We start from the raw sequence: 57,671 nt of genomic DNA, 5'->3' as shown, positions 1-57,671 counted from the left end.
GGCGGCGAAGGTGATGTCGGCGACGACCGGCTTATCCGATTCATAGGAGAAGGACACGTCCTCGAAGGCGAAGACCGGGCCTTCTGCGGGGCGCAGCGGCTTGGCCGGGGTGAGGTCGAGCTCCGGCACGTCGGAGGTTTCAGCGGCGGCGACCAGCTGCGGGTTGACGGTGGGCTCCGGGATTTCCTCCATGACCTTGAAGTAGTCCTTGGAGCCGGCGATGGCGCGCTGGCTGACATCCACGATCCAGCTCATCATGAACACCGGCTGCTTGGCCATGTTCACCAGCTGCAGGAGCATGACCATGTCACCGATGGAGAAGTGGCCCTCCAAGGTGCGCCAGAAAATCAGGCCATAGATGCCTAAGAAGATCAGCGCCATGGCCGCGCCGCGCGCGGTGTCCATGGAATGCCACCAGCGCGACTGCGGCTTCGTCGTATCCACCACCGTGCGGTAATGCGAACCGAAGGAAGCTAGCTCGCGGGCCTCGGCGACGAAGGACTTGGTCACCTTCACCTGTCCGATGACCTCCGCGAAGCGCCCATTGGCCACGTCGATGTTCTCGTTCTTAATGGCCTCAAACTTTTGCCAGCGCTCCGAGGTCAGCGCGGTGAGCCACATATAGATGGGGAAGAGCGCAGCCAGCAGGATGGCCAGCGGCCAGTAGTACACCGCGGTGATGACTAGCACCGCCGCGGCCTGGATGAGCATGACGAAGAAGTTATTGGAGAAGGACTGCAGGAATTGCGTGATATTCGCAATCGAGCGGTCCAAGCGCGCAATGATGGTGCCGGTAACCTGGTTGTCGTAATAACCTTGCGGCACGGAGAGCAGCTTGGCAAAGTAGCGCGTCGAAAGAATCTGGCGCAGGCGTGCGACCATCACATCGCCGATATAGCCGCCGATATTCTTCACCACGTTGCCCAGCGCGTCCGCCACAAAGAGTGCTACGACCCACCACAGAATGGTGCGCAGTGGTCCGCCTGCGACGACGGTATCGGTGGCTTCGCGGAGGATGAAAGGTGTCAGCAGCGACAGAATCGCGGTGACTGACGCGGTGATAAGGACGCCAAGATAGAAAGGCCACAGAGCGGAGGCGCTGCGGACGATGCGGAGAATAGAGTTCATCGCCGGCCGATGTTACGCCCTTAATAGGAATATCCAACCCGTCGACTAAGGTAGGGGAGAAACCGAAATCGTGATGGAAAAGGATCCGCGGTGAAGAAATACCTCCCCCTAGCGTGCGCCCCGCTGTGCCTGGCTGCCTTGTCAGGCTGCAGTATCCTCCAGCCGCCGGACGTGGGCCCGCAGGACAACATCGTGGTCTCCAGTTCGGAGCCGCCGACCTTTGAGGCCAAGGACGTGGACGCTCACGAGGTCACCTCCGACTTGGCAGCCCCCGTTAAGGACGAGGGCCTCAACGTGGAATTTGAGCTGCAGGGCCTGTACTCCGGCGGTGGCGGAACGGTGCTGACTGTGAAGATTCACAACCTCAACGAGGTGCCGATGCCTGTCGACGCCCTCCCGGAACCCACCCTCGAGCGTGCCGACGGCAACGGCGGCTGGGCCACCGTGGATTCGATTGATGTTGACCCCGCTGTCCACCCGGATGTGGCCGCGCCGGGCCTGGATCACCCGCTGGGCGCCGGTGCGTCCACCAACCTTCAATATGTCTATAACGTTGCCCCAGGCAACCTCTGGAACGCGCGCTTTAGCATTGGCAACGTGCGCTATGTAGGAGACCTCAATCTATGACGGAACTCGTCGTTCTAGCTTCGCCGGAGGGCACACCCGCCGGCACCGCTGACAAGGCCGCCGTACATACCGCGGATACCTCGCTCCATTTCGCCTTTTCTGCGTGGGTGGTGCGCGATGGCCAGCTGCTGCTGACCCGCCGCGCCCTGTCCAAGCTGACCTGGCCTGGCGTGTGGACCAATTCCTTCTGCGGGCACCCGGGCCCGGATGAGGAGACTGCCGCCGCCGTCGTGCGCCGCGGCCGCTTCGAGCTTGGCCTGAGCGGCACGCCGCGTTTGGTGCTCCCGGACTTTGCTTACCGTGCCGTGGATTCTTCTGGCGTGGTGGAGAATGAAATCTGCCCGGTCTATCTCTTCGAAACTGAAGATGATCCGGCGCCCAACCCCGACGAAGTCGATTCCTTCGCGTGGGCGCCAGTGCGCGATGTGCTCGCCGCCGTCGACGCCACGCCGTTTGCCTTTAGCCCGTGGATGGTGGAGGAACTGACCCACGAACCGCTGCGCGCGGCCCTCTTGGCTTAATGCCCCTGGATCAGAGCAGGCTGCCATCCTGGGCGAAGGCCGCCGAAATATAATCCAAGCTGGCGTAGGCCACGCGGTTCTCGTCGTTATCCAGGTTGTATTCCCAGATAGCGTGCTCGGGGCGGTAGGCCTCGAAGCCGGGCTCGCCGGTGCGCACAAAATCTTGTAGCCACTGGGCCAGAGGCGTTCTGCCGAAGAGCGGGCGCAGCTCCTCGCAGTGCAGGGCTGGGCCCGAGGAACGGATGAACTCCACCATCCAGGTCTTACCCGGTGCCTTCTCCGCTACCTCTGCAGCCCAGCGGCGGATGATGGCATCACCCACCATCCGGCCCATTGGGCGCTCCTTGTCCATGTGCTGCGCCACCTGATACCAAGGTTGGAAACCATTGCGGGGAAAGCCAAAGCGCGGCGCCGCATAGCGCAGGATGAGGCCGCGGAACGGGGAGCGGTCAATCTTCCGTGTGGCCGGGATGTTGTAGAACTCGTCGCGGGTACTGCCGAGGATGAGGGGGACGTCGGCAAGCTGCCCACACTCCAGGGGCGTGGGGCCCAGCGCCATATCGAGGCTGTACTTCTTGCGGAACTTGGCGTAGCCGGCGGCAAGCTCCTCTTGGCTCATCGCCGCAAGCGAGGAACGCGTGATGGGCTTCTTCATCACCTGACGCAGGGTGGCACTGCGCTCCTCGAAGGTCTCCCGCGGGAAGCCCGGGGAGAGCGCTAGTGCTCGGCGAAAGGCCCCGCGGTAGTGGTCCCGCCGACACAGCCACAGCACGGCGTTGGCGCCGGCGGACTGGCCCAAGATGGTGACGTTGGTGGGATCCCCGCCGAAGGCCTCGATATTGCGCTGGATCCATTCCAAGCCCAGCTGCAGGTCCTCGATGGCGCGGTAGCGGTCGGGCTCATCATCACGGAAACGGGCAAGCCCCGGCAGGCCCACGCGGTAGCCCAGCTGCACGTGGACGATGCCTGCCTGTGCGGTGGGCGTGCCCTCTGCACGGGGATCCTCGTGGGAGCCGTGCTCGTAGCGGCCGCCGTGGATATAGACCAACGTGGGCGCCAGTGACGTGGTGCGGCTGCCGGGTGCGGGGGCGGTGATGGTGAGCGCGACCTTCTCTGGGTGCGGGGTGCGTGCATCCTGGTCACGGGGCGGGGCAGGTTCGGGGTTCTCGAAATCCCCCGGGATATGGGAGTACTCGATGGAGTGAAAGTGGGCCACGTCCTCATCGAGGTAGCCGGTGATGGTGCCCGCGGGGCAGGTGACGTCGAAAGGTGCACTGCTCATGGTGAACAGGCTACCCTGAGGGCATGGAATGGCTCGTGCAGGCGCCAGTGTGGGCGCAAATGGCGGTGCTTGCCGTCACCGCAGTGCCGGCCGCAACCGTGATGGGGTGGGGGTTGATGTGGGCCATCGACCGCGTGTACACACTCGTGGAGGGGCGGACTAGGATAAATGACCATGACTCCCGATGATCACCGCGAAGGCCTGTGGGACCCCGAGCGCTCACAGCCTTCTCACCGCAAGCGCGCACTACCCAAATCCCGAGTGAGCGTGACCCTCTGGTTGATGATCACGCTCATCGTCGTGGTGGCCATCGTCGGCGTCGTCCTTTAGAGGGACGACGCTTTAGCGTTGGGTGCCCGGACGTTGGGCGGCCTGGGCGAGGCGCTGGTAGAGCTCCTGCTTCGGTAGATCTTCCAAGAGCACCGGCTTGCCGGCGGTATCGCACAGCGGGATGCACCAGTTCGGGTACTGATCTTTCGTCGTGCCCGGCTGGTTCTGTGCGCGCACGTCACCGACCATGTCCACCACGTTGGTGACCGTCAGCGCCGAGGGAGTTCCCGCAACATAACGATGCAGGGCGACGAGCACGTCCTCTTCGCTCTCGCGGTTCTCCAACATGCCATAGGCCTGCAGATTATCCTTGACCTTTTCTTGCCAGGCGCGGTCCTCGGCTACTTCTTCCGCCACGGGGCGGGTCAAAAGGCCTAGGCGGGCACGCAGCTCGATGTGGTCGCCGCGCAGGTAGGCGAGCGTCGGCGGCAGATCGTGCGTGCCCACCGAGGACATCGCCATGTGGCGATATTGGTCCTGCGGGCGCGGGGTGGGACCGTCCTCGGCGTGCTCAAACCAGATGATCGTGGTGCCCAGCACGCCCATATCGCGCAAGGCGTTTTGGACCCACGGTTCCAGGGTGCCCAGGTCCTCGCCCACGAGGACCGCACCGGCGCGCTCAGCCTCGAGTGCGAGGATGCCGAGCATGGCCTCCCAGTCATAGGTCACGTAGGTACCGTTGAGCGGGGTGGACTGGCGCGGGATCCAATACAGGCGGAACAGGCCCAGCACGTGGTCGACGCGCAGGCCACCAGCATTGCCCAGCATTGTGCGCAGCAAATCACGCCATGGCTCGTAGCCGGCTTCCGCCAGGCGGACCGGGTGCCACGGTGGCTGGGACCAGTCCTGGCCCTGCTGGTTATAGTCATCCGGCGGGGCGCCCACCGAGCATTGCGGGGCGAGGTATTCCGCCAGATTCACGGCATCGGCACCAGCGGGGTGGATACCTACGGCCATATCGGTGATGAGGCCGATGCTCATGCCGGCCTCGAGCGCGCGGCGCTGGGCGGCATCCAGCTGCTCATCGCAGAGGAATTGCAGCCACGAGTAGAACTCGGCTAAGTCGTTGACGTCGAGGCTCAGCGCGTGGCGGCGTCCACTGTGGCGCGAAAGCTCAGTCTCTGCACACCACAGCGCGAAGTTGCGCAGGCCGCGGCCCTCGCGGCGCTGGTACTCACTAAAAGCGGTGCGGCGCTCCGGGGTCATCCCCTTGCTGAAGAGCTCCTGCAGGACCTGCAGCTTGGCTTCGAAGATGGAATCACGATCAATCTCTTCTGCCGACCGGTTGCGCTCGCGGAACTCGGCGGCGAGCTCGGCCACATCATCCTGAAGTTCTGGGCTGAGCAGCTTCAGCTCTGGGACATCTTCGATGCGAATATAGATCGGGTTGATGAAGCGCCGGGTGGTGGGCAGGTAGGGCGAATCCTCCACTGGCGGAATCGGCTCGCCCGCGTGCAGTGGGTTAATAAGGAGGAAGTCATAATCCGGTGCCAAGGTCTCCGCCAATTCGGCGAGGTCACCGAAGTCACCCATGCCCCAGGACTTCTCGGAGCGCACCGAATACAGCTGCGCCATCGCGCCCGCCGCGGGGCGGTCAAGGTAGCGATCCGCAGTGCTGAGGTGATTGGGCACCACGATGAGCGGGCACTCGTGCTCGCCGATGCCGGGCGAGGACAAGCGCAGCTTGTGGAAGCCTAAGGGCAGGTCCCCGGGGACGTGGAAACTGGCTTCGCCCCACATGGTTCCGGCGACGTCGGCAGCCGGGGCGTCGTTCGGATCCTGGTAGGTCGGCCGAGTCTCGCCGTTCTCCAGCTCGATGGTCACGGTGACGGGGTCGCCGTCGTGGACGTGGACGGCAAAGGACTTTTCGGCGCCTTCGCGGGCCACCACGCAGGGCGGCAGCGGGCGGGAGGCGCGTTCGAGGTAGTCCTCGAACAAGGCCTGGGTTAGCTCTTCATCGTCCGGACGGTCGGAGATAGAGACGCCGAGTGCGCGCAGCGTATAGGTAATTGTCTCCTCGCTGACGTACACGGGCTGTCCGTTCTGGGCGGTGTACTCGCAGGCCACGCCGTGGCGTTGGGCAAGTTCTTGAAGCAGATCACGGGTAGTCACGTCCCCCAATTGTGCCACGCCCTTGCTGCGCGCGGGAGAAATCCGGTTGGTAGAGTGGGCTGGAATTTAATTTTTGTGGGAAAGGACACAACTGTGACTTTGAATGAAGCGCATACGAAGGCGGAGTTCGAGATCAAGGACGGCGAAACCTGCCTTACCGCGATGATGGCTACGGCGCACGCCCGCCCACATGGCGTGCTGTTTACCCGCCCCGCGAACTATGAGTGGGTCAACGTGACCGCTAAAGAATTCGTGGAGGAGGTCTACGCGGTGGCCAAGGGGCTCATTGCTTTCGGCGTGGAGCAGGGCGACCGCGTAGCCCTTATCTCTACCACCCGCTATGAGTGGTCCCTGCTGGACTACGCCATCTGGGCGGCCGGTGCTATCTCCGTTCCGGTGTACCCCTCTTCGTCGATGTCCCAAGTCCAGTGGATTATCGAGGATTCCGGTGCCATCCTCGCCATCACGGAAACCCGCGAGCACTCCGAGCTGGTCAAACACCTGAAGCTGCAAGAGGATGGCACCCCACAGTTGCACGGCTCTCCTTCCCAGCTGCGCCGCATCCTAGAGATCAACTCTTCCGCCATCGATACTCTGAAGTTTGAGGGCCGCGATGTCAGTGACGATACCGTCGACCAGCGCATCGAGGCCACGGGCACCGATGACGTCGCCTCGTTGGTCTACACCTCCGGCACTACCGGGCGCCCCAAGGGCTGCATGCTGACCCACCGCAACTGGCTCGCGGAGGCCCGCGGCCTGCTGACCAACCCCATTGGCGCCATCGCCGTGCCGGGTTCCCACGTTCTGACCTTCCTGCCCTTGGCACACGTCTTTAGCCGCGCGGTGTCGCTGGCGGTCACCATCGGCGGTGCCTCCCAGAACCACTGGTCCGACTTCAGCACCATCACCATCGAATTCGCGCGCTCCCGCCCGAACCTGATCCTGGGTGTGCCGCGCGTCTTTGAGAAGGTACGCAACGGTGCCTCCGCCAAGGCCCACGGTTCTTCTGCGGTCAAGGGCGCCATTTTCGATCGCGCGGAGAAGGTCGCTATCGAGTACTCGAAGGCGCTGGATACTCCGGAGGGGCCTAACCGTGTCCTTAAGGCCAAGCACAAGGCTTTTGACAAGCTGGTCTACTCCGCCATCCGTCAAGCCATGGGCGGCGACGTTAAATATTGCATCTCCGGTGGTTCGGCCATCTCGCAGGATTTGCTGCACTGGTACCGCGGCATCGGCGTGACCATCTATGAGGGCTATGGCTTGACGGAGACCGCCGCGGCCGCCGCTGTCGACTTTGTCGATCAATCCATCGGTACCGTTGGTCCGCCACTGGGCGGAACGACGATGCGCATTAACGACGATGGCGAGATCATGATCAAGGGCGATATCGTCTTTAAGGGCTACTGGCAGAACGAGGAAGCCACCGAGAACGCCCTGCAGGACGGTTGGTACAACACCGGCGACCTGGGTGAGATTGATGAGGATGGCAAGCTCGTCATCACTGGCCGCAAGAAGGATCTCATCGTCACCGCTGGCGGCAAGAACGTCTCTCCTGGCCCGATGGAAGATATCCTGCGCTCCCACCCGCTGATTTCCCAAGCCATGGTGGTCGGTGACGGCAAGCCGTTCGTCGGCGTGTTGCTCACCCTGGATGAGGATGCGCTCAAGCGCTGGAAGGCCGATCACAACATCTCCGCGACCAAGGGAATGCGCGAAGTAGCGGCTGATCCGGCGCTGCGCGCGGATATCCAGGACGCCATTAACCAGGTCAACGCCACCGTTTCCCACGCGGAGGGTATTAAGAAGTTCGTCATCCTCGACCAGGACCTCACCGAGGAAAGTAACGAGCTCACCCCCACGATGAAGGTCAAGCGCTATGTCGTGGCGCAGCGCTACGCAGCGGATATTGAGCGCCTCTACGCCGGCAAGAAATAAGGCTGGATGGAGTCTGTGAATTCCTTCGGAGTGTCGCGCAGCCGAATGGGTGGATCTCTAATAGAGTCAGCGGGGTCAGAAAAACTCTAAACCTCAACTAGAGGTTCTCACGGAAAGGGCAGCCTATGCACAAGATCGCAGCCGAGCTGCGCCACCGTGAGCTGACCCAAGAAATCTATAACATCGGCGATGAAGTCGTTGACTACATCGAGCACCTCATCGAGGCCATTGAGGACTGGGACGATGAACTCGCCCTCGACTGTCTGGCCGAGCTGGGGGATATCGTCGAAGACGCCCGCGTGGATTCTGGGCGTTGTGTCGGCGAGCTCATCGGCTTGCGCCACGCGCTGGTCTCCGGCCTGAAGTCCGGCACCATCTCCGCTGCCTCCTCCGGTGACAATGATGTGGAGGAGCCGAAGCAGCTTACCGCCCGCGCGTTGGCTGAGGGCTTGCCCATCTCCGGCCCGCCCGTTGTGGTCTCGGAGCTGGCGGAAACCCTGCGTGGCCGCACCGCCGCGGTGGCCGCCTATTTGCGCGAGCTGGTCGAGTACGTGCTGGCGCAAACCGACGCGGTGGCTCGCAACCTCGATGTTGTCTCCCTGCCGAACCTGTACAAGCGCGCGGGTGAATCTTCACTCATCGCCGTGCAGGCTTGGCGTCACACTGTCGTGGAGGCGCACCCCGCTTATGTGCGCACCATGCGCGGGCATAACCCGCCGCCTTTCTTGGAGGAGCGCGCGCGTATTGACGCCGTCGTCGCCCGTGTGCGCGCCAAGCGCCAGAAGAAGGCCGCCACGACCGCATAGTCGCCGCATCACAGACTTCCTTGTTGCCAACACACAAGGATTACCTAAGAAGAGCGCCGCCGAGATTCCCTCTCTCGGCGGCGCTCTTCGCTGCTAGTGTGGCACGAATAACTTTGCGTGCCACCGTCTAGCTTCGTGTGCCAGGGGCTTAGCGCGTACGCGCTAAGCCCCTGGGTTCTTGGTGGCCGGCGCGGCCTGGTCCAGCTGCTCCGTAATCTGCGGCCACAGCTGGCCCATGATGTCATCCCAGGTGAGGATCCACACGGTCTTGTCTTTGGTGGGTTTGCCCACCATGACGAGCTGCTCGTTGCGGGCGCGCATCTGGTCCAGAGTCTTCTGCACGGTGGAGGAGGAGCCCACCGCCAGTGCTGGGCGGGAGAAATCCAGCACCGGGGTTTCCGGGTCCGCGAGCAAGGTATCGCGCACGTGAACGATGCGCGGGATGCGCGAAGTACGCGGGTAGACCAGCACACGCATGATGGACTTGCGCACCACCAGATCATGAAGTTCAGCCACGGTAGCATCGGAGGATAGCGGCAGGATTTCCGAGCCGTGCTCGCGGGCCAACTGGGCCGCAGTGGCGGCTTCCAGTTCGATGACGCCGGTGATCTGGTTGGCGGAGTCATCGTCAAGCGTGCCCGTCAGGCGCGAGTGCTCGACCAAGTGGCGAAGGGTCTCCGCGTCATAGCCGGCCGCACCAGCGCGGTCGACAGGTTCCTCGCCGGTCATCGTCACCAGCTTGTTGGCCATCTTGTTGATCCAGAGCAGCAGCGGACGGAAGAGCCAAATGAAGCCGCGGGCAGGCACCGCGATGAGCTGAAGGGCGGTCTCCGGGTGGGCGATGGCCCAGGACTTCGGCGCCATCTCACCAATGACCAGGTGCAGGAAGGTCACCACGAAAAGGGCCAGCAGGAAGGAAATGACGTCAGCAACGCCCAGCGGCAGGCCAAGGGCCTCCAGTGGGGTCATAAGCAGGTGATGGACCCAAGGTTTGGTCACCGCACCGAGGACGAAGGTCGCGGCGGTAATGCCCAGCTGGGCACCGGCCAGCATGACGGTCAGCTCATTCAGCGAGCGTAGGCCCGCACGCGAAGCCGCCGAGGATTCCGCAGTCTCCTCCAAGCGGTTGCGGCGCGCCCCCATGAGGGAAAACTCGATGACCACGAAGAACGCGGAAGCAGCGATGATGAGAATAGTGACAAGGAGGTTAAACCACCAGGTATCAGTCATTAGTCATCCTCTCCTTCCGGGAATTCCTCTACCAGCTCGAGTGCCAGGACGGAGGGCACGTGGCGGTCGATTTCCTCGACGCGCACGTTGAGCGTGCGGATGGGGGCTTCGTCACCATCGACCCAATCTTCCGGTTCGGCCTCGAGCTCGATGGAGAGCTTTTCACCCTCGTCCGGTAACGTGCCGGAATGCGCGATGAGCAGGCCGGCGACGGTTTCGAAATCGCCCTCCGGCAGGTCGTGGCCAATGGCGCGCTCGACCTCGTCGATGGGGGTGTCACCGTCGACGATCCAGTGCGTCTCGTCCTGCTCGGTGATTTCCTCGGTCTCTTCGAGGTCGTGCTCGTCGGTGACATCGCCGAGGATTTCCTCGGCCAAGTCCTCCATGGTCACGATCCCGACGAAGCCGCCGTATTCGTCGATGACGCAGGCGAGTTTCTCGTCGGCATCACGAAGCTCCGTGACGACGTCGGGAAGCGGCATGAGCTCCGGCACCACCACGGGTTCCTTCATGATTTCCCGGGCCGGGGTGGCCAGGGGCAGCTGACTGCCCAGCACGTCGTAGAGGTGCACCACGCCGATGGGATTGTGCTCATCGTCGATGATGGGGTAGCGGGTGTGGTTCTCCGACATCATCTCGCGCACCTCACCAATGGTGGTCTCCGGCTCGATGACATCCACGCGCGAGCGCGGAATCATGGCGTGTTCCACGTCGTGCTCGGGGAAGTCGAGGAGACGGTCGAGGACCAGGTAGGTGTCCTCATCCAAGTCGCCGGCCTCGTGGGAGGCATCCACGATGGACTCCAGGTCATCGGTGGTGGCAGATGAATCGACATCCTCCACCGGCTCGATACCGAAGACCTTGAGAAGGGCATTGGAGGAATACTCGAAGAAGTGGACGAGCCAGCCGAAAATCTTGAGGTACCACATCGTGGATGCGGACAACCACAGCGCTGACTTCATGGGTGCGGCGATGGTGTAGTTCTTCGGGAAAAGCTCGGCGAAGAGCATCGTGAGAACTGTCGACACCGCCAGCGCGGTCACCGTGCCGATGGCGACAGACACGCCCGTGGGCACGCCCACGCCGCCGAGCAGCTGGCCCAGGCCTTGGCCCACGAGGGGTTCGGCCACATAACCAATGAGCAGGCCCGTGATCGTGATACCCAGCTGCGCGCCGGAAAGCATGAAGGAGGTCTTTTGGGTGATCTTGAGTGCGCGCTCCGCGGACTTATCCCCCGTCGCGGCGCGCTGGCGCAGCTGCGTGCGGTCCACCGACATGAAGGCGAATTCCTGCGCCACGAAGTAGGCGTTGGCCACGATAATGAGAGCGATGACGGCGAAACCCGCCAGAATCATCAGGATGGCAGATAACACGGCTTACCCCACCGCCTTACGTAGGCGGCGGGGACATCGACTCGGAGGTTCCACTTAAAAGAGGCCTTTCTTCACTAATCGGGGTGGCAAATCTGCACTATAGACTACCGCTTTAACGGCGCTGTCGGATACTTTGTTCCCCATGGATCCCTTTGGTCTCTATATTCACGTCCCCTTCTGTGCCTCCCGCTGTGGCTACTGCGACTTCAACACCTATACCCCGGGTGAGCTGGGAGGGGATCTGACCAGCGATTATCTGGCTGCGCTGGAGAAGGAACTGGAGATGGCGGCGGCCCAGGTGGGCCGTGAGGCCGAAACAGTTTTTATCGGTGGCGGTACGCCGAGTCTGCTGGGTGCTGAGGGCCTGGGCCGTGTCTTGTCGAAGGTCCGCGATACCTTTGGCCTCGCCCCGGGCGCGGAGGTCACCACGGAATCCAACCCGGAATCCACTTCGCCGGAGTACTTCGCCGGGCTTCTCGACGCCGGCTTCACCCGCCTCTCCCTGGGCATGCAATCCGCCTCGCCGGGGGTGCTCGCCGTGTTGGAGCGAGCCCACACGCCGGGCCGCGCCTTCGATGCCGCGCGCGAAGCCATCGCTGCGGGCTTTGAGCACGTCAACCTCGACATGATTTATGGCACGCCGACTGAAGAAGATGCCGACGTTGCCCTGACCTTGGAGCGCGCCCTGGAGACCGGGGTGGACCACATAAGTGCGTATTCGCTCATCGTGGAGGATGGCACGCGTATGGCCCGCAAGGTGTCCAAGGGCCTCCTGCCCGCACCGGATGAGGACGTGCTGGCCCGGCGCTATGAGATGATCTCCTCCACGCTCGAGGCCGAAGGTTTTGAGTGGTATGAGGTGTCCAACTGGGCCAAGCCGGGCGGGGAGTGTCAGCACAACCGCATTTACTGGGTGGACAGCAACTGGTGGGGTGCGGGCCCGGGCGCGCATTCGCACTTAGGCAACGAGCGCTTCTATAACGTGAAGAACCCGCGGACCTACATCAAGGCGGTAGGCGAGGGCGAGTTGCCCATCAAGGAGCGCGAGCAGCTCACGGAGGCTGACCGTCATACCGAGCGCATCATGCTGGGACTGCGCCTGCGCGAGGGCATTCCTGCGTCCTGGCTCGCGCCGGCGGCGGAGCCCGTGGCCGCGCGGTTCATCGAGCGCGGCCTGCTCGAGCGCGCCGGTGACCGCCTTCGCGTGACCAAGGCAGGCCGCCTGCTCGCGGACGGCATCATCACCGACCTCCTCGTCGCCGAAGATACCGCCGAAGGCACCGCTCGCTAGGGGGCTTGCCCCGCCTGCGGGCCGACCTCCGGATCCGCATCAGCTGGCTCATTAGCGGCCGTACCCTGCTCGTGGCCTGTCCTCAGCCTTCCGCACATGGTTCCAGTGGAAAGGCTCCGGTCGGAAGGTTCGTTTGGGGGTAAGCAAACCTTCCTTAGGCTGCTAGAAGGTTCGTTTGGGGGCAGGTAAACCGTATGACCTGAGCCATCTGAGTAGAACCATCTGTGTGATGCAACCGCGAAGCCGCGAAGAAGTGGCCAAGCCTTGGCCTTTCGATACCGAGGAGACATAGTGACTTAAAGTTAGCCCCGCTGGGAATTTGTTAGTTTTGCTCCTGTCGTCGGGAAGTTTGATAGCGGTGTTAGTCGGTGTTAGTTTCTCTCTCCACGTCGAGAAACCTGTTAGTCGCTTTCGATACGGTTAGTCTTTTAAGTGGTCCTTTTAGTTTGGTCCCGTTAATTTGGTCCGTTTACGGCGAAAAGGGACCATCTATCGCAGGAAATGGGCCCGCAGATGGTCTCTTTGTCCTCAAAAGAGACCAGACTAAAGGGACCATCAGTTTTCGAGCCACCTGGAAGCGCATGATGGACGCTTCTAAGAACGCACTTTGGAACCTGCGGGAAGTGGTGGCGGGCTACCAGCGCACCGAGGCAGATTGGCACCAGCTTCCACACTTGCCCGCCAGAACGGATAGCCTTAAAGACATGTCTAGCTCCACCGATGCCCGCCGCCAAGAGGTCCTGCGCGCCATCGTCGCGGACTACATCGCCTCGCAATCGCCCGTCGGCTCCAAGGCCCTGCTCGAGCGCTACCAGCTGGGCGTGTCCTCGGCGACGATTCGCAATGACATGGCCGTGCTCGAAGCCGAAGGCCTCATCGCCCAAGAGCACGCCAGCTCCGGGCGCGTGCCCACGCAGAAGGGCTACCGCCAGTTCGTCGATACGCTGCACGATGTTAAGCCGCTTTCCAAGGCCGAGCGCCGCGCCATGCTCACCTTCCTCGAGGGCGGCGTGGATTTGGAAGACGTGCTGCGCCGCTCTGTCCAGCTGTTGGCCCAGGTAACTAAGCAAGCGGCCGTGGTGCAGATGCCTAACCTCAAGGTCTCCCGCGTGAAGCACTGCGAGGTCGTGGCACTCTCACCGGTGCGTCTGCTCTTGGTGTTGATTACGGATAATGGGCGCGTCGATCAGCGCAATGTGGAGCTCGATGATGTCATCGACCCCGAGCAGACCCACCGCCTGCGCGATATCCTCAACACCGCCCTGGAGGGCAAGACGCTCACGGAAGCCTCGGTGGAGCTGGCCGCGCTTGTCGACGACTCCCCGGCCGATATCCGCCCCCATCTTCTCAAGGCCGCGACGACGCTGATTGAGACCCTCGTGGAGCAGCCCTCCGATCGCCTGATCATGGCGGGCACCTCCAACCTCACCCGCGTGGCCCTGACCGAGGGTTTGCCCTCTATCATCGAGGCTCTTGAAGAACAGGTCGTGGTGCTGAAATTGCTGGCCCGCGTGCCGGACCTGGGCAATGTTTCAGTATCTATTGGCGAGGAAAACGAAGCCGATGAGCTGCGCCAAACCTCTGTCGTAGCTACGCGCTATGGATTCGGCACAGGCTCGGAGGCCGCAGCACTTGGCGGGTTAGGTGTGGTGGGTCCGACGTATATGGATTACTCGGGAACAATCTCCAAGGTCTCCGCCGTTGCACGCTATGTGAGTGAAATTTTGGCGGGCGAGTAAGCTGGCCCGTCGGATTAGATTTAGTATCAACGAGATATAGAAGGATGACAGTACGTGGCTCGTGACTACTACGGCATTCTTGGTGTAGAAAAGTCGGCGTCCGACGCCGAGATTAAGAAGGCCTACCGCAAGCTAGCGCGCAAGTACCACCCGGATGTGAACCCGGGCGATGAGGAGGCCGCGGAGAAGTTCCGCGAGGCTTCCCTTGCACAGGAGGTTCTGCTGGATCCGCAGAAGCGCCAGGTTGTGGACATGGGTGGTGACCCCATGGAGGAGCGCGCGGCCCAGGGCGGCGGCTTTGGTGGTTTCGGTGGCGGCGGCCTCGGGGATATCTTCGCCGAGTTCTTCGGTGGGGGAGCGGCCTCCCGCGGCCCGCGTTCCCGTGTGCAGCCCGGCGATGACGCGCTGCTGCGCACCACGATTACCCTCGAAGAGGCTTATAGCGGAGTGAAGCAGCAGGTCAAGGTCGATACCGCCGTGGTCTGTGACCGTTGTGAGGGCTCTGGTTCTGAGTCCAAGTCCAAGCCGGTGACCTGTGATCACTGTGGCGGTATGGGCCAGGTTCAGGAGGTCCAGCGCAGCATGCTGGGCAACATGATGACTACCCGCGATTGCCCGAAGTGCTATGGCTTCGGCGAAGTAGTCACCGATCCCTGCGGCCACTGCGGTGGCGATGGCCGCGTGCGCAAGCGCCGCGATATTACGGTGAACATCCCCGCCGGCATTGGTGATGGCATGCGCATCCGCATGGCTTCCCAGGGCGAGGTCGGCCACGGCGGCGGCCCCGCTGGTGACCTCTACGTCGAGGTACACACCGAGCCGCACCCCGTTTTCGAGCGCAATGCTGATGACCTGCACCTGACCGTGCGCGTGCCCATGGTGGATGCAGCTCTGGGCTCTTCCTGCACCGTCGAGCAGCTCGACGGCGAGGAGCTCACCATCGATATCGCGCCGGGCACCCAGCCGGGCGAATCCATCACCCTCCAGGGCAAGGGCATGCCGCGCCTGCGCACCGACGGATTCGGCAACCTCCACGCTCACGTGGATGTGGTGATCCCGACGGACCTGGATAAGAAGACCCGCGAGGCCCTCGAAAAGGTCCGCGCCGCCGGCCACGGAGGCACCGAGGTCCACCATGCCGGGGATGGCCAGGGCGAATCCCTTTTTAGCCGCTTCCGCGATAAGTTCCGCCGCTAATGTCTTTACCCGTCTTCCTCCACCCGGATCTTTCCCTCGCGGAGGTCAGCCAGCCGGTGGGCCTCGATGGTGCGGAGGGCCGCCACGCGGTCACCGTCAAGCGCATGGGCCCAGGGGAGCACTTGGTCCTGATCGATGGGTCCGGGCGCCGCGCTACCGCCACCATCACTGATACGCAGGGCAAGGACACGCTGGTCGCGCTTGTCGACGACCTCGCGATCCTCCCCGAACCCTCCCCGAGGGTGGTCGTGGTCCAGGCTATCCCCAAGTCTGAGCGCGCCGAACTCGCCGTCGACCTGGCTACCCAGGCCGGGGCGGATGAGATCATCGCCTGGCAGGCGGATCGCTGCGTGTCCAAATGGGATGCCAAGAAGGCCCCGAAGGCGCTAGCGAAGTGGGAATCTGCAGCCGTGGCGGCGGCGAAGCAATCGCGCCGAGTGCGCGTACCCGCGGTGCGCGGCCCGCTTACTACCCGCCAGCTGTGCCAGGAGATGTCCGGCACCCGCGCCTTGGTCCTCCACGAGGAAGCTCAAGCGCGGCTCAAGGATCTGGAGGACCTCGACTCCACCGGAACCATCTACCTGCTGGTGGGGCCGGAGGGCGGTATCGGCGCGGAGGAACTAGCTCGCTTGCAAGAGGCCGGTGCGACGGCGATCAAGTTGGGGCCGGAGGTGTTGCGGACGGCGTCGGCAAGCATGGTGGCCTTGGCCAGCATCGGCACCCTGACCGCGCGCTGGTAGCCTTTTGGGCGTGCCTATTATCACCACCAAGTTTGATCTCGATTCCGCCTACCTCGCCACCGTGCTGGGGCCGGCGGACGATAACCTGCGCGTTTTGGGCAACCTCGTGGGCGTGGACCTCTTTGCCCGCGGGACCACAGTTACGGCTGCCGGCCCGGATTATGAGGTGGCCCGCGCACGCAAGGTTTTAGAGGAGCTCGAGGCGATTGCACGCCGCGGCCATCCGGTGAGCACGGATACCGTGAAGCACACCCTGGACCTTGTCACAGTGGATGCTCCAGCCTCCGTGTCTGAGACGCTTGCGGCCGATATCGTCTCGCGTCGCGGCAAGGCCGTGCGCCCGAAGACGGTGGGGCAGTCGCGCTATGTGCAGGCCATTGACGAGAACACGATTGTCTTTGGCATTGGTCCGGCCGGTACCGGTAAGACCTACCTGGCGGTGGCCAAGGCCGTCCAGGCCCTGCGCGCCAAGCAGGTCAGCCGCGTCATCTTGACCCGCCCGGCCGTGGAAGCAGGGGAGAAGCTGGGATTCTTGCCTGGCACCCTCAATGACAAGATCGACCCCTACCTGCGCCCGCTCTACGACGCTTTGCGGGACATGATCGACCCGGAGATGATTCCGAAGCTCATGGAAGCCGGCATCATTGAGGTCGCCCCCTTGGCCTATATGCGTGGCCGCACGCTCAACGATGCCTTCGTCATCCTCGACGAGGCCCAAAACACCACGCCGGCGCAGATGAAAATGTTCCTGACGCGTTTGGGCTTTGGCTCCACCATCGTGGTGACCGGTGATATCTCCCAGGTGGACTTGCCGGGTGGCCAGGTCTCCGGTCTGCGCCTGGTGCGCCGCATCCTGAAGGGCGTGCCGGATATCCACTTCGCGGAGCTGGGCTCTGCTGATGTGGTGCGCCACCAGCTGGTCGGGCGCATCGTGGAGGCCTACGACAATTTTGCTGAGCAGGAGGAGAAGAAATGAGCATCGAGTTTATCAACGAGTCCGGCTATGACGGCGTCAACGAGGAGATGCTGATCGACGTCTGCTCCTACGCCCTCGGCCGCCTCGACGTGAATCCGGATGCCGAGTGCACCATTACCGCGGTGGACCTGGACACCATCGCGGAGCTGCACGTGCGCTGGATGGACCTGGAAGGCCCGACCGACGTGATGAGCTTCCCCATGGATGAGCTCACCCCGGGTGCTACAGGCGGGCGCCCCGACGCAGCGGAGGCCGGACCGGCCATGCTGGGTGATATCGTACTCTGCCCGGAGTTTGCGCAGCGCCAAGCCACCGCGGCCGGCCACTCCCTGGGGCACGAGCTGGCTCTGCTCACCGTGCATGGTTGCCTGCACCTGCTGGGCTATGACCACACGACTGCGGCGGAAGAGAAGGAAATGTTCGGCCTGCAGAATGAGCTGCTGGCGGACTGGTACGAGGACTTGGCAGCACGCGGCGTGAGCTACCAACCTAAGCCTTCTGGCCCGAAGGCCTTCCCGGATGCCGCCGAGCGCGCCGAGCTGGACAAGGAAGTACCCGGCGGCGGCATCTAAAGTGGCCCGGCGCGGGCTTGGTGCCGCGCCTGACACGGCCGCGCTAAGACAGCGTGTTTGCTAAATAAGGCCAATCGTTGAGGTGTGTGGTGGGACGTAGCACAATAGAGGATTATGAACATCCTCTCCATCCAGTCCCACGTCACCTTCGGCCACGTGGGCAACTCCGCAGCAGTCTTTCCCCTTCAGCGCGCTGGCCATGAGGTGTGGCCGATTCACACGGTGAACTTCTCCAACCACACCGGTTATGGCGATTGGGGCGGGCCGATGATCCCGGCGGAAGAGGTCACGGCGATTGTGGACGGCATCGAGAAGCGCGGTGCTTTCCCGCGCATTGATGCGATCTTGTCCGGCTACCAGGGTGGGCCGGATATTGCCGGTGCCATCGTGGACGCGGTAAACCGCATCAAGGCTGTGAACCCGAAGGCCCTCTACGCCTGCGACCCGGTCATGGGTAACGCCAAGTCCGGCTGCTTCGTCTCCGACGAAATCCCGCCGCTGCTGCGCGATAAGGTCGTTCCAGTCGCGGACATCATCACCCCGAACCAGTTCGAGCTGGGGTACCTGACAGACTCTGAGGTAGGCACCTTGGAGCAAACGCTTGCCGCGGTGAAGCGCGCGCAGGAGATCGGTCCGAAGACCGTGCTGGTGACCTCGGTGCAGCGCCCAGAGACCAGCGAGGACGAGATCGAGATGCTCGCCGTTGATGGCGAGCGCGCCTTCCTGGTGAGCACCCCCAAGCTACCGTTCAAGCGCAACGGTTCGGGTGACGTCACGGCCTCGCTTTTCACCGGCCACTACGTGGAAACCCACGATGCGAAGGAAGCGCTCAAGCGCACGGCTTCTTCGGTCTTCGACTTGCTGCAGAACACCTACGAGGCGGATTCGCAGGAGCTGCTGCTCATCGAGTCGCAGGACGCCTTTGCTCACCCGCAGCTGCAGTTCCGGGTGGAGGAGCTCTAGCCGCCAATCCGTGACCGCTGCCCGCGCGCCTTTGCAGCTTGAGGCTTGGCGGTCTCGCGCACCAGTCTGAGTCTCGGCCTTACGTGGCCCTGCCGTCAGCCTTCGCTGTGGTCCCGCAAAAGGTGCCCGGCAAACGGCATCTCCCAAAAGGCGTCTCTGGTAGTAAAAACGCCTTCTGGACGCCGCAAAAGGCGTTTTTAGGCGTGAAAACGCCTTTTAACAGATGCCTCCTGGAAGATGCCATGTGGCGCAAGCTTTTTCGCAGTCGCCATGCGGCGGATACGCTCGCGCCATCAACTCTCACCCTCGCGCACCGCTGCTTTCGTGGCCCACCTTCAACGATGTGGTTTCCAGCCATAAGGTTCTACTCACATGGTTCGGGTCAGAAGGTTCTCTTGGGGGCAAACAAACCTTCTGCAGGTCGCTAGATGGTTCGTTTGGGGGCAAGGAAACCTTATGACTAGAACCGTCTGACTGGAACCATCTGCGCAGCGCGAAGGAACCACCGGTGCGTGCGTTATGATATGAGGCAATATGAGCACTGATTTCGATGCCGCCTTCGCCGACCTACCAGCCGAGGGCGAAGCCAACCCCGCCGACTACTCGCAGTACACCGACACGCCCGAGGGCTTCCGCTCCGGCTTCGTGTCTTTCGTCGGCCGCCCCAACACCGGCAAGTCCACCCTGACCAACGCGCTGGTGGGGCAGAAGATCGCCATCACGGCGGACCAGCCCGAGACCACCCGCCACCCCATCCGCGGCCTGGTGCACCGCGAGGATGCGCAGATCGTCCTCGTCGACACACCTGGCCTGCACCGCCCGCGCACTCTGCTCGGCGAGCGCCTCAACGAGGTAGTCAAAGACACGTATGCAGACGTTGACGTCATCGGCCTGACCATCCCCGCGGATGAGAAGATTGGCCCCGGCGATCGTTGGATCTTGGAGAACGTCCGCAAGGTCGCGCCGAAGACCCCCATCATCGGCATCGTCACCAAGCTAGATAAAGCGTCCAAGGACCAAGTCGGCGCCCAGCTGCTTGCCCTGCACGAGCTGCTCGCGGAAGAGAACCCCGATGCCGTGGTCATCCCCGTTTCCGCCACCGAGCGCGTGCAGCTGGATGAGCTGACCCAGGTCATCGTGGACCACCTGCCCGAAGGCCCCAAGTTTTACCCCGATGACCACGTCACCGACGAAGACCAGTCCAAGCGCATCGCCGAGCTGATCCGCGAGTCTGCGCTCTCCGGTCTGAAATACGAGCTGCCGCACTCGGTTGCCGTCGAGGTCGATGAGATTCTGCCTAGCCAGGAGCGCCCGGACGTCCTCAACGTCCACGCCATCCTCTACCTGGAGCGCCCCGGCCAGAAGCGCATCATCGAAGGCAAGGACGGCCGCCGCTTCCGCCGCATCGTGGGTACCGCCCGCAAGGAAATCATTCAGCTCCTTGGCCAAAACGTCTACCTTGACCTGCGTATTAAGGTGCTTAAGAATTGGCAGTCGGACCCGAAGGCGCTGGGCCGCCTGGGCTTCTAAAAGCCGGAGAACTTCCACATGCGCGAAAACTTCCGCGACCGCGCCCTTGTCATCCGCTCCTATGATTTCGGCGAGGCGGACCGCATCATCGTGCTCTTGACCCGCCACCACGGCCTCGTGCGCGGGGTGGCCAAGGGAGTGCGCCGCGCCAAGTCGCGCTTCGGCTCGCGCCTGCAGCTCTTCGTTAACCTCGACGTTCAGCTTTATCCCGGGCGTAACCTCTACACCATTTCCCAGGCCGATACCGTGGATTACTTCGGCGCGCGCATCATCGAGGACTACGAGCGCTATACCGCTGCGTGTGCTGCCCTCGAATCCGCCGAGCGCCTCGCCGCCGCTGATGCCCCCGGCGATCCCTACCTCTATGAGGCCTGCGTCGATGTCCTCGACAAGCTTCAGCACGGCGATCCGCTCATGCTTCTCGATGCCTTCCTTCTCAAAGCCATGTCCCACGCCGGCTGGGCTCCCAGCCTTTTCGATTGCGCCCAGTGCCAAAGACCCGGCCCGCACCACGCCTTCCACCCAGCCGTGGGCGGGGCCGCCTGCCACCAATGCCGCCCACCAGGCGCCGCCGAGGTAGACCCAGAAACCCTGCACCACATGTGGCTCATCGCCCATGACCACCCCAGCCAGCCGACGAACGCCCAAGCCCAAGAGGCCCATCGCCTCACCCGCGCGCACCTGCAATGGCATCTTGAGCGAAGCGTTGGCGCGTTGGGGATCATGGAACAGTAGACTGTAACCCGTGATTACGCCTGACCCGAACCGAGTTCTTCATCCGCCCGCTATCCCGCAGGAGTTCCTGCCGCGCCACATCGCGCTGGTCATGGACGGCAACGGCCGCTGGGCAGAGGAGCGCGGCATGAAGCGCACCGAGGGCCATCGTAGGGGAGAAGCTGTGCTTCTCGACGTCGTCGATGCCTGCCTCTCCCTCGGTGTTCCTTACCTTTCCGCCTATGCCTTCTCCACCGAGAATTGGCGCCGCAGCGCGGAGGAAGTCCGCTTCCTCATGGGCTTTAACCGCGATGTGCTGCGCCGCCAGCGACACTGGCTCAACGAGAGGGGAGTGCGCGTGGTCTGGGCCGGCCGCCGCCCGCGCCTGTGGCGCTCTGTGATCAAGGAGCTCGAGGCCGCAGAGGAGCTGACTAAGGACAACACCAAGATGACCTTGGTGATGTGCGTGAACTACGGTGGTCGCGCCGAGCTTGTCGACGGCATCCGGAAACTCGCCGAGCAAGTCTCCCGCGGCGAGCTGGACCCGCGCTCCATCAATGAGAAGACGGTCAGCTCGGTGATGTATGACCCCGATATGCCAGACGTGGATTTGTTCTTGCGCCCCTCCGGTGAGAAGCGCACCTCCAACTTCCTGCTGTGGCAGTCGGCTTACGCAGAGATGATTTACCAGGACAAGCTCTTCCCGGATTTCACTCCGGAAGACTTGTTCGCCGCGGTGGAGGAGTACGCGCGGCGTGACCGCCGCTTCGGCGGCGTCAAGTAGCGCGCGAGCTGTGTAGTGCTGTCGAGGGGGATGAAGATATCCTCGATGTGGCAGGAAAAGTGGCGTGTCTAAGACGCCGCGCGGCACTCGGCGCAGATGCCGAAGATTTCGGCATCGTGCCCGGTGAGCTCGAAGTCGTGCTCCTTGGCTACCGAGGAGGCCCACTCTTCAATCGGGCCGCCATCGATTTCTTCGGTGCGGCCGCATTTGGTGCACACCAAGTGGTGGTGGTGCGCATCGCTCTCGCAATGGCGGTAGAGGGTCTCGCCGGAGGGCATGTGGAGCGCGTCAACAGCTTCAATCTCCGAGAGTGATTGGAGCGTGCGATAGACGGTGGTGAGGCCGACTTTCTGGTTACCGTCGAGAAGCGCCTGGTGAATGTCCTTGGCAGAGACGAACTTGTCGAGACTGCGCAGGACCTCAACGACGGCGGTGCGCTGGCGGGTATTGCGAGCGCCGAGTTTGGGAATACTGTCGTGGATGGCCATGGGGCTTAGTTTATCAACACACTTCCATTAAGAGGTGGCCAGTGAGGCGTCGCGAAGCAAAGGCAGCACTTTAGGGGCCACCAAAGAGTAACGGACTTCGCGGCCGGTGCGCTCGCTGTCGACGATGTTCGCGCGTTTCAAAACCCGCAGGTGCTGACTAATAAGTGGCTGCGATTTGCCGGTCGCGGAGACCAGTTCGTGGACGTAGTGATCGCGCTCGGCCAGGCGCTGGATGATGTCGATGCGCAACGGTGAATCCAAAGCGCTAATGACGGAGGCAGCCGCCGCCAGATCGAGGGGAGGGGTGTCAGTCTGGGTGTTGGTCACGCCGTTCACCTTCAGTCATTTCTATCGGTGGAGAGTTAAAAAGAGAGCTATCGGCACTATAGCTGAAGAATGCGGAAATGTGTATAAAATGCACCACACTTCTGGGGTGAAGGCACGCGGTGCTAAGGGGCACGCTAGACTAGGCCGCACTGTATAAAGACTGTCCCCTACCAGAGGAGTCCCATTAGCTATGGCATCCGTCATTGATACCGTCGTCAGCCTGTGTAAGCGCCGCGGCTTGGTCTACCAGGCAGGTGAGATTTATGGCGGTTCCCGCTCTGCGTGGGACTATGGCCCGCTTGGCGTCGAGCTCAAAGAGAACATCAAGCGCCAGTGGTGGCGCCACATGGTGCAGTCCCGCGATGATGTCGTGGGTGTCGATACTTCTGTGATCCAGCCGCGCCAGGTGTGGGTCTCCTCCGGCCACGTTGAGGTCTTCACCGACCCGCTGGTGGAGTCCAAGCACACCGGTAAGCGCTACCGCGCCGACCACCTGATTGAGGCCTACGAGGAAAAGCACGGCCATGAGCCGGCCAACGGCCTTGCGGATATTAATGATCCGGAGACCGGCCAGCCGGGTGACTGGACCGAGCCGAAGGCTTTCTCCGGCCTGCTCAAGACCTTCCTGGGTCCGGTCGATGATGAGCAGGGTCTGCACTACCTGCGCCCGGAGACCGCGCAGGGCATCTTCGTGAACTTCAAGAACGTGATGACCTCGGCGCGTATGAAGCCGCCGTTCGGCATCGCCAACATTGGTAAGTCCTTCCGTAACGAGATCACCCCGGGTAACTTCATCTTCCGCACCCGCGAGTTCGAGCAGATGGAGATGGAGTTCTTCGTCAAACCGGGTGAGGACGAAGAGTGGCACCAGTACTGGATCGATGACCGCTTCAACTGGTACATCGACCTCGGTATCAAGAAGGAGAACCTGCGCCTCTACGAGCACCCGCAGGAGAAGCTTTCCCACTACTCCAAGCGCACCGTGGACGTGGAATACGCCTACAACTTCAAAGGCTCCAAGTGGGGCGAGCTGGAAGGCGTGGCCAACCGTACGGACTACGACCTTTCCGTGCATACCAAGGGCTCGGGCGAGGACCTGTCCTACTTTGACCAGGAGGCTGGCGAGCGCTGGACCCCGTACGTCATCGAGCCGGCTGCCGGCCTGGGCCGCGCCATGATGGCCTTCCTCATCGATGCTTATGACGAGGAGGAGGCCCCGAACGCCAAGGGCGGTACCGATAAGCGCGTGGTGCTGCGTCTGGACCGCCGTCTGGCTCCGGTCAAGGTGGCCGTGCTGCCGCTGTCCAAGAAGGAAGAACTGTCCACCCCGGCCCGCGAGCTGGCCAACAAGCTGCGCGCCAACTGGAACGTGGAGTTCGATGTCTCTGGTGCCATCGGCCGCCGCTACCGCCGCCAGGATGAGATCGGCACGCCTTTCTGCGTGACCTATGACTTCGACACCCTCGAGGACAACGCGGTCACCGTGCGTGAGCGTGACTCCATGGAGCAGGAGCGCGTCAAGCTCGACGAGCTTGAGGCTTACCTGGCCGCTCGCCTGGTTGGCTGCTAATGCACTACACCAGCTGGGACCGCAGTGACCGCCAGAACCCGGTCCTCCTCGTGGGGGAGGGGCCGGCGTCGTTGGGCATGTTCCAGGAACGCTCGGCGGATGTGGAAGGCGAGCACTGGCGCTTAGGCCTCGATGACTTGGGCGCGTCAGTGACCTTGGAGGATGACCGCGTCTACCGCCTGGCGGGCAACCCCAAGCGCGATAAGCGTTTGGAGGCCTCGCTGGACGGGCGCACCTTTGCCTTCATCAACGAGGCTGGTGGCGACTGGATTGTTGAAGACCACGACGGCCTTAAAATCGCGCAATTTTCCTCCAAGAACTCTGGCGTACGCAAGGCCATCCTCGAGTTCGAAGGCGAGGACAGCGATGATTCCGATGACCTCAGTCATTCGGAGATTGCTGCCCTGAGCTGGTTTACGCGCGTCATCTTGGAGGCCCGGACGCAGAAAACCGCGATTCCGATCATCGCGACGCTGCTGCTCATGACCATCGTCGCCATTGTTGCGGTGCTTCTCTGATGCAGCGCTGGGTGTGGCGCGATGAGGCGCTGGTGGATGGCGCGGGCGAAGTCATCGCCCGCGTGACTCCGACGGGCCTGCTGCTGTCAGATACGGGCACCACCATCGCCTTCAAACACACCCCGGGCGCGCGGCGCTTTACCGTGCGCGGGGCCGACTTTTCCGCGGAGCAGGCCAGCTTTACGGTGAACAAGCTGCGCGCGGCCTGTCAGGGCCGCGAGTACTTGCTTGAGCGCACGAATCCATTCCGCCGGCAGCGCCGTATTCTCGCTATCCCAGACTCCGCCACGTCGGGCACCGCCACCGAGGTCGCTCGCACCACTCCGCGGGGCCGCGGCCTCGAAGTCGCGGTGGGCGAGCTGCCCCTCATCGACGCCGTCTTCACCAGCTACTGTTGCCTGCTTCTCGACGGCTCCACCCGCCCCCTACGCACCTAACCCACCTTCCGCGGTATAACCAGAACCGCTATGCGGGCAGTGGACTTTGTCCTCAGCGAAGAGCTCTTCGAGCATCCTCGCTCGGCTTGGTATGCCGGTAGAGGGCTCGCGTCAGATGGTTGCAGTCATAAGGTTTGTTTGCCCCCAAACGAACCATCTAGCTCGGTGTAAAAGGTTTACTTGCCCCCAGGTAAACCGTTTGACTGCAACCTTTTGAGAGAAGCCTTTTGACGAGAACCATGTGCATGACCGGTCTACGCCTACCGTGTATGTGCACCACCCCGTATCCGAGGAACTGATTGGCCGGCTACCGAGACGCGGTCCAATCGCCGGATGCGTGTACAGGAAAACCGGCCGAAGGCATCTCGCGGACGGCATCCGACAGAAGGCATCTGACAAATGGCGTCTGTCAAAAGGCGTCTTTGGGGCTGAAAACGCCATGTAGAGGGTGCAAAAGGCGTTTTTAGCTGTAAAAATTCCTTCTAGAAGATGCCTTTTGCAAGGCGCCTTTTGCGAGATGCCTTATGGGGCCGCCCCGGTTATGAGATGCCGGGTGTGGGCCGCGGGCTTCGAGGCCTAGGCGCGGAAAGGGGAAGTAGGGGCGGCTAGAAGGAGCCGCCGCGGAAGCCGCCTCCACCACCGCCGCCGAAGCCACCGCCGCCGAAGCCCCCGCCGCCGGAGAAGCCTCCGCCGAAACCGCCACCGAAGCCACCACCGCGGTGGCCGCTGGAGCCTCCGCCGAGAATCTGGCCGATAACCATGCCGGTCAGAATGTTGCCCGCGGCATCAGTGGCCTGGCGGCGCTGCTCCTGGCGGCGATAAGCCTCCAGGTCTTGCTTCGCGCGGTTGAGCGACGTCTGCGCGGCAGAAGCCGCATCGCGGGAATAGTTGAGCGCCGCGCGTAGGTCCTTTGACGCGGAGTTCTGGGCTTGGGCGAAGAGGCGGGTGGCATCGGCAAGAGCCACACGCGCATCGGGGCCCACCACGCGACCACGCGAGGAAAGCAAGTCCTCAGCCGCCTGAATGGCGGACTCGGCCGCAGCAATCTGCTGGCGGTAGAGCGCAATTTGGCGCTCGCGGGTGGCGTTGGTCTCGCGCACGGTATCGAGCTGCTCATCCAGCTTGCTATCGAGAGCCGTCAGCGCTGTGTACTGACCCAGCGGGTCTGCCTGGCCATGCTGGCGAGCCGCACTGAGCGCCTCCCGCGCCTGAACGAGCAGCGACTCCAGCGCGGACCAATCGGCAGGGGAGCCCTGGGCCTTGCCGCGCTGCTCGAGGTGCTGTGCTTCAGCAATTTCTTCCTCAACCTCATCGATGAGCGCCGGCAGGTTATCGCGCGCCGCGGTGATCGAGTTCTCCGCATTCTCAACGGCATTGAGGAGGCGGTCGGAGACCTCCAAGGCGTGCTCGGCATCGCGGATATAGCCCACTAAAGGACCCTGTTGGCCAGCGGGCTGGGACTGCAGTTCCCGGCCGCGCGAAAGCAGCTTCTCGGCCTCGTCGAGCGAGACCTCCGCCATCTCCGGGTTATCCGCAATGGAGGACAGTACCTCCTCGGAATAAGAGCCGCTGAGAGTGGACAGCGTCGTGCGCGCCTGCGGCAGGCGCCCGCGCAAGTCCACCGTGCGCTGGGTCAATTCATCGAGCTTGGAGCCGGCGTTGATGAGCAAATCGCGCATCGTGGCAAAGTCGGCAGCCTGCTCATCCAGCGCATCATCGGCCTGCCCGCAGGAGGAGATAATCTCCACCAGCATCTGGCGGCGCTCCGCCGTCGATTCCGGAAGGTTGTCCTGCAGCTTCTGCTGCAACTGGAAAGCCTTCTGCAACGTCAGCGTGGAGTGGTTCATTGCGCGCGTGAACGGGCGGGTGCGCTCGGGGCCGAACTCGGCCACCGCAATATCCAGCTCCTCCTTGCCGCGGCGGATCGATTCATCCGTGGAGACCAGCTCTTCCTGTGCCAGCTTCTCCAAGGTGTCCACATCCAAGCGGTCCAGCTGTGCGGTATTACTCGGCTCAATCTGGCGCGCCGACTCCAGCGTGGCCGCCGAGTCCTTCTTGGTCTTGCGCCGGCTCGCCACCACGGCGCCACCACCGGCAAGAGCCAGCGCACCCGCGCCGCCCGCCAACCACAGGTCACCAGAGCCATCAGAATCGGAGGAACCAGCCGAGCCGGAAGAAGAGGACCCCGAAGAACCGGTCGCGGCAGCGTCGACAAGCGCGAGCGCGGAGGGGCCGTACTGGTGACCGTCGGCAAGCTTGGCATAAGCCGCCTCATACATCACGTCTAGACGCCCGCGCGGCCACTCATTACCCGTTTGCACGCCTATGGTGGAATCATCCACGCCCACCACATAGGCTGCGGAGTTCGGCCCCTTAGACTTCACAATGCTGTCCGCATAGCTCTCCGCGCCCTCCGGCAGCGAGGAGGCAAAGACCACGAAAATGACCACGTGGTGCTCCTGCTGCAGTGTGCTAATCTTGTCTTCCAACTCGGCCTTTTCCGAATCCGAGAGCACCCCCGCCTCATCCGTTACCTTATCCGTGAGCGAGGCCGCCTCCGGCGCGGCAAGAACGAAATCCGCAGCCATAGCGGGGCTAGCAGTGGCCAACCCCAACACAAGAGCAGCAAGGGCGGCGCGACCAAAACGAGCAGCAGTAGTCATGCGCACCACGATACCTTCCCATTCATCGCTAGAGTGGTCAGACAGTGAAGTACGTTATTGTCCTCGGCGCTGCGCAATACGACGGGCGCCCCTCCCGCATCCTGTCCGGCCGTGTGCGCTTCGCCGCCGAGTACGCCGCCGCGCACGACCTGCCCATCATCACAGTCGGTGGGAAGCTGCCCGGCGATAGGTTCACCGAAGCCGGGGTAGCCAAGCGCTTGCTTGACGACGAACCCCTCACCGTCACCGCCCTGGAAGAAGGCCTGGACACCCGCAGCGAGTTGGCTGCTGCGCATACAAAGCTCGGCGTGCGCGAGGCCGTCATCATCACCGATCCGCTCCACCGTCTGCGCACCTTCCTCATCGCCCGGCAGGAGGGGATACAGGCCACGGTGCTGGGCACGCCCTATTATCCTTCGCCGCGTTTCTCCATTCCTTGGTGGCGCTACCTGGCGCACGAGCTAGGTGGCCTGGCCTATCTAGGCCTGCGGACTCTATTGGGGGAGAAGCGCACCGCAGGCGTGCGCACGGCCTTCTACCGCATCGAGCGCCTCATCCGCCCCAACCAGGCCCTACGCCACCAAGTTATTGGCGCGAGGCAGACCCAGGAAGGCCGGGACTCCGCCTAAGCTTGGACACCGTGAGCTATTCCTATCGCGCAGAAGACGTCGCCCGCCTCGCCTCCGAGTCACCCAAGGGCTCGGCCCTGCTCAAATCCGAGGAACACCGCGGCGCCTTCTCCCGCGACCGCGCCCGCGTCCTGCATTCTGCAGCTCTGCGCCGACTAGCGGATAAGACCCAAGTGGTAGGCCCGCGCGACGGCGATACCCCGCGCACCCGGCTGACACACTCTTTAGAGGTCAGCCAGATTGCACGCAGCATCGGTGCGGGCTTAGGCCTGGACCCAGACCTGTGCGATATGGCGGGCCTGACCCATGACATCGGCCACCCGCCCTACGGCCACAACGGCGAGAATGCCCTCAACGAGGTGGCGCTCGGCGGCTTCGAGGGCAATGCCCAGACCTTGCGCATCCTGACCAAGCTGGAGCCCAAGGTAGTGCTGGATACCCCGGCGGGCCCGCGCAGCTATGGCCTCAACCTCACTCGCGCGTCACTGGATGCCGCCTGCAAATACCCCTGGACCAAGACCAACCCGGATGGCACGACCAACCGCAAATACGGCGCCTACGACGAAGACGCGGACGTGCTGGAGTGGCTGCGCCAAGGACACCCAGACCAGCGCAAGTCCATGGAGGCGCAGGTGATGGACTGGTCAGATGATATTGCTTATTCCGTCCATGACGTCGAAGACGGCATCATCTCCCGCCGCATCTCTTTGAACGTGCTCTGGGACCTGGTGGAGCTGGCCAACCTCGCGGACAAGGGCGCAAAAGCCTTCGGCGGCACTGCCGATGAGCTCCTCGAGGCCGCCGACCGCCTGCGCCAGCTGGACGTCATCAACGCCATCGGCAATTTCGACTACTCCCTGCGCTCTTATGCCAACTTAAAGAAGATGACCTCGGAGCTTGTCGGCCGCTATGTTGGCGCTACCGTTTCCGCCACGCTCGCGGCTAACGACGGCCCCCTCGGCCGCATGCACGGCGGCCTCGCCGTCCCACCGGGTGCCGTGGCGGAGGTAACGCTGCTCAAGACCATCGCCGTTCTCTACGTCATGGATGAACCCGCCCACCTGGCCCGTCAAGACCGCCAGCGCGAGCGCATCTACCGCGTCTACGACTACCTGGTGGCCGGCGCGCCGGGCTCTCTCGACGCCACCTTCTCCCTGTGGTGGAAGCAAGCCGAGACCGATCTGGAGCGTGACCGCGCCATCATCGACCAGATTGCCTCCATGACGGAATCCCGCCTGGAGCGCTTGGCGCAGCGCAGCGCGGACCTTTTTGGTTTCCTTAGCTAGCCGGCAACTAGTCAGCAGCAGACCAGCACCAAGCCCAGTAGCACCGTGCCCCACACAACGGCACAGCATCCCAAGAGACGCCTGTCCCCCGATAGTTGAACACCGTTCACTTGGGCGTTACATAGCCGACAACTCTTCTTAAAACCGGCCACCTAACCTCAGGCAGGTCCGCGTGCCGCCAGGCCGCCTTATTGCCTGCCCGCAGCGGAAGTCTCTTCATTTGTATTAACTGTCAAGGAATTTTTGTGTCTCAGAAAAAGCTGCATAAAGCCGCGCTCATTGCCTCTATCAGCCTCGTTGGCTCCAGCCTCGTCTCTCCCGCACTCGCCTCCGCCCAGAACCTGCCCCAGGCAGACATCCTGGATCTCTCCTTTGAGAACGGTGTCATCAGCAACTCCGCATCTGATGCCGAGCCGCTGAAGATCGGCGAGCCCACCGTGGAGCAAGACAGCGTGCTTGAGCGCCCCGTGGCTCACTTCGATGGCCGCAAGGATGCCGTCGGCTTCGACATTGGGGATAAGTTTGACCAGATCAAGGACGGCTTCACCGTCGAGTGCGTTTTCCGCTATGACGGGGACTTCGACGGCAACGAAAAGAGCCTCTGTGCCAACAAGGAAGCCGGCGGCTGGGCCATGGTCATCTACGGCGACCAGCTCACCTTCACCGTCAACGGCAGCGATGGCTACAAGAAGGCCCAGCAGCAGGTGGAGCCGGGCCAGTGGTACCACGCGGTCGGCGTCTATGACGGAAACAAGAGCGAGCTCTACGTCAACGGCGCCAAGGTGGCTGAGAACACCGAGATCAACGGTGAGGTGACCAAGCCCAAGTCCAATTCCACCGCCGTGATGATCGGTGCGGATTCCGGCCGGGATAACGCCGCCCAGTTCTACTCCGATGCCGTGGTCAGCGAGGCCCGCATCTTCTCCGATCCGCTGGGCGAAGAAGAAATTCTCGCCCTCTACGAGGATTCCAACCTGAGCACCGATAAGAAGGCGGAGATCACCGGCTCCACCCCGAGCGCGGGTCAGCACCTGACGGGCCCGGTGACTTTCGACGTCCAGTTCAACAACGATGCCCTCATCTCCCGCGAGCTCACCTACACCCTGGACGGCGAGGACATCGAGCTGGGGCAAGAAATCGGAGCTGGCCTCAAGGAAGGAAACCACTCCATCCAGGCCGAGGGCCGCGATGTCTTTGGCAACCCCATCTCCCAGACCATCGACTTCACCTCCGGCAACCTCCCGGGTGCCGCCGGCACCGACTCCACGCCGAGCGGGGAGGGTGTGACCATCTCCGCTCGCGCGGACAACCCGAGCGGTGGGGAAGTGGAGACCACTTTCACTGAAGCCGATGTGGCTGTAGCGGAGAAGGGCTTCCAAGGCACCTTCACGGATATCCCGGAGAGCCTGGACTTTAAGTACGAAGACGGCGAGGACTTCGACAAGGCCCTCAACCCGGACAACGAGGATGCTCAGGAGACCAGCTCCACGGAGCACATGCCCTTCCAGCGCTTTGACCTGAAGCTCAAGGACGCTGAGAAGAAGGCCCACGACATCGCCTGGTCCGGCACCGTGGACCCCAAGCGCTCGGTGCGCCTCATGGCCTGGAACACCACAACCAATAGCTGGGAGAAGTTGGCAGAAACCCGCGGCGCAGCCGACGCTCAAGTAAGCCTTAGCGCGCAAGCCAACCAAGATTTCGTCGACGGTGACACCATCCACACCATGCTGGTGGGCTACGACGTCTTTGCCGATGACCTCAACGAGCCCGTCAACGAGCAGTTCGCCGACACCAGCGACTATGACTTTTCCATCGCCCACCACACCGATACCCAGTACCTCTCCGAAGGCGCGGTAGAAAAGGCCACCGCCGAGGAGCGCAAGAAGTGGGAAGAAAGCTACACCGCGGCCACCCAATGGATTGCCGATAACGCCGACGAGCGCAAGATCGCCTACTCCGCACACACCGGTGACATCATTGAGAACTGGATTGGCAAGGACAATGACCGCCCCAATGCCAAGAAGGAATTCGAAGTAGCCTCCAACGCCCAGAAGATTCTGGAGGACGCCGGTGTCGTCAATGGCGTGCTGCCCGGCAACCACGATAACCAAAGCGGCGCGGATGTCGGTGCGGGCAACCTCTACAACGAGTACTTCGGCCCGGAGCGCTACGAGGCTCAGCAGGGCAAGGGCAAGTGGGCTGAGCAGGACGCCTCCTACCACCCCTACGCTGAGGGCGATAACGACAACCACTATGACCTGTTCTCCACCAACGGCATGGACTTCATCGCCCTACACCTGGGCTATGACGTCACTGAGGAGGAAGCCGCGTGGGCGGATAAGGTGCTCAAGCAGTACTCCGACCGCAACGCCATTCTGCTGACCCACGCCTACCTCAAGCCTTCCGCTAGCCCGGATGGCCGCGGCTCGGACTTCTCCCACGACGGCGTGATGGTTTATGAGAACGTCATCCAGAAAAACCCCAACGTGGCCCTGGTCCTGGCCGGTCACGAGCATGGCGTGTCCATCGTCAGCCGCAAGGACGTCGGCCACACCAACAATCACGTGGTGGAGCTTCTCGCGGACTACCAGTTCTACGAGGTCGGCTCCGATGAGCTGGGTCTGACGGAGATCGGCGACTATGACGGTGACACCGGCTTGCGCTTTGGGTCCAGCTACCTGCGCCTCCTGCAATTCGATCTGCAGAATTCAGAGATGATCGTGGATACGTATTCGCCGCTTCTCGACGACCACAACGCCACCGAGTACGACGACCGCCAGCGCTACAACGGTCACGAGGACGAGTTCCGTATTCCTATCCAGTTCCAGACCCGCAAGACCAGCTTTGCGACGAACTCCATGCTCGCCCTGACCGATACCGGCAAGGAGATTGGCAAAGACACCGCCAAGTCCGGCTGGCCTGCCAGCGTGACCTACAAGGACGTTAAGGCCGGCCAGGCCTATGGCTGGTATGCCACCTCCGCCGACGCCTCCTCCAAGGAAGACACGAAGCCCGGCATCGTGCGCCAGTTCGGCGTCTTCACCGCGCCGGAGCAGCAGGAGACGGATAACAAAGCCCCTGAACTCACCGTCCACAGCGACAAACTCACCATCACCAAGGGTGAAAAGGCCAACCTTCTCGAAGGTGTCAGCGCCAAGGACGATCAGGACGGTGACCTCACCGACAAGGTGAAGGTAGTGGGCAACATCGACACCTCCAAGCCGGGCGTCTACTCCGTCACCTACACCGTCACCGACTCCGCCGGCAACCAGGCCTTGGCTTCCCGCGTCGTGGAAGTCACCGCCGGCAACCAAGGCGACAACACCGACAACGGCTCCAGCGACAGCAGCAGCGACAGCAGTTCCAGCGACTCGAGCAATAGCTCGAGCCGGGGTACAGGCAGTGTCCTCCCGGCCATTTTCGGCGCCCTCTTCGGCGCGGCAGGCGCCACCGCCATCATTGCCGGCCTGCTGAACTACCTCGCACCTGAGGTCCGCGACACCATCAAACGTGCCCTTGGCCTCTAAGGCCTAAGACCCCGGCTGGGCCACCACCCGCCGGGGCACCACGCGCCGGGCCAGCACCCGCCGGCCCACAACCTCACTAGCGCACGAGCGCGACACCCTGGTCCTCCAGCACCATGCTGATGGGGGCCAGGTCTTCTTCAACCATGTCGAAATCCGCGGCGATAATTGCCACGATGTGCTGCTCGCGGAGGAAATCCGCCAGGGCATCAAGGTTGCGCGGGGCGCCCGAGGTGCAGCCGCGCAGGCGGCCGAGCGCACCATAGAAATCCTCGCGCGTGCGGATGGGTTCAGTAATGAGAATGCGTTGCATGCCTTAGTCCTCCGCGTCCGGGATACTGCAGAAGCTTTCGTAGTGGTCATCGGTGTAGTACCAGACGTCCGGGTCGGTCTCACTGCCGCCGCCGGTAACAATGCGCTTGGCCCCGCGGTGCCCAATCCCCGGTGTTTCCACGGTGTACTCGCGGTAGTAGTTCTTCGCCTGCTGCGGCAGAACGCCCTCATAGTTTCCGAAACGCACGTTGTCATTATCCGGATAGTCATAGGGCCCGCCGGCCAGGATGTCCTCGGCGGTCTCGTGGGCCTCCTGCGGCAGGGAATCCATGGCGCAGGTGGGCAGGCTTGACTCGCCCTGCTTTGCGGCGTCCCCCTTAGCCCCACCAGCTGCAGAGGATGCACCCGCCGCAGCGGAAGACGGCGCTGCCTTCTGGTCCGCGCCATCGCCGGAGCCACCGAGGTCAATGCCGAAGTAGCCCGCGACGAGGACCAGAACCGCGCCACCGATGAGGGCCGGCAGCGATTTTTTGGAGGGGGAGGATTGGGACATGGCCCCATCATTGCAGCTATAAGGCCTGAACCAGAAATCCAGACCAGGCCTTTTTGCAATCCCCACCACGGGGTGTTTGCGGATGTGGGAACAAGCATCAAAGACCCACCCAGCCGTGGGTACCTGTGTGTCCAGCAGGCGGGGTAGTCTGTACGCATGGCACGAGGCAGAATTCCGGACAGCGATATCCAAGCTATCCGTGAACGCGCGCCTATTGATGAAATCGTGGGCGAATACGTTCAGCTCAAACCCGCTGGTTATGACTCTTTGAAGGGTCTGAGCCCGTTCAAGGATGAGAAGACCCCGTCCTTCCACGTGCGCCCGCAGCGCGGCTATTATCACTGCTTCTCCACCGGCAAGGGCGGGGATGTCTTCAGCTTCCTCATGGAGATGGAGCAAGTCTCCTTTCCGGAGGCCGTTGAGGCCGTAGCCCAGAAGATTGGCTACCACATCAATTACCAAGGCGGCTCCACCGGTGCGCGCGATGAAAAGCCCGGCACCCGCCGCCGCCTTATCGCCGCGAACAAGGCCGCGCACGAGTTCTACCGCCAGCAGCTAGAAACCCCGCAGGCTGCCGCCGGACGGGAGTTCCTCCTGGACCGTGGCTTCTCCAAGGAAATCATCTACGAGTTTGAATGCGGCTATGCCCCGGAGGGCTGGGATACCGCCACCAAGCACCTGCTGCGCATGGGCTTTTCCTTTGAGGAGCTGGAAGCCGCCGGCATTTCCAAAATGGGCAAGCGCGGTCCCATCGACCGCTTCCACCGGCGCCTACTGTGGCCCATCAAGGACCTATCCGGCAACGTCATCGGCTTTGGCGCGCGCAAGCTTTTCGACGATGACAAGCTGGGCAAGTACATGAACACGCCTGAAACCATGCTCTATCACAAGTCCAAGGTGTTCTTCGGCCTGGATTTGGCCAAGCGCAACATCGCGGAGCAACACCAGGCCGTGGTGGTGGAGGGTTATACGGATGTCATGGCCATGTACGCCGCGGGCGTGAAAACTGCCGTGGCTTCCTGCGGCACCGCCTTCGGTGCGGACCACCTGCAGGTGCTGCGCCGCCTGATGTTGGATGACTCCTACTTCCACGGCGAGCTCATCTACACCTTCGACGGTGATGAGGCCGGGCAGAAGGCCGCCATGCGCGCCTTCGAGGGCGAGCAGAAATTCACCGGCCAGTCCTTCGTCTCCGTGGCTCCGGACGGCATGGATCCTTGCGACCTGCGTCTTGAGCGCGGCGACGCCGCCGTGCGTGACCTAGTGGCGGACCGCATCCCCATGTTTGAGTTCGTCATCCGTTCTGTCATCTCAGACTTCAGCATCGACTCTGCCGAAGGCCGCCTCCAAGCCCTGCGCCGTGCCGTGCCCGTGGTGGCCCAGATTCGCGATGAACCTCTGCAGCGCGAGTACGCCCGCCGCCTTGCCGGTTGGGTGGGCTGGCCCGACCCAGAGGAAGTACTCCGGCAGGTACGTCAAGAGGCCCGCAAGCCGAAGAAGGAACAGCGCCCGCGCTTTGCCTCCCTGGAGGAGACCTCCTCAGCACCCGCGCAGACCAATGCCCCCGTCATGCACATCCCCGGCCCCCGCGAGCCACACCTGTGGCCGCAACGCGAGGCCCTCAAGCTGGCCCTGCAGTACCCGCAGATCGCTGGCAGCTATTTCGACGGAATCACGGAGGATGCCTATTCCAACGAGGCCTACCGCACCATCCGCCGCGCCATCTCCACTCTCGGTGGTGTGACCGCCGGTGCTGAGCAACCCGGCGTGGAATGGCTGGCTGCCGTGGCAGGTGAGATGCCGGATCTTATGGCCCGCAACTTCGTTTCTGAGCTCGCCGTGGAACCCATCAAGCTAGGGGAGACCGGCAACCCCGATAACGACCTTGAGGCCTACGCCGATTCCGTTCTCTCCCGCCTCCAGGAAGCCCGCGTGGGCGACCAAGTAGCCCAGCTCAAGGCCCAACTAGGCCGCATGCGCCCCTCCGACGATGAAGAGTCCTATAACTCACTCTTCGCCGACCTCGTCGCCCTCGAGCAGGCCCGCCGCGAGCTCAATGACCGCGCCTTCCGCGGCGTGCGCTAATCAGCGCTTTAATCTTCGTCCGGTTCGTAAATCCGGTCCGGCTGCACTCCATCCGCGGCGCCGCGCTTACCGCGGCGCCCCTTGTTGTAGTCCTTGAGCTCGCGCATGCGCGGCTCTGGGTCCAAGCGGTTGGCCACGGCCTTGCGTGCGGAGCGTACCGCTGCCTTGGTGGCGGGGGAGTTGACGGCCTTCTCATAGGCGCCCTTAATTTGGTGATAGCGCTTGCGCCCAGCCTTGGTTCCAAAGACGTATCCGGCGGCAGCACCCACAACAAATTGGATCATTGGAAACTAGTCATCCCCTTACTTTAAGCCGGCACAGGAGCCAGCGTTTGCGTACAACGTACAGGAAACGTGCAATTCTCATGAACAGCCTACCTGCCTAGGCAGTCTTGGGCAGGTGGCGGTGGGGCAATGGAGCATACCGGGACCGCGAATAGATATGACGCGAACTCTTCCCTTAATGCATTCGCTTCAGTTAACTTAATACCTGTGAAGACTTCTAAGCATTCGTATGCGGCATCGGCAGCCGTGGCGATGTCAGCGCTGCTCACCGCCAGCGTAGCGGCAGCTGAGCCCCGTACTGCTGGGCTCGAAGAGCCGCGCGAAGTCACCGTGAGCGAGGATTAGAACAAATAGTTCGGCCATTCCGCCGCGTGCAGGAGCTGGTGCGGTGTATAAATGCCGCGGTGTCTAGACTTTTCGAGGTCCGGATGGTGTGAGCAGTCGTGGATTGCGGAACCCCGTGTATAGTCTCGCTGTAGTTTCTCCAAGAACTAAGGCCGAATTTATTTTCCATCTCAAAGAGAAGAACGATTGACTTATCGCACACCAAGGAGAAAAATGCCCCGACCGAAAATTGTGACCGTTTATGGCACGCGCCCGGAAGCAATCAAGGTCGCTCCTGTCATCACTGCCTTGGATAGGGATGGGCGTTTCGAATCAGTCGCGGTCTCCACTGGTCAGCATCTTGAAATGCTAGAGCAAGTAAACAAAATGTTTGGAATTAAACCGAAGTGGGACCTTCATCTGATGAAGCCTGGCCAAAGCTTGAACCGCCTAGTTTCGCGAGCAGTAGAGGGGCTAGACGAGGTTATCGATGCTGAAGCTCCCGATGCCATTATCGTTCAAGGCGATACCTCCACGGCAATGGCAGCGGCGTTGGCTGGGTTTCATCGTGGGGTGAAGATTATTCACCTCGAGGCAGGATTGCGCACTGGCAACGTCCATTCTCCGTTCCCGGAAGAAGCCAACCGCAAGCTCATTAGCCAAGTAACAGAGCTACATCTTGCCCCGACTGCAGGCTCAATGGAAAACCTGCGCCGCGAGAACGTTCGCTCTAAGAACATTACAGTCACCGGTAATACGGTCATTGATGCTCTTTTACAGGCTGCCACTTGGGATACGGTTCTTGAGAATCCTGCCTTGCAGGAGGTGCTCGAATCAGGCGAGCGTCTTGTTGTGGCCACTACTCATCGCCGCGAGAATTTTGAGGCGATGAAGGAGATAGGTGGTGCGGTTAAGGACCTTGCAGAAATCTACTCTGACATCAATTTTGTACTTCCGCTGCATCTGAACCCTAAGGTTCGAGAAGCTGTGCTTCCGGAAGTCGAGTCTTTGCCCAATGTTCTCATCACGGATCCGCTTCCGTACGATCAGTTCACCAAGCTGCTTGACCGTGCGACCATCATCCTCACTGATTCCGGCGGAGTCCAGGAGGAAGCGCCGGCTCTGGGTAAGCCGGTCCTAGTCATGCGCCAGAACACTGAGCGCCCTGAAGCTGTTGTTGCCGGCACTGTGAAGCTTGTGGGCACCAACCGTAGCCTCATCGTGGCGGAAGCCAAACTGTTGCTTGACGATGACGCCGCGTACACCTCTATGGCCAACGCTGTTAACCCCTATGGCGACGGTAAGGCCGCAGAGCGTGCCGTTGCCGCTATTGCCGAGCTCCTCGGCGTAGGGGAGCGTCTGCCGGACTTTGACCCGGGTATTGAGCTATAGAGAATTGAGATGGATGGGCAGGCGCGTATTTCTAGTTGCCCTGCCCATTCATGCGGTTCCACGTAAGGTAAAGCCATGGAACCACGCGAAATTAAATGCACTAATTCTCAACGCACCACAGCTTCTCAAGTCCTGGCTGACGCGATGTCTGTAGGCCAACTCAGCGTCGCCGAATTTGAGGAGCGTTCTTCTGCATGCGCCGACGCGACGACGCGTGGCGAGTTGCTCGACCTTGTTTCAGATCTCCTTGAGCATCCAGGACCGGTACTCTTTGGTAGCCATGAGGTCACCTCAAAGAGCTCTCACGCGATGACCACTGTGGATGGGGAGATTGCTACGACTGTTGACCGCGCACTAGCTCAAGTCGAATCATCCGTGAGTGGTGCTCAGAGCCTTTCCTTGGGCATCTTCGGTGGCACTACGGTTCGAAGTACTCCCATTGCCTCTCGCCACACCACAATGGGTATTTTTGGTGGGACAGACGTTGACCTGCGCGGTGCTGCACTTCGAGAACACGTAACCACCATCCAAGCGGTTGGAATCTTTGGTGGTGTCGACGTTTGGATTCCCGAGGGCTTCCGTGTTCGAGTTAGCGGCATCGGCCTTTTCGGCGGGCATGACATCAAGGTTGACCGTGGGGCTATTGATCCGGCCGACCTACCTGCTAGCGCTCCAGAGGTTGTCGTCAACTGTTTTAGCCTCTTTGGAGGGGTGGACGTGCACGTTGTTAAGCGTTAGGTCGGTGACGAGTATTTAAACGTCACGGCATTTCCGCGACAATAGTCACCACAACATGCGGGTAAAAGAGAAGAAGCAGAGCCCCAAGCCGCAAAGTTGAGATCAAATACGTTCTGACTTCCAAGCCTGGAAATGTTCTTTAAACAGAGGAAACCCACCCTTAACCCAGCGGGTGAATTCTAGATAGGTAAGCAAAAAGCCGCTTGAAATACAAGCGGCCATTTCGCTCCTCCAACTGGGCTCGAACCAGTGACCCTTCGATTAACAGTCGAATGCTCTGCCAACTGAGCTATGGAGGAATATGTGTATGCTGCTGAGCGATTGGTTTCGCTCTCTGCAACGAGTTCTAACTATATAGGGAGCGTGGAGAACAAACAAATTAGCAGTTCAGTGGGGTGTTTGGTGTAAGAATCTGGAGTAGTTGAGACCTTATGAAGAATGCGAGTTGAGGGTGGTAATGTTCAGCTCACGCGTTGAGGGGTTCGGTGCTCTACGACGTAGCGAATGCAATAGAAAGGTTGCGGATGCGCATTCTTGTAGTTAGTCAGTATTGGGCCCCCGAAGTGAGCGTTCCGCAGAGAAGGTGGTCATGGTTCTGCAAGATGTTGAATGAAGCTGGACATGAAGTACTTGCGATCGCTCCGCCTCCAAATTTTAGTAGAAAAGTATCGTTTCGGACTTGGCGTCGTAAGAAACTGTTTAAACCGGCACGATCTCTAGAATTGGGTAAAAATGGCGAAAAGATTCTTCGTACAGGCTTTGTCCCGGCAGGGCGTTCGCTAACTCTGAGGATACTGAACCAAGCAACCGTTGCCTCGGGGATGTTGTGGGCGGCAATAGCTAGGAGAAATCTGCTGAAAGAATTTGATGCAGAGGTTGTGGTAGGGACAGTTCCGGCTCTGCCAACCGCCATCGTGGCTCGATTAATAGCTGGTCTTGTAGGAAGGCCTTACGTTATTGATCTAAGGGACGCTTGGCCTGATCTTCTTAGGGATTGGGAGCGATGGAATGAGGATGTAGGTAAGCCCTCTTTTCGGGAAAAGCTCTTGAGTAAGGGGCCGGCTCAATTACTAATTGCGTTCGTTGAAATGACAGTGGGCGATGCCCTTAAAAGGGCGGATGGGCTCATTCTGACATCGTCGTTTTTGGCTGCTGAAATTGGGGAGAACCGACGGAAGTCAGGATATGAAGAAATCCCCATTGGTGTTGTTCGAAATGTTTTTCAAGGGATGGTATTGCCTGAAAAGCAGCAGAGGAAAACAAAGCTACCACTAAAGGTGGTATATGCCGGAACGATTGGGAGGGCTCAGCATTTGTCGAACGCGCTTTATGCAATGAAGATAGCCCAAGACGACGGGGTGGAAGTGTGTTTAAAACTATTGGGGGACGGAGCTGCAAAGCCTGCCCTTGAAAAACTTGCAGAGGAACTTGGAGTCGATGCGGAGTTTGAAGGCAAAGTTGGGCTCGAAAGATTGCAAGAATGCTATCAATGGGCAGATACAGCTTTGGTGCATTTGGCTGACTGGGAACCTTTGAAGCGGGCTGTCCCCTCAAAAACATACGAGTTAATGGAGGCGGGGATTCATGTAACTGCGGTTGTACAGGGAGAATCGGCTGAAATTGTGCAAAACCAAAACGCCGGAATTGTTGTTCAGCCAGGCCGGCCCGAGCTGCTAGCTCGAGCATGGGAGTTGCTAGCCCAAGAAGCTGAATCGTTGGATGTAGGGGCTAGAGGCTCAGAATGGGTGCGAGAAGAGCGAAACGAAATTGCGCCAAAGGTGCTTCTCTCCACACTTTCCAAGGTCGTGGATGGGAATTGCTGTGGACGCTAGGTTTAGAAAAATGGAAACACTTAGGAACTGCATTTTCTTGCTCGGGTTCGTATCCTATGAACTTCTGTATGAGTTCGAGGACTTTGCTGAAAAGGTCTGTCTACGCTTTGGCTGTGCTCGAGGAGAAGGGAAGTGCCGCCGAAATGGCACGACTCAACATCGTGATTTTTATAAAGAAGGCAACTTTGCTGACGGTCTAAAGTCTGTTGGGAGCGGGAAAGCAATGACAAAGTATTTCCTGACCAAGCGGTTCGAAGAGGCTCGGCGACAGCTTGATTTCCCAATCTACCCATCTAAGAAGTTGTCTCGTGTTGAAAAGAAATCGCCCACAATCTACTTTGTAACTAATTCGTTTCCCCACACAACCTCGGGTTACGCGGTTAGGACTGAAAAAGTAGCCCACGCTCTTCGACAGAAGGGAATCCCTGTGAGAGTGTGCACTCGGGCTGGATACCCACTTGTGGTTGGCCGCTGGGAAGCAACTTCTCTTATTAGCCAGCGGCGCCAAGGGCTTGTGAGGCTTATTCCATGGACCTTCAGTTGGAACGCTTGGCAACGGCGTAGGAAAGCAGTGAAGCTGCTAGAAGAAGAGGCTCGTGATTTTAATGCCAAGCTAATTATTACGACAACCGGCTTCGAAAACGCCTCTATTGCTTCTGAAGCTGCGCGAAACCTTAACATTCCGTGGGTCTATGAAGTTCGTGGTGAACCGGAGTCGACCTGGTTGGCTGCTTGCCCCCAAAAACGAGATAAAACTTCCGAATTTTATCGACGGTCTAGAAGAAAAGAAAATGAAGCGGTGACCGAATCGGGAGCTCAGGTTTTCCTGAGCAACGTATCGAAGCAGTCCTTTGCTGAACGCGGATTATCGCTCTCAAGACCGGTAATTTTGCCAAATTCTCTTGATGAGAGCGTACTTGCAGCAAACAAAGCATGCACTTCAAACAAAGTCTCTGGAAGAGAAGAGGCTGGTGAAATTGTAGTCGGTAGTGTCTCGTCGCTTGTTGGGTACGAAGGTTTTGACACGCTTATTGATGCTCTGGCGTCGACAAGTACTCGATTCAGATTGCTTTTAGTTGGGGGCGGAAAGGAAAGGAACTCGCTTGAGCAACGGGCCGCTCGATTGGGGCTCCAAGACCGAGTGAGTTTCGTCGGGCCTCAGCCGCATGCCGAAATAGGAGAGTGGTACAAAAAACTAGATATATTTGTATTGCCGCGAAGGGACCAATCGGTCACAAGGATGGTGACCCCAATAAAGCACCTCGAAGCTATGGCACGGGGCATTCCGGTAATTGCGTCTGATCTCCCTGCACTCCGAGAAGCGACTGGAGGATTAGCAACCTACTTCCCGGCGGGTGATGCTAGTGAACTTAGTCAATGTCTTGAAGGTGTAGCTAGAGGCAATCATCAGGCGGAACAAGCCTACCGATGGGTTAGCGAAAGGACATGGTCTAACCTAATAGAAGATTTAATTGACGAATTGTGGTCCGAGTGAAAGGTGACGTGTTGAACACTCAGCTGTCTGGTGACACTGCACGACCGAATCTTTGTGTCGTTGGGCTGGGGTACATCGGTCTCCCAACTGCTTTAGCGTTTTCTGAGCAACTGCCTAGTGTTGTGGGCGTTGATATAAATCAATCGAAAATTGAAGCCCTCATGCGATCCGAGAGTTCTCTTCCGGAGCGTGGAATTGAGGACAAGCTGAATAGTGCAGTGAGTTCTGGGCGGCTTCACTTTTCTTCTTATCCGGTTCCAGCGCAAACGTATCTTGTGGCCGTTCCGACGCCGTTGAATGAAGACAAAACGGTGGATATGTCCATGGTTGAGTCGGCAGTAGATTCGATCGCAGAACAGCTGCTTGGCGACGAACTCATTGTAATCGAGTCGACCTCGCCTCCAGGTGCGACTGTGAACCTACGTATGAGGCTTGCACAAGCTAGGCCAGACTTGAATTTCGAAAAGGAGAACGGCCGGTCAGTACATGTTGTTTATTGTCCAGAGCGGGTTTTGCCAGGAGCGATTTTTGAAGAGCTACAGGTCAATAGTCGTATAGTAGGAGGCGATAGTTCTGTGGCTATCCGGCGAGCTACAGAAATTTATTCGCTTATCTGCTGCGGTGAAATCTTAACAACGAATAGTAAAACTGCTGAGCTAACTAAGCTGGCAGAAAATGCGTACCGAGACGTCAACATTGCCTTTGCTAATGAGATTTCGATGATTGCAAAAGCCATCGGTGCTGACGGTCTGGAGGTCATTGAACTAGCGAACTGTCATCCGCGGGTGAACATTCTACAGCCCGGTCCTGGAGTGGGTGGGCACTGCATTGCGGTTGATCCTTGGTTCATTGTTGGTGTTGCGCCAGAGAACACCCGAATGATTCAGGCCGCACGGTCGGTGAACGATTTTAAACCCAGTTGGGTTGTAGATAGAGTGGTCGAACGGGTTCGCTTAGAGGGGTACCAAGAAGTTAATGTTGTAGGCTTGACCTTCAAGGCTGATGTTGATGATCTTAGGCTGTCGCCGAGTATAAGTATCATTAGCCGGCTGGCTAAAGAAAATTCGCACCTGAATATTTGTATTTATGATCCGTATGTCCTTGAGCTGCCGGAAGAGTTGTCGCCTTTCCCGAACGTTAAGCTTTGTCTTGAGCGGGATGGACTCTATACTCGTGCCCTGACGATCCTTTTGGTGGCGCATAGCCTCGATTTGGAATGGGTTCGTGAAGCGTTTTCTACCGACACTTGGCTCGACTTTACGGGGAAAATGAAAGCGCCCAGTACCAGGGGCAGTGGGGACTAAATAGAAATGCGTAGTCGAAAAATGACCTTGATCGATGACGGCGCGTTGCAAAAACTTCGGGCTAGGCCTTCATTGGTCGAATATTCGCGGCAATTGTGGGAGCGAAAGAATTTCATTCTGGCAGAGGCGCGGGGGCGTGCCCTGAGGGGAGGCAACGACACCTTCTTGGGGAAAGCGTGGATTGTTTTAGATCCCCTTTTGCAGGTATTACTTTACGGCTTGGTGTTCGGGCTTGTACTGAAAACAAATCGCGGGATCGACAACTTTTTAGGCTTTCTGACGATCGGCGTCGTGTTCTATCGTCTGTCAACAAGGGGGTTCGCCACCGGCACTGGATTAGTGCAGGGCGCAAAAGCGTTGATAACTTCTTTTAATTTCCCCCGTGCGGCGGTGGTTTTTTCTAATGCGTGGAAGACCTTTTTGGATTCGATAGCTCCGGCGGTAGTTGCCGTCATTGTCGCTAGCCTATTTCAATTGAATGACGGTGTCCACTGGCAGGCAATTTTTGTTGTTCCCATATTCCTGCTTATCCAATTATTCAACCTTGGTATTTCGTTCTTTGTTGCAAGAATTACGGCGTTCGTCCCCGATATGCGCACGCCAATAACTCTTTTAACTAGAGCCCTGTTTTTCGTATCAGGAATATTCTTTACTATTGATAGATATGCCGGTCACCAATTGGTGATGGAGATAATGTATCTTAATCCTATTTACCAGTTTTTGTATGCGGTACGGTGTTTCGTCTTGGATGGCCAATCGCCAGGTTTATTTACCCTGACTTATTTGAGTGCGTGGTCGTTCGGCGTGGCGATAGTTGGATACGTCTATTTTTGGGCGGCCGACGAGAGGTATGCGAATGTCCAATAAAGTTACGGTAGTTGTTCGAAATCTTTCTAAGACCTATAGGCTGACCAAGACAGGCTCTTCACGTGGGCTGTTCAATAGAGGTGGATGGACTGAAGTTGAAGCGCTAAAGTCGGTCTCATTTATCGCTCATGAAGGTGATGCCATCGGAGTTTTGGGGAAAAACGGCTCCGGCAAATCAACGCTGATGAATATCATATCGGGGGGTGTTGCTCCCACGACTGGGGACGTCCTCGTTAGTGCTCAGCCAACGCTGCTGAGCGTCTCTGGAGCGCTGCAAAATCATCTAAGCGGAACCCAAAATGCGCGTCTGGGGCTTCTTGCGAAAGGGATGGAGCCTAGGGAGGCGGAAGCACTGACGAAAGAGGTCATCGCTTGGGCCGATTTAAATGATGCTGCCGATCGTCCGTTGAAAACCTATTCGTCGGGAATGAAGGCTCGGTTGAAGTTCGCCCTCGCTACCGCGGCGCCTTCGGAGGTGCTTTTGATTGATGAAGCACTTGCCACAGGTGATTCGGCTTTTACTGCCAAGGCGAAGCGAAGGATGGATCAGTTTCTAGGGGGTACTGGCACAATGCTGTTGGTGTCACACTCAGCTTCAAGTATTCGAAAGCACTGCAATCGTGCCATTTGGATTAACGATGGCGAGGTTATTTCGGACGGATCTGTAAGAGAGGTGTCCAAACCTTACGAGCGGTGGAATAAGGCTCGCGCAAATGAAGACACTCAGTCTGCAGCGCAAATAGTTGAAGATGTCAAGCAAGGTTACCGGAAACCGAGCATAGTATTTGATAGCGAAGCTCGAAAATACTTCAATACTCAATATATGCGATAGCCTTTGATTGGCTTGTGAGTGCAGCATATTCGAAATGCGCAAAGCTATATAAAAATGGTTTCCCTAAATGGCAGAAGGGGCAAGAGCGGCTAGGGTATCAATGCACTAACCGCGTATGGGTTTGGCCCTTGCTTGGGTGTTGGAGGAGGGGCGTATGGAAAAGCGGCAACCAAGATTGTAAATCCGACTAAATTCGTTGCGAAACTTAGCGTTAATTGTGATCGGGGCCCAGCGGAGTGCGGGACGCTATCATCGTTTGACCGGGCGGTGAGGGGGCTGCGCTACAGTTCCTAGCCGTCGCTAGTTTTAGCACATCTCCGAAAGTTGAACGGCGAAAAGGTTGAAGGGAATGCATCTTGCAGATCCTGTTTTAGGCTCCGGCAGTGTCACTGAACGTAAAATTTGAGTAGCTAGAGCTAGTGTCGAGCATGGTCGGGGGATAATGTATTCTGAAGAAGAATTGTTAACCCGTTGATTGTATTTTGGGGCTAATGCCCTTGGGAGAATAATGACTAAGACTGTAACTGTTGTCGGCCAAGGGTATGTAGGTTTACCTCTTGCCCAAGAAGCTTCCCTTTCAGGGTGGAAAGTATTTGGACTCGATGTTTCTGAGGCAACTGTAGCTAAATTGAATAGCGGTGAGTCTCACATTGACGATCTATCCGATAGTGACATCGAAGAAATGTTGAGCAATGGATATGAAGCGACAACAGATGCCTCGGTGGTGGGTCAGTCCGATGTGACCGTAATTTGTGTTCCAACACCGCTTGGGGAGGCGGGGGCTCCCGATTTGGCGTACGTGGAAGCTGCCTCTGCGACCGTTGGTGAGAGCGTCAAGCCGGGCTCTTTGGTCATCCTGGAATCTACAACCTACCCAGGAACGACTGAAGACGTTTGTGTGCCAATCATGGAGGCCAAGTCGGGGCTTGTGGCAGGTCGTGACTTTTTTGTTTCCTTCAGTCCGGAGCGTGTAAATCCAGGATCTGAGAAGTTTGGTATCAAGAACACGCCGAAGCTGGTTGGCGGAATTAACGCAACTGCGACAGAAAAGACTGTGCAGTTTTACGAGTCTTTCGTTGATGAAGTTGTCCCTCTCAGTGGTGTGAAGGAAGCAGAGACCGCAAAGCTGCTGGAAAACACATTCCGACATGTGAATATCGCGTTGGTAAATGAAATGGCCCGTGTGTGCCATGAGCTCCAAATCGACATTTGGGAAGTGATTCGCGGTGCCGCCACAAAGCCTTTCGGCTTTATGAAGTTTACGCCCGGAGCTGGTGTGGGTGGGCACTGCATCCCGATCGACCCGAATTATTTGTCCTATGAGGTTCGTCGCCGTCTAGGATACCCACTACGATTTGTTGAACTTGCTCAGGAGATTAACAACTCCATGCCTAGTTACGTGGTGGAGCGAATCGCTGAAAGGCTCAATGGGGAAAAGAAAGCAGTAAATGGTGCAAAGGTTTTGCTGCTTGGGGTTACTTACAAGCCAAATATCGCAGATCAGCGTGAGTCTCCCGCAGTTCCGGTTGCTCGAGAGCTTCTGAAGCGACAGGCGAACGTCCGATTCCATGATCCATTTGTTCCAGTGTGGAACCTTGGTGATGGCGATAGCTTGACCTCTGAGCAAGATCTGCAGCAAGCAATTGCTGATTCCGACATCGTTGTCTTGCTGCAAGCCCATTCTCCATACGACGTTTCGGCGATCCAAGAAAACGCTCGTCTATTCTTGGATACCTGCGGAATTGTCGACAAACCAGCAGATCGTCTTTAACTTTAAAACAGCCACCCAACTTCACCCATATCACAAGTTGGGTGGCTTTCGCGAGGCAGTGACAAGAGAATGCGACAATCGTTTAGGTACTATTCGGCGCGCATAAAAAAAGCGTTTAGAATGCTAAGAAATATTTCAGGCATCATGGAAGCGCCTTCGAGTGCGCACTTCGATGCTCTGAAGCGGAGAATTACTGATGCGTTCCCTCCTCAGAATTCTCAACAGCGAATACTCTTGGTAACCAGCAACGGAGCCGGCTTAGGGCACCTGACTCGCCTGAATTCCGTTGCCCAGCATCTTGATGGCGATGTACTCATCTATACGATGTCTTCGGCCTATAAAACGATTGCGCGAGATCCGCGAAAAATTATTTACTTTCCATCTTACGGTGATTTGGGCATGTCGGGTCAGATATGGAACCGCTTCATGCAGGCGCACTTGGAAGCGACAATTGAAAGCTTTGCCCCAGATCTTGTTGTATTTGACGGCACCTACGTCTATAGAGGGGTGAGCTCAAGCTGCCGAAAGGCCGAGGTACCGTTGGTCTGGCTTCAGCGGGGAGCATGGAAGCAAGAGGTAGATTCCCGAAGCAAGCAACGTCATAACGCGCATCTGTATTGTGACTATGTCGTGGTACCGAGGGACCATGGATTCGTGGAAGAAGTCGACTGCGGCCCGGACATTGATGTGATGTACGTCGACCCAGTAGTGCTCGGGGAAGAGTCCGATCTCTTGCCAGCTGAAGAGGCCAGAGAAATCCTCGAAATCCCGAAGGGTAAAAAGGCTGTCCTCATCCAATTAGGAGCAGGACGAATCAATTCAATTCAGAGCGCGCTCGAAGAGGCCATAACAGCAGTTCAAAGTCTTGGAGACTCCTGGCTTCCGGTTGTGGTGAGAAATCCGTTGTCTGAAGACGGCGGAGCCAAGGATATCCATTCGATTTCGTATTACCCCTTGTCGCGTGTCTATCGAGCCTTTGAGTTTGGTGTATTCGCGGCTGGATATAATTCGGTTCAAGAATCAGTCGAGTTCGGGCTCCCCGGTGTTTTCGTGCCAAACGAATTCACGAAAACTGATGACCAAGTCGCGCGCGCTAGCAAACTCGCGAGTGCAGGGCTAGGCCTATGTGCGAGAGATAGTGCAGAACTAAGAGAACAAATCGTCGACATGGCAGACCCCGAAAGGCGGCAAAATATAGCAATTAAGATGGCCGCTGCTAGTGGAACTAACGGGGCGAAGCAAGCGGCTGAACTTTTTTCTTCCTTGGCGTCACAACGCATAGCCAAAACTAGCGGTGAGAAAGGCAACGCATGAACAAATCAAAATTGCTGGCGGCAGGAGGTCTCTTACTCGCACTGGCCGGTATTGCATTCTCTTTTTGGCGCATTGACTTTAGCTTGGCGACGATCTTTCTAGTATTAGTCGTCTTGGTCATTCTATCCGCTGTTATTCACCGCTATTTGGTGAAAACGGTTGGCCGCATTAGTAAGGTACTGCTTGAAGTTCGTGCCGCTACAAGGGAACTTAAAGACAGTTCTTTTGGGGAGCCAACAACCCAGGAGAGGGGAACTGGGGCAGGGCGAAATGACTCGCCGTCTATTGGGGGACTAACTACGTCTGGGAATAGGACGAGAAACTCGTCGAAACTGAATGAAGCATCAAGCCGAGCGAACACGCGAGACGGTTCAACCCAATCGTTGGCCTTAAGCCCTGTTCCTGCAGATTGTGTTGAATATGTGGGAAGCGTGCATGCATCTTCTGTCGGTACGCTAGAAAAATTTGCACTTCGTAACCGGAGTATCTCCGTGAGAGATAGCTTAGCGTTCCAAGCTACAGGCCTATCTGGGGGGCTTAATTCCTTAGTAACTAAACTTGAAGAATGCGAAGCCGGTGATGATGAGGCCCTACGTGCTGTAGAGGCATGGAACTGGGAGTTTGTAGCTGCTCTGGCAAGGGTGATTTCAAATCAGAGATTTAGTCAACACGACCTGCAAACCGCGGAATATCTTTATTATGCGTTTTTTGCATTGAATCGTGCCTCGGTACTGGGCTCGCGAGATCTAATTCTCTTCTCTGAAGTATTGGAATTGCAGGGAAAATACAAAGAGGCCGTGGCACTATGTCAGAGAGAAAACAAGCGAATGCAGGCCCCGCTGCAAACGGAGTTTACGATCGCCAATCAACTGCACAGGCAGGAAGGGAATTTCGCAAACTGGATTCATCATGTCTCAGCCTTGTACAAGCGTAAAGGCTTGCCGGGACTACGTCTACACGACCAAGACTCGAAATTGAGCATCGATAATTTGGCGTCGGATTTGGCTGAGCCAAGGACTATCAACGGGCCTAAGATCACGGTGATCGTCCCTACCTTTGAGGGAGCTACGAGGATTGATACGACACTGCGGTCACTTGTCAACCAATCTTGGAAAAACATAGAGATCATCGTCGTTGATGATGGGTCCAGCCCAGAAAACGCGAGCGAGCTCCGCGAAATTTGCGGAAAATATGAGGATGTCCTGCTGCTGGAGCAAGGAGAAAATCGAGGGGCATACCCCGCTCGTAACCTTGGGTTGCAATATTCAACTGGACAGTACGTGACAGTCCACGATGACGACGATTGGTCACACCCTGAGAAGCTTGCAATTCAAGCGCAATATTTAATAAGCAATCCGAAAGTCAAAGCTTGTGTCTCGCGACATATCAGAGTCACGGAGGATATGAAGTTTACTCGGATTAATTCCAACCCCAAATACATTCAGTCGAACTACTCTTCTTTGATGCTCGAGAGGAGCATGGTTGAGGCGTTGGGCGGATGGCACGAAATTAACCGCGGTGCGGATGAAGAGTTTAAAAAGCGTGTTGAGCGATTTGGGGATACGAAGGTTGCGACAGTATGCCCCTTGCCCTTGTCATTCACTAGAACGCACGATCAGTCGTTGACAGCAGGTGAAATAAGCAGAGGATACCAAGATCCGTCCCGACTGTTCTATCATGCGTCTTTTACACGAGTTCACAAAACAATGACTTGGCCAAGTCAAGAAACGGTTCAGGGGATATCAGCCCCAGCAAATATGCGCGCCGGAATGAGGGGTAAGCACCTAGGGCGCTTTGACATGGTCGTTGCTGCGGACTTCTCCTTGGACGACTTCCAACAGCACAAGGTCCTGAGAGATGCGCGTATCGCGGCAGATAACGGGCTGCGAGTGGGGCTCCTCAATCTTTTTTCGCCCCACTCTGATGCTAACGGTGTCCCGTCAGAGGAAACTCTGCTGTTGGCAGAACACCCCAACATTGAAGTTCTTTCACTAAAGGATTCCGCTGTGGTGTCAAAGTTAATAGCGCCGGACCCCTCAGTATTGCAGTTTGTCGAGAACTTAGCCTCTAATTTGGAAGTTGCCACGCTTGCGATTCTTTGGCATGAATCTGTAGCTAGCGAATTCAGAAAGCTATATGACGAATCGACCGTTGTCCGTAATGCCGAGAAGTTGTTTCCAGGCGTCGAAATTGAGAGTTTCAACTCGTCCGGAAAAAGGATCTGGCAAAGTGCGCTCACATTCAAAACTGAAAGTCCGTCTGCTCGAGAATGGCGTGATATACCAGTTGTCGGCCGGTTCTCGGACCGCCAAAACTCCCAGAACACAATGTGGCCCGCGCAACTTGCCGATATCCATGCAATTTATGGACAGAATTCCTCATGGCAAGTATCAATGTATGGGTCAGCGCCTTTGCTTTCAGAGAAGGCGACGGTAATACTGAGCGCCTCTCACTATGTGGAACCGGAAAGTCAGGACTTCGCTGAGTTCCTTGATTCAATCGACTTCTGGATTCCTTTCGGCGAAGAGCGGGGGCTTGCTTTAGTAGAAGGAGTTCTTGAAGCACAAGCGTCCGGAAAGGTTGTCATACTGCCTTACCGTTACAGATCCGTTTTCGGTAGCTCCGCCATTTATTCATCTCCGAAGAATGTCGCCGGCGTAATCACTAGACTTTGGCGAGACAAGTTTCTTTATCAAGAGCAAGCAGAAAGAGGGCTGGCGTTCGTTAAGAAGATGTGGAGTCCGGGCGAACTTTTACGAGAGTTGACCGTTAGCTAGGGGCTCAGCGAAGCTCACGAAACAGATCTAGGCGGAAGTAACTAAATGAAGACGTGGCAAGATAATTTCTCTGAATATCTATCAATTCGGGATCGATTTGATTTAAAAAAGCGAGATTTACTGGCAGATTACGCGGAAATATCAAAACGACGTCCGAATGCGGCCTTCGCTACTGCTATCCGCAACCAATCGTTGGAGTATCTCGATATATTGTCGATGGAAGCCAGCGGCAATCGACTGGTATGGGATGAGTTGAGAGCACTTGCTGCTTATACGTATTCCTCTGCTGGGGTGAGCGGCCTCTCAGACCGTCTCTTTGGTAAGACGAGGAGCGATACTTTCTCGACAAAACCAATTGAAGATATTGCTAGGTTAATCTTGCTTAGTTGTGCCGATGAGCGCGACAGGAGAGTCGGGGCTTGGCTGCTTTCGGCTGTTAACCAGGCTCGACCGGCGGATAGAAAAAATAAAAAGGCTCGGCTCCTCGAAGTTCAATACTCACTGCTGGAAGGGGAGAAGGAGCATGCCGCCCATCTTTTGGCGAAGTGGAAGGATATTCGTCTTCACGAGTATTCCTACTTGGAAGCCGAGCTCATTTCTCCATTCGGAACCAACTCCACCCAGTCAGTTTCTGATTCCAAGGTGGACGAATGGTTGAGGTCGTTCAATAAGGTTTTTTTCGAGAATGAACTGTGGCCAGTCGGTTTGGAGCGAACGGATATTTTGGCACCTTTCGATGCTTTAACCGTTCACCAAGCTGAAGCGGACATGGTTAAGGTGAAGGGTAGCGGTGCCCCAGTAGTTTCTGTAGTTATGGCAGCTTATAAGCCGGAATCCAGACAGATTCTGACGTCGGCACGCTCAATTTTGCAACAGACATTGAAGCAAGTTGAACTCATAATTGTTGACGATGCCTCGGGAGACGATTACCAAGACATATTCGATGAGTTGCAAGCCTTAGACCCCCGTGTCCGTGTGATTCAGCTGGAGCAGAATTCAGGGACCTACGCGGCGCGAAACGTAGGCTTATCTGAGGCAAACGGTGAGTTCTACACTGGCCAAGACGACGATGACTGGTCTCACCCGCAGCGGCTAGAACACCAAGTCAGGTTTATGAGGGAGAACCCAACTGCTATTGGATGCCGGGTAGATGCACTTCTTTGTAATGAGGAGTTGAGTCGACTCCGGCTGGGATATAAATCGATAAATAGCAACGCTTCATCGCTGATGGTCAGGACTGAAGATCTAAAGAAGATTGGCGGCTTTTTAGAGACACGAAAAGCCGCTGACACTGAGGTTGCAAAACGACTTGAAAAGAGATTTCAGAAAAATGTGCAGCCGATCCGACTGCCATTGACCATAGTGAGGATACTGGCGGACAGTCTATCGCGAAGTGAATTTGCAGCTGGTTGGAGCCACCCCGCTCGAAACCAGTTCAAATCATCATATGAGCATTGGCACGCCAATTCACAACCGCATGACCTTGACGTGATGCAAGGTGTTCTTCCGGAGATTGCGGTACCTCGTAGGTTTAGGGTCTTGCACAGTGGCCAGAAATCCTACCAAGTAGTCCTTGCTGGCGATTGGCGCAAGTGGGGCGGGCCACAAAAGTCGATGCTCGAAGAGATTCATGCGTTGAAGTCAGCTGGGATGACCGTCGCTGTCCTTCATCTTGAGGCAGGACGCTTCATGTCTACGAAAGTGGATTTCTTGGCACCACAGATCCAAGGATTAATAAATTCTGGCTATGTGGATGAAGTTTTATATGATGATGCCATAGATATTGATCTTCTTATACTTAGATATCCTCCGATTCTGCAGTTCATGGCGGACCGGCCAACGGCGCTTCGTATTAAGCGGATGTTCATTACAGCAAACCAAGCTCCATCAGAACTCGATGGGTCTGACATAAGGTATTTAGTCCGCGATTGTCATGAAAAAGCACAGGCTTGCTTCACGAAATCGGTTACTTGGGTACCGCAAGGGCCCCAGGTGCGGGAAGCTATCGAAGGATATTTGGCGAAGGGTGAGTTGGAGGCTTTTGATTTTCCTGGAATTCTTGAGCTAAATGAATGGCACACATCGATACCTCGTCAAAAGCGGGGGAACGGGCCCGTCATTGGGCGTCATTCTCGAGATGATGGTATGAAATGGCCGGAAAGCAAGGAACTTATCCGCTTGGCGTACCCTCTTTCGGGCGATATCCAGGTGCGAGTCATGGGAGGTGGGAAGACCCCTTCTCGACTGCTGAAAACGCAAGAATTTCCGGATAACTGGACCGTGTTAGAACGGGACGCGATGGGAGTCTATGATTTCTTGGACTCTCTTGATTTCTATGTGTTTTTCCAGAATTCTCAAGCGGTGGAAGCCTTTGGGCGCTCAATACTCGAAGCAATAGCGGCAAACTTGGTAGTAATACTTCCCCGCCAGTTCCAACAAGTATTCGGAAAGGCTGCGCTCTATTGTGAAGTCGAGGAAGTTGAGGGCATGGTTCGAAAGTATTACGAGGATTGGGATTTGTATACCGGACAGCAACGCGTAGCCGCGCAGGTTTTGAAGGAGCGTTTTAGCCGAGAAGCATTCAGCTCGCAGATCACGCAAATACTTGCTTCGCTTTGATCGAAATGAATGAGGAAAGCCTGTGTCTTACAATTTTTTAGGTCACACTCGGTTCAGTCTCTATGAGCCAAATTCGAGCTCTTGGCGAATGACAAGGCAGAAGAGGGATGACGGCTCTGGAAGAGACCCGTATAGGGAAGCACTTTTTGATGAGCATCGCCTTCGGCAGCGTGCACATATATTTTTTGAAATCTCTTTGCCGATCTTGGATCAAGCAGCAAAAGAGGTAAATTTGGTGCATGTAGTGAGCTACTCCGATGAGCTACCGTCGAAATATAAAGCTATGCTAGAGGAAGCATCCGAGAGGTATTCTTGGATCAAACTCGATTTACGGACTTCGACGAATCGGAAGGGCCTTAATCTAATTGATTATGGGGCCAAGGCTTTTGGCAAGAATGTTGTCTATGGGGTTTACCGATTAGATGACGACGATATCCTCGCGCCCACCTATTTTGAACAGTGCTCAAAGTATCTGAAGTCCGATTTTGCTGGAATGGTAGTTTCTTTGGCAAAGGGAATTCAGGCATTTTACTCTGATGGAGAATTCTTCGGTCCGAGAATCGAGAATCGTCCGAAGATAGCGTTGGGGTTGCTAAAGGTCTGTAAAACTGATTCACGCGGAAGAGTGCTACAACCAAAGCCGATCGCCCATCCTAGAACCGACGAGAAGAACCCAGTGATCCTAGATGCTAGGCAGATATCATATGTTCACACGATGCATTTGAGCCAAGATTCTGGAGTGGATAAGCCTTCTGACGACCTTGGAAAACGTTATCGAAACTATCGGCAGTTGCCTGAGGCAAGTGTGGCAGACGTTTCTGTCTTCCCTACTATTCAATTCAATCTGGAAGATTTCCCGATTTCCCGATCGGAAGCTGTGATTCGGACGCATCTTAATCACACCTCCCTGATCAATTTGATGAAGGATGCCAGTCGTGTATTAAAGAGGCGTGTCTGGCTTTTAAAAAACCGATTCATTTAAGAAGTTGCGGATACATGTCTAGATATGGGCTCAGATCTCTATGATTTGTACGTTCTAGACGGGTAAGTTTGTCGCTGGCCATGTCTCGCTAACGGCTACGGTTTCAGCATTTTATATTCGCTGTCAAGAGAAAGGGTAGTCTCATGGAATCCAACGGGTATGAGGACTTAGAAAAAGGCATTCGGCGTAAAGTAAGGGCTCTTCACGCGGCGAAAAGTGACCTTTGGAAAAGCATAAACACACTTAAGCAGTCACCTGATCTAAACGATTCCGAACGAAAAAAGCTGTTATCGATGGCTTTTTCGCCTCTGAGTAATAAAGATGTGCGGCCTCGGTTTGCGATGGATTTAGAACGTTTCGATATTGGCGTGTCGTTTCGATCTTCGCTTGCTCATACACGGCTCTGGAAGAAGTCAATAAAGAAAAATGGTGCATTGATAGCTCCTGGAGGGAATTCCAAAACTTCTGATCGGCATTTTGCGGCGGCGCTTGGGGTACCGTCGCCGGAGATATTTCAAGAAAAAGAGACTATTGATAATATTGAGCTTCGCCCAAATACCGTTCTAAAGCCCGAAGAAGGTTCAGCTGCGAACGGAGTGTTTTATGTTGACGAAGGACTGGGATTGGTGTCTTTCTCGTCCCGTCAGCGCTACCCGTCTGTTGATGAAGCTATCACTGAACTAAGAAGTGAGAGACTTAAGGACTTGCCAGTTTGGAAACTTGAGCAGGCAATTACGTCAGACGATGGGAACCTGGCACACGATTTCAAGGTATGGTCATTTTACGGTCAGCCCGGAGTGGTGCAAGAAATCAAACGAGATCCGTATACTCAAGACGGTAATGAATATTTTTACCACCGTCCTTCTGGCGGGGAATTCCGCATGAATGGAGCTCGCAAGCGCCTCGAGACGGCTGGTTTCCCAAAAATACTATTGGATTATGCTGAAAAAATTTCGCTTGCCAGTCCTGTGCCGTTCTTGAGGATTGATTTTCTTGCGGCGGACAACCGAGTTTTTCTGGGGGAGATAACACCACATCCGGGCGGGACATATGCAGGTCAGCTTTTTGATGAGGCGGATAAGGAGCTGGGCAAGTTGTATTATGACGCGGAGGCACGTCTTTACTTGGACTTGCTGCGAGGCAAAAAATTTACTGAATATTTTGATTGCTACGAATGTGGTGTCTTTGGTGCAGATAGGACGTAAGCATTAATAGAGTGAGTCTATTTCCCGACGACTGTGGAAGTGGGATTCTTGGTCTAGACGTAGCTCGTTTAGATAGCTTACATCTTGCTTCCACTCATTTAGAGTGAATTAATCCGGTTGTTCGAAACCCCGAGTTAGGTATTTGTGATGGTAGCCTTTAAAAGCAATTTTCCACGTGGCTTTGCATATGCAGAGCATTCTTTTTGTCCGCCGTTGGGGTTTGTTAAAGCTCCTGTGATTGAAAACCTGTGGGTCGATCCATGGGTCAAGATTGATGCGGCGGCGTATCGGGGTACATTTGTCGTGGTTTTAGGAGAGGCTGTCTTTCAAAATGATGTTCAAGGGGTTCCCAGCTCCGAGCTGCTTTCTGCGCTATCGCTTGGAGAAGAGGAATTTTTTGATAAGTTGAAGTGGCTTGCAGGACGCTACGCTGTATTTTATGGGGACGCCGTGAGTTTGTCAGTTGTAGCTGACGCGACAGCGACGCGTTCAGTTTTTTACGCGGAAAATGGTGGCGTTGTGGCGTCTCACGCTGCTTTGGTCGAGTACATCCTTGGCGGTAACGCTGACCGATCTGATTTTCCCGCAAGGTTAGGCTTTCCTGGGAACAAAACGCCTTATTCGCGAACGAAAATTCTTACCGCGAATCTTGGTTACAAGGTTAAAGAGAACCAGATATTCCGCTATTGGCCTACGAAAAAAATGGTGGAAGTATCTCCTTCACAAGCCGCCGAAATTACAATTTCGTCGGGGGCTAACGCTCTTACTAGGCTTGCTAAGGAGCGGCCGATTGCTATCGCAATGACTGCTGGGTTCGATTCCCGTCTCATTCTGGCAACTGCTGTAAAAGCCGGTATAGACTTTGAAACTTTTACCTACGGCGAGAAGAGTAGTGATACTAAGGTCGATCGACTTGTTGCGAAAGAGCTGGCAGAGCTAGTGGGGGTTGAACACTCCGTACCGCCTGTTAAGAAGGCTAGCCCAGTGCTTTCCCAACGTTTAGAAGTGGTCAACTATGGGTCACATCATAAAAAGTGGGTCGCAGGGATGACCGAACATTTCAAAGATCCTGAGACCGCTATTGTGAGCGGGAATCTTATGGAGCTTGGGCGTGGGCACTATACAGACATCGAAGCTCAAGGGCTAACAGACGGAAATGACCCATCCACTTTGGCTAAGATGTATGTGAAGCGCTTCCCTAGGAGAACAAAGCGGGAAATCGAAGCCACCGTAGGAATGAACCGTTATTTGAGCACAGTTGAGAAAATCTTCGCTCAATGGCTCGACGATATAGGCGGGTTTACTCCAGATTTTCTTCCCGGGGTGACCCAGTTTTATTGGGAGCATCGGATGGCAGCATGGTATGGGCCCTCAATGCTGGAGCGTGATTTTTATGGAGAATCATTCATTCCATTCAACTCTCACGGCGTATTTGAGGTATTACTTGGTGTGGATAAGGCGGAAAGGGAATCTAACCAAACATTTATAGACGCCATTAATTTGGTGGATGGCCGTCTACTGGAGATTCATGTCAACCCGGCTACATGGCCCACTAAGGAACCAATTAATTTGCATAAGCATTAGCCTACAGCCGGCGGAAAGTGATTTGAACGATGCCATTGTCGTAACTAATTGTAAAGCTGGGGTTTTAATGGGGACCTGACCCCTGTTAGGTAGACACCTGATATCCAGCCCGGTTGGGTTGGGAAGAAAGGTAATCTACCACCATGCC

General features: G+C 57.9%; 48 protein-coding genes and 1 tRNA gene (1 of these 49 running past the window's edge). 37 read left to right on the top strand and 12 right to left on the bottom strand.

Annotated features, from left to right (window positions below; all coding sequences use genetic code 11):
* Positions 1-1,128, bottom strand: partial view of an ABC transporter ATP-binding protein gene (locus QP363_RS08555; protein ID WP_284764010.1) — the 5' portion only. 705 nt of this gene lie to the left of the window's left edge; only the first 1,128 of its 1,833 coding nucleotides appear in the window; its start codon is at positions 1,126-1,128; its stop codon lies off the left edge, out of view.
* 90 nt (positions 1,129-1,218) lie between these two features.
* Between QP363_RS08555 and QP363_RS08550 the strand changes: the two genes are divergently transcribed.
* Both QP363_RS08550 and idi read left to right on the top strand, forming a co-directional pair.
* Entirely contained in the window at positions 1,219-1,755 is a 537-nt protein-coding gene (locus QP363_RS08550; RefSeq protein WP_070644571.1) for a hypothetical protein, read from the top strand.
* Positions 1,752-2,276, top strand: coding sequence for an isopentenyl-diphosphate Delta-isomerase (gene idi / locus QP363_RS08545; protein WP_201829301.1), 525 nt, complete (start codon positions 1,752-1,754; stop codon positions 2,274-2,276). The genes QP363_RS08550 and idi overlap by 4 nt, the downstream gene beginning before the upstream one ends.
* Before the next feature lie 10 nt (positions 2,277-2,286).
* On the opposite strand, the gene QP363_RS08540 is transcribed toward idi, so the two are convergent.
* The gene (locus tag QP363_RS08540) at positions 2,287-3,558 is read right to left on the bottom strand and encodes a carboxylesterase family protein (protein WP_201829303.1); all 1,272 of its coding nucleotides are present in this window, start codon (positions 3,556-3,558) and stop codon (positions 2,287-2,289) included.
* A gap of 174 nt (positions 3,559-3,732) precedes the next feature.
* Here QP363_RS08540 and QP363_RS08535 point away from each other — a divergent pair, with 174 nt between their 5' ends.
* Positions 3,733-3,888: a hypothetical protein gene (locus QP363_RS08535; protein ID WP_168163674.1), complete on the top strand. Its 156-nt coding sequence runs from the start codon at positions 3,733-3,735 to the stop codon at positions 3,886-3,888.
* A 12-nt stretch (positions 3,889-3,900) separates the two neighbouring features.
* Here the strand turns inward: QP363_RS08535 and malQ are convergent, their stop codons facing one another.
* Positions 3,901-6,000, bottom strand: coding sequence for a 4-alpha-glucanotransferase (gene malQ / locus QP363_RS08530; RefSeq protein WP_284764007.1), 2,100 nt, complete (start codon positions 5,998-6,000; stop codon positions 3,901-3,903).
* 93 nt (positions 6,001-6,093) lie between these two features.
* Between malQ and QP363_RS08525 the strand changes: the two genes are divergently transcribed.
* Both QP363_RS08525 and QP363_RS08520 read left to right on the top strand, forming a co-directional pair.
* A complete protein-coding gene (locus tag QP363_RS08525; protein ID WP_070717403.1) occupies positions 6,094-7,935 on the top strand; it encodes a long-chain fatty acid--CoA ligase in 1,842 nt (613 codons plus the stop codon).
* Between the two features lie 125 nt (positions 7,936-8,060).
* Entirely contained in the window at positions 8,061-8,741 is a 681-nt protein-coding gene (locus QP363_RS08520; protein ID WP_070446689.1) for a hypothetical protein, read from the top strand.
* A 162-nt stretch (positions 8,742-8,903) separates the two neighbouring features.
* Here QP363_RS08520 and QP363_RS08515 read toward each other — a convergent pair whose 3' ends face one another.
* Positions 8,904-9,971 carry a CNNM domain-containing protein gene (locus tag QP363_RS08515; protein WP_284764004.1) on the bottom strand — a complete coding sequence of 356 codons (1,068 nt, stop codon included), beginning with the start codon at positions 9,969-9,971 and terminating at the stop codon, positions 8,904-8,906.
* The gene (locus QP363_RS08510; RefSeq protein WP_284764001.1) at positions 9,971-11,344 is read right to left on the bottom strand and encodes a hemolysin family protein; all 1,374 of its coding nucleotides are present in this window, start codon (positions 11,342-11,344) and stop codon (positions 9,971-9,973) included. The genes QP363_RS08515 and QP363_RS08510 overlap by 1 nt, the downstream gene beginning before the upstream one ends.
* A gap of 142 nt (positions 11,345-11,486) precedes the next feature.
* Between QP363_RS08510 and hemW the strand changes: the two genes are divergently transcribed.
* From hemW to QP363_RS08460, 10 genes are all read left to right on the top strand, one after another.
* The gene (gene hemW / locus QP363_RS08505) at positions 11,487-12,635 is read left to right on the top strand and encodes a radical SAM family heme chaperone HemW (RefSeq protein ID WP_284764000.1); all 1,149 of its coding nucleotides are present in this window, start codon (positions 11,487-11,489) and stop codon (positions 12,633-12,635) included.
* Positions 12,636-13,339: 704 nt separating this feature from the next.
* On the top strand, positions 13,340-14,374 hold the full coding sequence (gene hrcA / locus QP363_RS08500) for a heat-inducible transcriptional repressor HrcA (protein ID WP_070525541.1): 1,035 nt from the start codon (positions 13,340-13,342) through the stop codon (positions 14,372-14,374).
* 54 nt (positions 14,375-14,428) lie between these two features.
* On the top strand, positions 14,429-15,571 hold the full coding sequence (gene dnaJ / locus QP363_RS08495) for a molecular chaperone DnaJ (protein ID WP_070644578.1): 1,143 nt from the start codon (positions 14,429-14,431) through the stop codon (positions 15,569-15,571).
* Positions 15,571-16,311 (top strand): 16S rRNA (uracil(1498)-N(3))-methyltransferase, encoded by a 741-nt coding sequence (locus tag QP363_RS08490; protein WP_070710539.1) that lies wholly within the window; start codon positions 15,571-15,573, stop codon positions 16,309-16,311. Before dnaJ ends, QP363_RS08490 begins: the two co-directional genes overlap by 1 nt.
* 10 nt (positions 16,312-16,321) lie before the next feature.
* Positions 16,322-17,287: a PhoH family protein gene (locus QP363_RS08485; protein WP_070446683.1), complete on the top strand. Its 966-nt coding sequence runs from the start codon at positions 16,322-16,324 to the stop codon at positions 17,285-17,287.
* Positions 17,284-17,859, top strand: coding sequence for an rRNA maturation RNase YbeY (gene ybeY / locus QP363_RS08480; protein ID WP_070446682.1), 576 nt, complete (start codon positions 17,284-17,286; stop codon positions 17,857-17,859). Before QP363_RS08485 ends, ybeY begins: the two co-directional genes overlap by 4 nt.
* Before the next feature lie 114 nt (positions 17,860-17,973).
* Entirely contained in the window at positions 17,974-18,822 is an 849-nt protein-coding gene (pdxY, locus tag QP363_RS08475) for a pyridoxal kinase PdxY (protein ID WP_070446681.1), read from the top strand.
* Positions 18,823-19,356: 534 nt separating this feature from the next.
* Positions 19,357-20,352, top strand: a complete 996-nt coding sequence (gene era / locus QP363_RS08470; protein WP_049157277.1) for a GTPase Era — start codon at positions 19,357-19,359, stop codon at positions 20,350-20,352.
* 18 nt (positions 20,353-20,370) lie between these two features.
* Positions 20,371-21,087: a DNA repair protein RecO gene (gene recO / locus QP363_RS08465; protein WP_070525526.1), complete on the top strand. Its 717-nt coding sequence runs from the start codon at positions 20,371-20,373 to the stop codon at positions 21,085-21,087.
* Positions 21,088-21,097: 10 nt separating this feature from the next.
* A complete protein-coding gene (locus QP363_RS08460; protein ID WP_070446679.1) occupies positions 21,098-21,850 on the top strand; it encodes an isoprenyl transferase in 753 nt (250 codons plus the stop codon).
* Positions 21,851-21,918: 68 nt separating this feature from the next.
* Here QP363_RS08460 and QP363_RS08455 read toward each other — a convergent pair whose 3' ends face one another.
* A complete protein-coding gene (locus QP363_RS08455) occupies positions 21,919-22,338 on the bottom strand; it encodes a Fur family transcriptional regulator (RefSeq protein WP_070644584.1) in 420 nt (139 codons plus the stop codon).
* A gap of 27 nt (positions 22,339-22,365) precedes the next feature.
* Complete coding sequence (locus QP363_RS08450) at positions 22,366-22,665, bottom strand: helix-turn-helix transcriptional regulator (protein ID WP_070446677.1); 300 nt, start codon at positions 22,663-22,665, stop codon at positions 22,366-22,368.
* Positions 22,666-22,855: 190 nt separating this feature from the next.
* On the opposite strand from QP363_RS08450, the gene QP363_RS08445 reads away from it, so the two are divergent.
* Genes QP363_RS08445 through QP363_RS08435 form a run of 3 tightly spaced genes read left to right on the top strand, consistent with a single transcriptional unit; the run spans position 22,856 to position 25,190 of the window.
* The gene (locus QP363_RS08445; protein WP_010190757.1) at positions 22,856-24,235 is read left to right on the top strand and encodes a glycine--tRNA ligase; all 1,380 of its coding nucleotides are present in this window, start codon (positions 22,856-22,858) and stop codon (positions 24,233-24,235) included.
* Positions 24,235-24,753: a hypothetical protein gene (locus QP363_RS08440; RefSeq protein ID WP_070446676.1), complete on the top strand. Its 519-nt coding sequence runs from the start codon at positions 24,235-24,237 to the stop codon at positions 24,751-24,753. Before QP363_RS08445 ends, QP363_RS08440 begins: the two co-directional genes overlap by 1 nt.
* Positions 24,753-25,190: a hypothetical protein gene (locus QP363_RS08435; RefSeq protein WP_284763992.1), complete on the top strand. Its 438-nt coding sequence runs from the start codon at positions 24,753-24,755 to the stop codon at positions 25,188-25,190. The genes QP363_RS08440 and QP363_RS08435 overlap by 1 nt, the downstream gene beginning before the upstream one ends.
* Positions 25,191-25,795: 605 nt before the next feature.
* Here QP363_RS08435 and QP363_RS08430 read toward each other — a convergent pair.
* Complete coding sequence (locus tag QP363_RS08430) at positions 25,796-27,853, bottom strand: TPM domain-containing protein (protein WP_284763990.1); 2,058 nt, start codon at positions 27,851-27,853, stop codon at positions 25,796-25,798.
* 44 nt (positions 27,854-27,897) lie between these two features.
* Between QP363_RS08430 and QP363_RS08425 the strand changes: the two genes are divergently transcribed.
* The 3 genes from QP363_RS08425 (at position 27,898) to QP363_RS08415 (ending at position 33,295) form a co-directional block, all read left to right on the top strand.
* Positions 27,898-28,482: a YdcF family protein gene (locus tag QP363_RS08425; RefSeq protein ID WP_284763988.1), complete on the top strand. Its 585-nt coding sequence runs from the start codon at positions 27,898-27,900 to the stop codon at positions 28,480-28,482.
* Between the two features lie 11 nt (positions 28,483-28,493).
* The gene (locus QP363_RS08420; protein WP_284763987.1) at positions 28,494-29,768 is read left to right on the top strand and encodes a deoxyguanosinetriphosphate triphosphohydrolase; all 1,275 of its coding nucleotides are present in this window, start codon (positions 28,494-28,496) and stop codon (positions 29,766-29,768) included.
* 245 nt (positions 29,769-30,013) lie between these two features.
* Positions 30,014-33,295 carry a LamG-like jellyroll fold domain-containing protein gene (locus tag QP363_RS08415; protein ID WP_284763985.1) on the top strand — a complete coding sequence of 1,094 codons (3,282 nt, stop codon included), beginning with the start codon at positions 30,014-30,016 and terminating at the stop codon, positions 33,293-33,295.
* 76 nt (positions 33,296-33,371) lie between these two features.
* Here the strand turns inward: QP363_RS08415 and QP363_RS08410 are convergent, their stop codons facing one another.
* Positions 33,372-33,605: a barstar family protein gene (locus tag QP363_RS08410; protein ID WP_070525502.1), complete on the bottom strand. Its 234-nt coding sequence runs from the start codon at positions 33,603-33,605 to the stop codon at positions 33,372-33,374.
* A 3-nt stretch (positions 33,606-33,608) separates the two neighbouring features.
* Complete coding sequence (locus QP363_RS08405; RefSeq protein WP_284763981.1) at positions 33,609-34,118, bottom strand: ribonuclease domain-containing protein; 510 nt, start codon at positions 34,116-34,118, stop codon at positions 33,609-33,611.
* Positions 34,119-34,274: 156 nt separating this feature from the next.
* Here QP363_RS08405 and dnaG point away from each other — a divergent pair, with 156 nt between their 5' ends.
* Entirely contained in the window at positions 34,275-36,203 is a 1,929-nt protein-coding gene (gene dnaG, locus QP363_RS08400; protein WP_284763979.1) for a DNA primase, read from the top strand.
* A gap of 8 nt (positions 36,204-36,211) precedes the next feature.
* On the opposite strand, the gene QP363_RS08395 is transcribed toward dnaG, so the two are convergent.
* Positions 36,212-36,487, bottom strand: coding sequence for a hypothetical protein (locus QP363_RS08395; protein WP_070446667.1), 276 nt, complete (start codon positions 36,485-36,487; stop codon positions 36,212-36,214).
* A gap of 207 nt (positions 36,488-36,694) precedes the next feature.
* Between QP363_RS08395 and QP363_RS08390 the strand changes: the two genes are divergently transcribed.
* The 3 genes from QP363_RS08390 to QP363_RS08380 all read left to right on the top strand — a co-directional run bounded on the left by QP363_RS08390 (position 36,695) and on the right by QP363_RS08380 (position 38,941).
* The gene (locus tag QP363_RS08390) at positions 36,695-36,832 is read left to right on the top strand and encodes a hypothetical protein (protein WP_284763975.1); all 138 of its coding nucleotides are present in this window, start codon (positions 36,695-36,697) and stop codon (positions 36,830-36,832) included.
* A gap of 213 nt (positions 36,833-37,045) precedes the next feature.
* Positions 37,046-38,203, top strand: coding sequence for a non-hydrolyzing UDP-N-acetylglucosamine 2-epimerase (gene wecB / locus QP363_RS08385; RefSeq protein WP_284763974.1), 1,158 nt, complete (start codon positions 37,046-37,048; stop codon positions 38,201-38,203).
* Between the two features lie 75 nt (positions 38,204-38,278).
* Entirely contained in the window at positions 38,279-38,941 is a 663-nt protein-coding gene (locus QP363_RS08380; protein ID WP_284763973.1) for a DUF1707 domain-containing protein, read from the top strand.
* 226 nt (positions 38,942-39,167) lie between these two features.
* Here QP363_RS08380 and QP363_RS08375 read toward each other — a convergent pair.
* A tRNA-Asn gene (locus tag QP363_RS08375) sits at positions 39,168-39,240 on the bottom strand.
* Between the two features lie 225 nt (positions 39,241-39,465).
* On the opposite strand from QP363_RS08375, the gene QP363_RS08370 reads away from it, so the two are divergent.
* The 12 genes from QP363_RS08370 to QP363_RS08315 all read left to right on the top strand — a co-directional run bounded on the left by QP363_RS08370 (position 39,466) and on the right by QP363_RS08315 (position 57,523).
* Positions 39,466-40,773 (top strand): glycosyltransferase family 4 protein, encoded by a 1,308-nt coding sequence (locus tag QP363_RS08370; RefSeq protein WP_284763972.1) that lies wholly within the window; start codon positions 39,466-39,468, stop codon positions 40,771-40,773.
* Entirely contained in the window at positions 40,751-42,268 is a 1,518-nt protein-coding gene (locus QP363_RS08365; RefSeq protein ID WP_306486622.1) for a glycosyltransferase family 4 protein, read from the top strand. Before QP363_RS08370 ends, QP363_RS08365 begins: the two co-directional genes overlap by 23 nt.
* 11 nt (positions 42,269-42,279) lie before the next feature.
* The gene (locus QP363_RS08360; protein WP_284763970.1) at positions 42,280-43,572 is read left to right on the top strand and encodes a nucleotide sugar dehydrogenase; all 1,293 of its coding nucleotides are present in this window, start codon (positions 42,280-42,282) and stop codon (positions 43,570-43,572) included.
* A gap of 21 nt (positions 43,573-43,593) precedes the next feature.
* Positions 43,594-44,439 (top strand): ABC transporter permease, encoded by an 846-nt coding sequence (locus QP363_RS08355; RefSeq protein WP_284763969.1) that lies wholly within the window; start codon positions 43,594-43,596, stop codon positions 44,437-44,439.
* Positions 44,429-45,271: an ABC transporter ATP-binding protein gene (locus tag QP363_RS08350; RefSeq protein ID WP_284763968.1), complete on the top strand. Its 843-nt coding sequence runs from the start codon at positions 44,429-44,431 to the stop codon at positions 45,269-45,271. Before QP363_RS08355 ends, QP363_RS08350 begins: the two co-directional genes overlap by 11 nt.
* Before the next feature lie 508 nt (positions 45,272-45,779).
* Positions 45,780-47,042, top strand: a complete 1,263-nt coding sequence (locus QP363_RS08345; protein WP_284763967.1) for a nucleotide sugar dehydrogenase — start codon at positions 45,780-45,782, stop codon at positions 47,040-47,042.
* Between the two features lie 120 nt (positions 47,043-47,162).
* Entirely contained in the window at positions 47,163-48,356 is a 1,194-nt protein-coding gene (locus QP363_RS08340) for a glycosyltransferase (RefSeq protein ID WP_284763965.1), read from the top strand.
* On the top strand, positions 48,353-51,133 hold the full coding sequence (locus QP363_RS08335) for a glycosyltransferase (RefSeq protein ID WP_284763963.1): 2,781 nt from the start codon (positions 48,353-48,355) through the stop codon (positions 51,131-51,133). The genes QP363_RS08340 and QP363_RS08335 overlap by 4 nt, the downstream gene beginning before the upstream one ends.
* Before the next feature lie 45 nt (positions 51,134-51,178).
* Complete coding sequence (locus QP363_RS08330) at positions 51,179-53,752, top strand: glycosyltransferase (protein WP_284763962.1); 2,574 nt, start codon at positions 51,179-51,181, stop codon at positions 53,750-53,752.
* Between the two features lie 22 nt (positions 53,753-53,774).
* Positions 53,775-54,734 carry a glycosyltransferase gene (locus QP363_RS08325; protein ID WP_284763960.1) on the top strand — a complete coding sequence of 320 codons (960 nt, stop codon included), beginning with the start codon at positions 53,775-53,777 and terminating at the stop codon, positions 54,732-54,734.
* A gap of 143 nt (positions 54,735-54,877) precedes the next feature.
* Entirely contained in the window at positions 54,878-55,939 is a 1,062-nt protein-coding gene (locus QP363_RS08320; RefSeq protein WP_284763958.1) for an ATP-grasp fold amidoligase family protein, read from the top strand.
* 144 nt (positions 55,940-56,083) lie between these two features.
* On the top strand, positions 56,084-57,523 hold the full coding sequence (locus QP363_RS08315) for a hypothetical protein (protein WP_284763957.1): 1,440 nt from the start codon (positions 56,084-56,086) through the stop codon (positions 57,521-57,523).
* Positions 57,524-57,671 lie beyond the last annotated feature (148 nt).

The sequence above is a fragment of the Corynebacterium sp. UMB6689 genome (assembly GCF_030215295.1).
Lineage (GTDB): Bacteria > Actinomycetota > Actinomycetes > Mycobacteriales > Mycobacteriaceae > Corynebacterium > Corynebacterium aurimucosum.
The sequence above is the reverse complement of the archived record's forward strand: the minus strand, read 5'-3'. Positions and strand labels throughout refer to the sequence as shown.

Excerpts from the sequence above, each read along its gene's own strand:
- era (WP_049157277.1), top strand. The coding sequence starts at position 19,357 with ATGAGCACTGATTTCGATGCCGCCTTCGCCGACCTACCAGCCGAGGGC.
- dnaG (WP_284763979.1), top strand. The coding sequence starts at position 34,275 with ATGGCACGAGGCAGAATTCCGGACAGCGATATCCAAGCTATCCGTGAA.
- QP363_RS08380 (WP_284763973.1), top strand. The coding sequence starts at position 38,279 with ATGGAACCACGCGAAATTAAATGCACTAATTCTCAACGCACCACAGCT.
- pdxY (WP_070446681.1), top strand. The coding sequence starts at position 17,974 with ATGAACATCCTCTCCATCCAGTCCCACGTCACCTTCGGCCACGTGGGC.
- QP363_RS08365 (WP_306486622.1), top strand. The coding sequence starts at position 40,751 with ATGGGAATTGCTGTGGACGCTAGGTTTAGAAAAATGGAAACACTTAGG.
- QP363_RS08320 (WP_284763958.1), top strand. The coding sequence starts at position 54,878 with ATGGAATCCAACGGGTATGAGGACTTAGAAAAAGGCATTCGGCGTAAA.
- QP363_RS08405 (WP_284763981.1), bottom strand. The coding sequence starts at position 34,118 with ATGTCCCAATCCTCCCCCTCCAAAAAATCGCTGCCGGCCCTCATCGGT.
- recO (WP_070525526.1), top strand. The coding sequence starts at position 20,371 with ATGCGCGAAAACTTCCGCGACCGCGCCCTTGTCATCCGCTCCTATGAT.
- QP363_RS08430 (WP_284763990.1), bottom strand. The coding sequence starts at position 27,853 with ATGACTACTGCTGCTCGTTTTGGTCGCGCCGCCCTTGCTGCTCTTGTG.
- QP363_RS08335 (WP_284763963.1), top strand. The coding sequence starts at position 48,353 with ATGAACAAATCAAAATTGCTGGCGGCAGGAGGTCTCTTACTCGCACTG.
- hrcA (WP_070525541.1), top strand. The coding sequence starts at position 13,340 with ATGTCTAGCTCCACCGATGCCCGCCGCCAAGAGGTCCTGCGCGCCATC.
- idi (WP_201829301.1), top strand. The coding sequence starts at position 1,752 with ATGACGGAACTCGTCGTTCTAGCTTCGCCGGAGGGCACACCCGCCGGC.
- QP363_RS08440 (WP_070446676.1), top strand. The coding sequence starts at position 24,235 with ATGCACTACACCAGCTGGGACCGCAGTGACCGCCAGAACCCGGTCCTC.
- QP363_RS08520 (WP_070446689.1), top strand. The coding sequence starts at position 8,061 with ATGCACAAGATCGCAGCCGAGCTGCGCCACCGTGAGCTGACCCAAGAA.
- QP363_RS08455 (WP_070644584.1), bottom strand. The coding sequence starts at position 22,338 with ATGGCCATCCACGACAGTATTCCCAAACTCGGCGCTCGCAATACCCGC.
- QP363_RS08515 (WP_284764004.1), bottom strand. The coding sequence starts at position 9,971 with ATGACTGATACCTGGTGGTTTAACCTCCTTGTCACTATTCTCATCATC.
- QP363_RS08355 (WP_284763969.1), top strand. The coding sequence starts at position 43,594 with ATGACCTTGATCGATGACGGCGCGTTGCAAAAACTTCGGGCTAGGCCT.
- QP363_RS08350 (WP_284763968.1), top strand. The coding sequence starts at position 44,429 with ATGTCCAATAAAGTTACGGTAGTTGTTCGAAATCTTTCTAAGACCTAT.
- QP363_RS08445 (WP_010190757.1), top strand. The coding sequence starts at position 22,856 with ATGGCATCCGTCATTGATACCGTCGTCAGCCTGTGTAAGCGCCGCGGC.
- QP363_RS08395 (WP_070446667.1), bottom strand. The coding sequence starts at position 36,487 with ATGATCCAATTTGTTGTGGGTGCTGCCGCCGGATACGTCTTTGGAACC.
- QP363_RS08340 (WP_284763965.1), top strand. The coding sequence starts at position 47,163 with ATGCTAAGAAATATTTCAGGCATCATGGAAGCGCCTTCGAGTGCGCAC.
- QP363_RS08410 (WP_070525502.1), bottom strand. The coding sequence starts at position 33,605 with ATGCAACGCATTCTCATTACTGAACCCATCCGCACGCGCGAGGATTTC.
- QP363_RS08345 (WP_284763967.1), top strand. The coding sequence starts at position 45,780 with ATGACTAAGACTGTAACTGTTGTCGGCCAAGGGTATGTAGGTTTACCT.
- hemW (WP_284764000.1), top strand. The coding sequence starts at position 11,487 with ATGGATCCCTTTGGTCTCTATATTCACGTCCCCTTCTGTGCCTCCCGC.
- QP363_RS08535 (WP_168163674.1), top strand. The coding sequence starts at position 3,733 with ATGACTCCCGATGATCACCGCGAAGGCCTGTGGGACCCCGAGCGCTCA.
- QP363_RS08330 (WP_284763962.1), top strand. The coding sequence starts at position 51,179 with ATGAAGACGTGGCAAGATAATTTCTCTGAATATCTATCAATTCGGGAT.
- QP363_RS08435 (WP_284763992.1), top strand. The coding sequence starts at position 24,753 with ATGCAGCGCTGGGTGTGGCGCGATGAGGCGCTGGTGGATGGCGCGGGC.
- QP363_RS08490 (WP_070710539.1), top strand. The coding sequence starts at position 15,571 with ATGTCTTTACCCGTCTTCCTCCACCCGGATCTTTCCCTCGCGGAGGTC.
- QP363_RS08540 (WP_201829303.1), bottom strand. The coding sequence starts at position 3,558 with ATGAGCAGTGCACCTTTCGACGTCACCTGCCCCGCGGGCACCATCACC.
- ybeY (WP_070446682.1), top strand. The coding sequence starts at position 17,284 with ATGAGCATCGAGTTTATCAACGAGTCCGGCTATGACGGCGTCAACGAG.
- wecB (WP_284763974.1), top strand. The coding sequence starts at position 37,046 with ATGCCCCGACCGAAAATTGTGACCGTTTATGGCACGCGCCCGGAAGCA.
- QP363_RS08370 (WP_284763972.1), top strand. The coding sequence starts at position 39,466 with ATGCGCATTCTTGTAGTTAGTCAGTATTGGGCCCCCGAAGTGAGCGTT.